The sequence below is a fragment of the Streptomyces sp. NPDC090108 genome (assembly GCF_044747185.1).
Lineage (GTDB): Bacteria > Actinomycetota > Actinomycetes > Streptomycetales > Streptomycetaceae > Streptomyces.
Genome location: NZ_JBIVDQ010000008.1, coordinates 113,000 through 169,198 on the forward strand (window position 1 = coordinate 113,000; position 56,199 = coordinate 169,198).

General features: G+C 73.6%; 49 protein-coding genes and 1 pseudogene (2 of these 50 only partly in view). 27 read left to right on the forward strand and 23 right to left on the reverse strand.

The window, feature by feature from the left end; all coding sequences use genetic code 11:
- The 5 genes from ACIPRD_RS26885 to ACIPRD_RS26905 form a co-directional block, all read right to left on the reverse strand.
- Nucleotides 1-174: the start of a hypothetical protein gene (locus tag ACIPRD_RS26885; protein WP_356397168.1), read on the reverse strand. The gene continues 342 nt to the left of window position 1, outside the view; 174 of the gene's 516 nt are visible here — the first part of the coding sequence; its start codon is at nt 172-174; its stop codon lies off the left edge, out of view.
- A 232-nt stretch (nt 175-406) separates the two neighbouring features.
- Complete coding sequence (locus ACIPRD_RS26890) at nt 407-910, reverse strand: DUF5949 family protein (RefSeq protein ID WP_401566663.1); 504 nt, start codon at nt 908-910, stop codon at nt 407-409.
- Between the two features lie 186 nt (nt 911-1,096).
- Nucleotides 1,097-1,393 carry a hypothetical protein gene (locus ACIPRD_RS26895; RefSeq protein ID WP_356399037.1) on the reverse strand — a complete coding sequence of 99 codons (297 nt, stop codon included), beginning with the start codon at nt 1,391-1,393 and terminating at the stop codon, nt 1,097-1,099.
- Nucleotides 1,394-1,611: 218 nt separating this feature from the next.
- Nucleotides 1,612-2,568 (reverse strand): hypothetical protein, encoded by a 957-nt coding sequence (locus tag ACIPRD_RS26900; RefSeq protein ID WP_401566665.1) that lies wholly within the window; start codon nt 2,566-2,568, stop codon nt 1,612-1,614.
- Between the two features lie 274 nt (nt 2,569-2,842).
- Nucleotides 2,843-3,082: a chaplin gene (locus ACIPRD_RS26905; RefSeq protein ID WP_356397161.1), complete on the reverse strand. Its 240-nt coding sequence runs from the start codon at nt 3,080-3,082 to the stop codon at nt 2,843-2,845.
- A gap of 605 nt (nt 3,083-3,687) precedes the next feature.
- On the opposite strand from ACIPRD_RS26905, the gene ACIPRD_RS26910 reads away from it, so the two are divergent.
- The 8 genes from ACIPRD_RS26910 (at nt 3,688) to ACIPRD_RS26945 (ending at nt 13,487) form a co-directional block, all read left to right on the forward strand.
- Complete coding sequence (locus ACIPRD_RS26910) at nt 3,688-4,905, forward strand: glycosyltransferase (protein ID WP_356397158.1); 1,218 nt, start codon at nt 3,688-3,690, stop codon at nt 4,903-4,905.
- Nucleotides 4,902-6,332, forward strand: a complete 1,431-nt coding sequence (locus ACIPRD_RS26915) for an exopolysaccharide biosynthesis polyprenyl glycosylphosphotransferase (protein WP_401566669.1) — start codon at nt 4,902-4,904, stop codon at nt 6,330-6,332. The genes ACIPRD_RS26910 and ACIPRD_RS26915 overlap by 4 nt, the downstream gene beginning before the upstream one ends.
- Before the next feature lie 213 nt (nt 6,333-6,545).
- Entirely contained in the window at nt 6,546-7,916 is a 1,371-nt protein-coding gene (locus ACIPRD_RS26920) for an O-antigen ligase family protein (RefSeq protein ID WP_401567040.1), read from the forward strand.
- Nucleotides 7,917-8,098: 182 nt separating this feature from the next.
- A complete protein-coding gene (murJ, locus tag ACIPRD_RS26925) occupies nt 8,099-9,766 on the forward strand; it encodes a murein biosynthesis integral membrane protein MurJ (protein ID WP_401566671.1) in 1,668 nt (555 codons plus the stop codon).
- Nucleotides 9,750-10,517, forward strand: a complete 768-nt coding sequence (locus tag ACIPRD_RS26930; RefSeq protein WP_356397152.1) for a polysaccharide deacetylase family protein — start codon at nt 9,750-9,752, stop codon at nt 10,515-10,517. The genes murJ and ACIPRD_RS26930 overlap by 17 nt, the downstream gene beginning before the upstream one ends.
- Entirely contained in the window at nt 10,517-11,674 is a 1,158-nt protein-coding gene (locus tag ACIPRD_RS26935; protein WP_401566675.1) for a glycosyltransferase, read from the forward strand. The genes ACIPRD_RS26930 and ACIPRD_RS26935 overlap by 1 nt, the downstream gene beginning before the upstream one ends.
- Complete coding sequence (locus ACIPRD_RS26940; protein WP_401566677.1) at nt 11,671-12,327, forward strand: lipopolysaccharide biosynthesis protein; 657 nt, start codon at nt 11,671-11,673, stop codon at nt 12,325-12,327. The genes ACIPRD_RS26935 and ACIPRD_RS26940 overlap by 4 nt, the downstream gene beginning before the upstream one ends.
- Nucleotides 12,324-13,487 carry a GNAT family N-acetyltransferase gene (locus ACIPRD_RS26945; protein ID WP_401566679.1) on the forward strand — a complete coding sequence of 388 codons (1,164 nt, stop codon included), beginning with the start codon at nt 12,324-12,326 and terminating at the stop codon, nt 13,485-13,487. Before ACIPRD_RS26940 ends, ACIPRD_RS26945 begins: the two co-directional genes overlap by 4 nt.
- 485 nt (nt 13,488-13,972) lie before the next feature.
- Here the strand turns inward: ACIPRD_RS26945 and ACIPRD_RS26950 are convergent.
- Nucleotides 13,973-15,247 (reverse strand): annotated as a pseudogene (locus tag ACIPRD_RS26950) (glycoside hydrolase family 26 protein); the annotation flags it as partial.
- Between the two features lie 164 nt (nt 15,248-15,411).
- Here ACIPRD_RS26950 and ACIPRD_RS26955 point away from each other — a divergent pair.
- Nucleotides 15,412-16,668 (forward strand): FAD-dependent oxidoreductase, encoded by a 1,257-nt coding sequence (locus ACIPRD_RS26955; RefSeq protein ID WP_401566682.1) that lies wholly within the window; start codon nt 15,412-15,414, stop codon nt 16,666-16,668.
- Between the two features lie 103 nt (nt 16,669-16,771).
- On the opposite strand, the gene ACIPRD_RS26960 is transcribed toward ACIPRD_RS26955, so the two are convergent.
- The 3 genes from ACIPRD_RS26960 to ACIPRD_RS26970 all read right to left on the reverse strand — a co-directional run bounded on the left by ACIPRD_RS26960 (nt 16,772) and on the right by ACIPRD_RS26970 (nt 18,720).
- The gene (locus ACIPRD_RS26960) at nt 16,772-17,662 is read right to left on the reverse strand and encodes a chaplin family protein (protein ID WP_401566684.1); all 891 of its coding nucleotides are present in this window, start codon (nt 17,660-17,662) and stop codon (nt 16,772-16,774) included.
- 120 nt (nt 17,663-17,782) lie between these two features.
- A complete protein-coding gene (locus tag ACIPRD_RS26965; protein WP_356397135.1) occupies nt 17,783-18,034 on the reverse strand; it encodes a chaplin in 252 nt (83 codons plus the stop codon).
- Nucleotides 18,035-18,306: 272 nt separating this feature from the next.
- Nucleotides 18,307-18,720 (reverse strand): rodlin, encoded by a 414-nt coding sequence (locus ACIPRD_RS26970; RefSeq protein ID WP_356397132.1) that lies wholly within the window; start codon nt 18,718-18,720, stop codon nt 18,307-18,309.
- 268 nt (nt 18,721-18,988) lie between these two features.
- On the opposite strand from ACIPRD_RS26970, the gene ACIPRD_RS26975 reads away from it, so the two are divergent.
- Together ACIPRD_RS26975 and ACIPRD_RS26980 are read left to right on the forward strand one after the other, a co-directional pair.
- The gene (locus tag ACIPRD_RS26975; protein ID WP_356397129.1) at nt 18,989-19,399 is read left to right on the forward strand and encodes a rodlin; all 411 of its coding nucleotides are present in this window, start codon (nt 18,989-18,991) and stop codon (nt 19,397-19,399) included.
- Nucleotides 19,400-19,669: 270 nt separating this feature from the next.
- Nucleotides 19,670-20,077 (forward strand): rodlin, encoded by a 408-nt coding sequence (locus tag ACIPRD_RS26980; protein WP_356397126.1) that lies wholly within the window; start codon nt 19,670-19,672, stop codon nt 20,075-20,077.
- A 137-nt stretch (nt 20,078-20,214) separates the two neighbouring features.
- Here the strand turns inward: ACIPRD_RS26980 and ACIPRD_RS26985 are convergent, their stop codons facing one another.
- From ACIPRD_RS26985 to iolC, 8 genes are all read right to left on the reverse strand, one after another.
- Nucleotides 20,215-21,078: an ABC transporter permease gene (locus ACIPRD_RS26985; RefSeq protein WP_401566689.1), complete on the reverse strand. Its 864-nt coding sequence runs from the start codon at nt 21,076-21,078 to the stop codon at nt 20,215-20,217.
- Nucleotides 21,075-23,768: a CocE/NonD family hydrolase gene (locus ACIPRD_RS26990; protein ID WP_401566691.1), complete on the reverse strand. Its 2,694-nt coding sequence runs from the start codon at nt 23,766-23,768 to the stop codon at nt 21,075-21,077. Before ACIPRD_RS26990 ends, ACIPRD_RS26985 begins: the two co-directional genes overlap by 4 nt.
- A 151-nt stretch (nt 23,769-23,919) precedes the next feature.
- Nucleotides 23,920-25,323, reverse strand: coding sequence for an APC family permease (locus tag ACIPRD_RS26995; RefSeq protein ID WP_401566693.1), 1,404 nt, complete (start codon nt 25,321-25,323; stop codon nt 23,920-23,922).
- Between the two features lie 378 nt (nt 25,324-25,701).
- A complete protein-coding gene (gene mmsA / locus ACIPRD_RS27000; protein ID WP_356397116.1) occupies nt 25,702-27,204 on the reverse strand; it encodes a CoA-acylating methylmalonate-semialdehyde dehydrogenase in 1,503 nt (500 codons plus the stop codon).
- A gap of 15 nt (nt 27,205-27,219) precedes the next feature.
- Nucleotides 27,220-29,103, reverse strand: coding sequence for a 3D-(3,5/4)-trihydroxycyclohexane-1,2-dione acylhydrolase (decyclizing) (iolD, locus tag ACIPRD_RS27005; RefSeq protein WP_356397113.1), 1,884 nt, complete (start codon nt 29,101-29,103; stop codon nt 27,220-27,222).
- Nucleotides 29,100-29,930: a 5-deoxy-glucuronate isomerase gene (iolB, locus tag ACIPRD_RS27010; protein ID WP_356397110.1), complete on the reverse strand. Its 831-nt coding sequence runs from the start codon at nt 29,928-29,930 to the stop codon at nt 29,100-29,102. Before iolB ends, iolD begins: the two co-directional genes overlap by 4 nt.
- Before the next feature lie 7 nt (nt 29,931-29,937).
- Nucleotides 29,938-30,858, reverse strand: a complete 921-nt coding sequence (locus tag ACIPRD_RS27015) for a deoxyribose-phosphate aldolase (protein ID WP_356397107.1) — start codon at nt 30,856-30,858, stop codon at nt 29,938-29,940.
- Nucleotides 30,855-31,805 (reverse strand): 5-dehydro-2-deoxygluconokinase, encoded by a 951-nt coding sequence (gene iolC / locus ACIPRD_RS27020; RefSeq protein ID WP_356397104.1) that lies wholly within the window; start codon nt 31,803-31,805, stop codon nt 30,855-30,857. Before iolC ends, ACIPRD_RS27015 begins: the two co-directional genes overlap by 4 nt.
- A 241-nt stretch (nt 31,806-32,046) precedes the next feature.
- On the opposite strand from iolC, the gene ACIPRD_RS27025 reads away from it, so the two are divergent.
- Together ACIPRD_RS27025 and ACIPRD_RS27030 are read left to right on the forward strand one after the other, a co-directional pair.
- Nucleotides 32,047-32,961 carry a sugar phosphate isomerase/epimerase gene (locus tag ACIPRD_RS27025; protein WP_356397101.1) on the forward strand — a complete coding sequence of 305 codons (915 nt, stop codon included), beginning with the start codon at nt 32,047-32,049 and terminating at the stop codon, nt 32,959-32,961.
- 285 nt (nt 32,962-33,246) lie between these two features.
- On the forward strand, nt 33,247-33,447 hold the full coding sequence (locus tag ACIPRD_RS27030; RefSeq protein ID WP_356397098.1) for a MerR family transcriptional regulator: 201 nt from the start codon (nt 33,247-33,249) through the stop codon (nt 33,445-33,447).
- Between the two features lie 85 nt (nt 33,448-33,532).
- Here ACIPRD_RS27030 and ACIPRD_RS27035 read toward each other — a convergent pair whose 3' ends face one another.
- On the reverse strand, nt 33,533-34,576 hold the full coding sequence (locus tag ACIPRD_RS27035; RefSeq protein ID WP_401566700.1) for a zinc-dependent alcohol dehydrogenase family protein: 1,044 nt from the start codon (nt 34,574-34,576) through the stop codon (nt 33,533-33,535).
- 190 nt (nt 34,577-34,766) lie between these two features.
- Between ACIPRD_RS27035 and ACIPRD_RS27040 the strand changes: the two genes are divergently transcribed.
- The 3 genes from ACIPRD_RS27040 to ACIPRD_RS27050 all read left to right on the forward strand — a co-directional run bounded on the left by ACIPRD_RS27040 (nt 34,767) and on the right by ACIPRD_RS27050 (nt 38,489).
- A complete protein-coding gene (locus tag ACIPRD_RS27040) occupies nt 34,767-35,717 on the forward strand; it encodes a PrsW family intramembrane metalloprotease (RefSeq protein WP_401566703.1) in 951 nt (316 codons plus the stop codon).
- A gap of 80 nt (nt 35,718-35,797) precedes the next feature.
- Nucleotides 35,798-36,037, forward strand: a complete 240-nt coding sequence (locus tag ACIPRD_RS27045) for a heavy-metal-associated domain-containing protein (protein WP_356397089.1) — start codon at nt 35,798-35,800, stop codon at nt 36,035-36,037.
- Between the two features lie 97 nt (nt 36,038-36,134).
- The gene (locus ACIPRD_RS27050; RefSeq protein WP_401566707.1) at nt 36,135-38,489 is read left to right on the forward strand and encodes a heavy metal translocating P-type ATPase; all 2,355 of its coding nucleotides are present in this window, start codon (nt 36,135-36,137) and stop codon (nt 38,487-38,489) included.
- 742 nt (nt 38,490-39,231) lie between these two features.
- On the opposite strand, the gene ACIPRD_RS27055 is transcribed toward ACIPRD_RS27050, so the two are convergent.
- The 4 genes from ACIPRD_RS27055 to ACIPRD_RS27070 all read right to left on the reverse strand — a co-directional run bounded on the left by ACIPRD_RS27055 (nt 39,232) and on the right by ACIPRD_RS27070 (nt 44,045).
- Nucleotides 39,232-40,521, reverse strand: coding sequence for a citrate synthase (locus tag ACIPRD_RS27055; RefSeq protein WP_356397083.1), 1,290 nt, complete (start codon nt 40,519-40,521; stop codon nt 39,232-39,234).
- A 242-nt stretch (nt 40,522-40,763) separates the two neighbouring features.
- The gene (locus tag ACIPRD_RS27060; RefSeq protein ID WP_401566710.1) at nt 40,764-43,019 is read right to left on the reverse strand and encodes an ATP-dependent RecD-like DNA helicase; all 2,256 of its coding nucleotides are present in this window, start codon (nt 43,017-43,019) and stop codon (nt 40,764-40,766) included.
- A 31-nt stretch (nt 43,020-43,050) separates the two neighbouring features.
- A complete protein-coding gene (locus ACIPRD_RS27065) occupies nt 43,051-43,233 on the reverse strand; it encodes a DUF397 domain-containing protein (RefSeq protein WP_401566713.1) in 183 nt (60 codons plus the stop codon).
- Between the two features lie 8 nt (nt 43,234-43,241).
- Entirely contained in the window at nt 43,242-44,045 is an 804-nt protein-coding gene (locus tag ACIPRD_RS27070; RefSeq protein ID WP_401566716.1) for a helix-turn-helix domain-containing protein, read from the reverse strand.
- Between the two features lie 239 nt (nt 44,046-44,284).
- Here ACIPRD_RS27070 and ACIPRD_RS27075 point away from each other — a divergent pair, with 239 nt between their 5' ends.
- The 3 genes from ACIPRD_RS27075 to ACIPRD_RS27085 all read left to right on the forward strand — a co-directional run bounded on the left by ACIPRD_RS27075 (nt 44,285) and on the right by ACIPRD_RS27085 (nt 46,377).
- Complete coding sequence (locus ACIPRD_RS27075; protein WP_356397071.1) at nt 44,285-44,701, forward strand: ATP-binding protein; 417 nt, start codon at nt 44,285-44,287, stop codon at nt 44,699-44,701.
- Nucleotides 44,702-44,725: 24 nt separating this feature from the next.
- Nucleotides 44,726-45,301 (forward strand): YdeI family protein, encoded by a 576-nt coding sequence (locus ACIPRD_RS27080; protein WP_401566719.1) that lies wholly within the window; start codon nt 44,726-44,728, stop codon nt 45,299-45,301.
- 134 nt (nt 45,302-45,435) lie between these two features.
- Nucleotides 45,436-46,377, forward strand: coding sequence for an amidohydrolase family protein (locus tag ACIPRD_RS27085; protein WP_401566721.1), 942 nt, complete (start codon nt 45,436-45,438; stop codon nt 46,375-46,377).
- 124 nt (nt 46,378-46,501) lie between these two features.
- Here the strand turns inward: ACIPRD_RS27085 and ACIPRD_RS27090 are convergent, their stop codons facing one another.
- Nucleotides 46,502-47,446, reverse strand: a complete 945-nt coding sequence (locus ACIPRD_RS27090; RefSeq protein WP_401566724.1) for an amidohydrolase family protein — start codon at nt 47,444-47,446, stop codon at nt 46,502-46,504.
- 58 nt (nt 47,447-47,504) lie between these two features.
- Between ACIPRD_RS27090 and ACIPRD_RS27095 the strand changes: the two genes are divergently transcribed.
- The 8 genes from ACIPRD_RS27095 to ACIPRD_RS27130 form a co-directional block, all read left to right on the forward strand.
- Nucleotides 47,505-48,020, forward strand: coding sequence for a MarR family winged helix-turn-helix transcriptional regulator (locus ACIPRD_RS27095; protein ID WP_401566726.1), 516 nt, complete (start codon nt 47,505-47,507; stop codon nt 48,018-48,020).
- Between the two features lie 154 nt (nt 48,021-48,174).
- A complete protein-coding gene (locus ACIPRD_RS27100; RefSeq protein ID WP_401566729.1) occupies nt 48,175-48,696 on the forward strand; it encodes a GNAT family N-acetyltransferase in 522 nt (173 codons plus the stop codon).
- 109 nt (nt 48,697-48,805) lie between these two features.
- Complete coding sequence (locus tag ACIPRD_RS27105; protein ID WP_401566732.1) at nt 48,806-49,921, forward strand: LacI family DNA-binding transcriptional regulator; 1,116 nt, start codon at nt 48,806-48,808, stop codon at nt 49,919-49,921.
- On the forward strand, nt 49,918-51,462 hold the full coding sequence (locus ACIPRD_RS27110) for a sugar ABC transporter ATP-binding protein (RefSeq protein WP_356397053.1): 1,545 nt from the start codon (nt 49,918-49,920) through the stop codon (nt 51,460-51,462). Before ACIPRD_RS27105 ends, ACIPRD_RS27110 begins: the two co-directional genes overlap by 4 nt.
- Entirely contained in the window at nt 51,452-53,398 is a 1,947-nt protein-coding gene (locus ACIPRD_RS27115) for a substrate-binding domain-containing protein (RefSeq protein WP_356397051.1), read from the forward strand. Before ACIPRD_RS27110 ends, ACIPRD_RS27115 begins: the two co-directional genes overlap by 11 nt.
- Nucleotides 53,399-53,473: 75 nt before the next feature.
- A complete protein-coding gene (locus tag ACIPRD_RS27120; RefSeq protein ID WP_356397048.1) occupies nt 53,474-54,376 on the forward strand; it encodes a ribokinase in 903 nt (300 codons plus the stop codon).
- The gene (gene rbsD / locus ACIPRD_RS27125) at nt 54,373-54,762 is read left to right on the forward strand and encodes a D-ribose pyranase (protein WP_356397046.1); all 390 of its coding nucleotides are present in this window, start codon (nt 54,373-54,375) and stop codon (nt 54,760-54,762) included. The genes ACIPRD_RS27120 and rbsD overlap by 4 nt, the downstream gene beginning before the upstream one ends.
- A 402-nt stretch (nt 54,763-55,164) precedes the next feature.
- Nucleotides 55,165-56,199: the 5' portion of a LacI family DNA-binding transcriptional regulator gene (locus tag ACIPRD_RS27130; protein ID WP_401566738.1), read on the forward strand. 12 nt of this gene lie beyond the right edge of the window; the window shows 1,035 of its 1,047 coding nt (coding positions 1-1,035); its start codon is at nt 55,165-55,167; the stop codon falls past the right edge of the window.

Below are 56,199 nucleotides of genomic sequence, written 5' to 3' on the forward strand. Positions count from 1 at the left end.
CGGTACGTCGAGCCCGGCCTTGGGCACCTCCATGCCGAGGGACTGGGAGACGCCGTCCAGGGGCACCGGGACGGGGATCGAGCCGACCGCCGCTGCGGGGGTGGCTGCCGCCCCCACGGCGGCCGCGACACCGGTGACGACGGCGGCGAGGGTTACACGGGTGGTCGACTTCATGTCAGTACGGTCCCTTTCGAATGCGGGAGTTGGGGTCCGTACCGCGTAACGAGCCGGAAAACGGCACCAGCGCACAATTCGCCCGTGCGCAGTAATCGTCCGATCGTCATTCATCCGGATCGTCCGGAAGCCGTACACCCGGATCGGGCACCCTGATCGTCCGGAAGCCATACGCCCGGATCGGGCACCCGGCGCCCTGGAACGGCGGGTGCCACCGGCCGGGGGCGGGGCGTCAGACGCGCAGGCTGCGGGCGGGCAGGACGACGTGCGCGGCGGCACCCAGGGTCTCCTCGGCACCGGCGAAGGCGGCCAGGGCGGCGGGCTCGACGACCTGGCCGGGCGCGCCCTCGGGCCAGGGGCGGGTGGTGAAGACGAGGTAGGCGTAACCGCGGGCGGCGACGGCGTCGAGCCACTCCGGCGGCGCGGTGGCCTGGGCGACCAGCTGGGGCATGTTGACGACGGCCTGGCCGGACTGGACGAGCAGGGTGACGGGCAGGCTGGGCCTGGTGGTGCCGTCGACCAGCTCGCCGCCGACCGGCAGGCCGTTGGTCAGGAGCAGCTGCCGTACCGCGGCGGCGGTGGCCTCCGGGCCGCCCGCCGCGTCCCCGAGGGAGTAGGCCAGGAGGTACGGCATGTCGGCGCCGTCGGGGGCCTCGCCGCTCCAGGCCAGGACGACGAGGGTGCCGAGGTCGGCGGCGCGGACGGCGGGGCGGGCTTCGCTTGAGATTGAGGTCACCGCGCGACCATACCGACGGGCCGCCGCGCGGCCGGGCGGCTTCTCACCCTTCCGGACGAGTGCCCGGGGGCGCTCCACACGATCGAGCGAAGCGGCCCCGAAAACGCCGCAGGCCGGTTCCGCGGTGTGCGGCACCGGCCTCTTCCTCCGGCGCGCGGGTGGGGTCCGGCGGCGCGGAGACGGGGTTCAGCTCTGCAGGGGCAGGCCGCCCAGCAGCGGGTTGTGCTGGTTGAGGGCGGTGGTGGCGCCCTTGACCGTGCTGAGGACGGAGTCCTTGTTCTCGGTGTCGAGCGCGTCCGACTGGTGCTGGAGGGGCATCAGGTCGCCGACGGTGAGGGGACCGGAGGCGAGCCGGTTGACGGCGCCGTTGAGGCTGGTGGGCGTCAGGTCGGCGGCGTTGTGCGACGTGGCGAACGCGGGCGCGGCGACACCGGCGAGGGCGACGGAACCGGCGACGACAGCGGCGGCCTTCAGGGACTTCATCATGTTCCTCTCTTCGGCGACTCACGTCACCGCGGGGATTGGCGACGCCGTGCCTAACGAGTGCCCGCCGGGCCGGAAACCCCGCGCCGAGAAGACATATGAGATCCCCTGTCAGGAGGGGGTCGCCGCGGACGCGGCGGACCGGCCCCCGGCGGGCCTGCGCACAGGCCTCCGCCGTCGCGCCCGGGACGCGACGGCGGAGGCGGGCCCGGTGGCTGTCAGCCCGTCGGCTGCAGCGCGGGCGCCGGCGGCAGGCCGGGCACGGCCAGCGTCGGGGCCGGCAGCCCGGCGCCCAGGAGGGTCGAGGTGAGCAGGTCGACCAGGCCGCCGACCACGCCGGTGGCGGCCGACAGCACGCCGCCGAGGTCGGAGGTGACGGCCTTGATCAGGCTGTCGATCGCGCCGGTCAGCGTGCCGAGCGCGTCACCGGTGAGGTCCCGCGCGGAGGGCGGCTGTCCGGCGGCCGCGGCTCCCGCGGCCATGGGTGCCACGGCCAGGGGCACCGCGGGTGCTGCGGGTGCTGCGGGTGCCGCGGGCGCTGCGGCGAGGACCGGGGCGGCGGGGGCGGCCGCTGCGGCGGGGAAGGCCGGAGAAGCCGCGGTGTCCGGGACGGCGGGCGCACTCGGCACGGCCGGAGCGCTCGGTACGGCGGGAGCGCTGGGCGCGGCCGGAGAGGCCTGCACGGCCGGAGCGCTGGGCGCGGCCGGGGAGGCCGGCGCCTGCGGTACGACGGGCTTGGCGGCGGTGCTGGGGGTGGCCTGCGTGTCCGGCTCGGCGGCGGCCACGGGCAGGTCCTGCGCGGCCGGCACCGCGGGCGTGGCCGGCGTGGCGGCGGCCGTGGGCGTGGCCGCCACCTGCGCGGCCGGGGCCTGGGCGGCGAGGCGGGAGATGGCGTCCTTGGCGGCGTCACCGAGCTTCCCGGCCTGCTCGGGGGAGAGCCTGCCGTCGCGGAGCGAGGCGTCGAGCAGGGCGGTCACGGGGGTGAGGACGGAGTCGGCCTCGGCCAGGGACCTGACCTGGGCGAGGAGGGAAGCCGAGCCGGGGACGGGCTCACCGGAGGCGGGGACGCGCTCCCGGGCCGAGTCGGCGGCGAGGGCTGCGGGGCCGGTGAGACCGGCCAGGAGGGTTGCGGAGAGAGCGGTTGACGCCAGACGCCGCGCGGATGAACCACGCATGGGTGTTCCTTTCACAGTGGCAGGGGTGCCTGTCTTCACCGTTGGACCGGCCGTGACTTCACGCAACCGCTCGAACACCTGAAGTGAACCGTTCGAGGGAATCCGGGGGACGGGGCGGAAGCGGAGGGGGCGCGCGGGGCCGGGAGAGGTGAGGAGAGGTGAAAGGAACGGGAGAACGGGAGAACGGGAGAGGGGACCGGGCGGACGTCGAACCGGCCGCCCGCCCGCGGACGAAGCGCGGGCGGACGGCCGGCCGAAGGATTGCGCTCCGACGTCAGTCGTTGACGCAGGTGTTGCCGAACGCCGGGTTCAGCAGACCGATGACGTCGATGGTGTTGCCACAGACGTTGACCGGCACGTGGATCGGGACCTGGATGGCGTTGCCCGACAGCACGCCCGGGGACTGGGCGGCGGCGGCGCCCGCGCCGGAGTCGGCGGAGGCCGCGCCGGCGGCGCCCGCGACAGCAGCGACAGCGGCGGAGGTCAGAACCAGACCCTTCGCGATACGCGACATGGAGAGGTGCTCCTTGTAATCGACACAACATGCGGGCCGGATGCCCGATGCTGTGTCAACGCGCCACACTTCCGGCGGTTGTGCCGCCAATGGGGTGATGTGCCCCTCGCGCACCTTCACGTTTCCGACACACTCGCACGGTTTCTTCGTATACGTCCGTCCGGTCACTAATGTGGCGACCTCTCCCGCTCGTGCGAAAGGCGCTGCCGGTCATGCGCAACTCCCCGGGGTCACCGCCGCGTTCGGCGGTCGGCGCCGATGGGGCGCGCGGCTGGAGCGCACTCCCCTCCGAGCGCCGTCGCACGCCGGTCGCACGGGGTGGCCTCACGCGTCCTGCGGACGACGTAGCGCGTCCCACGTCCATCGGACGGGCGCGGCTGCCGGGGCGGCGCACGCGGGCCTACGCCGTTCCGTCCGGCCCGGCACCCGATGTGTCCGATCTCGGCTCCGCCATGCGACGCGGTGGTGACCAGCCGGGCTTCCTGCTCGTTTCCCCGGGGGACGCGGCGTGGGCCGGAGCGCTCATCGCCGCCGTGGACGCCCGGCAGTGAGACGCGTTCCCGACAGCAGCCCCGAGCGCCCCCCGTGAGCGAGGTAATCCGCGAATGCACCAGCCAGCACCCGACCCCGGGCCACGGGTCCTGCACCTCGCGCAACCCGTCGACGGCGGTGTCGCCCGGGTCGTGCGGGACCTCGTGCGGGCCCAGCTCGCGGCCGGCCTGCGGGTCACGGCCGGCTGCCCCGGCGGCGGACTCGCCTCGGACCTGCGGGAACTGGGCGCGGACGTCCGGCCCTGGCAGGCCGTCCGGTCACCGGGTCCCGGTCTGCCCGGGGAGGTACGGCGGCTCGCGCGCCTGATCGCGGAGGTGCGGCCCGACCTGGTCCACGCGCACAGCGCCAAGGCCGGACTGGCCGCGAGACTGGCCCTGCGCGGGCGCGTCCCGACCGTCTTCCAGCCGCACGCCTGGTCGTTCGAGGCGGCCGGCGGGATCACCGGCGCCCTCGCCCTGGCCTGGGAACGGCGGGCGGCGCGCTGGGCGCACCGGGTGGTGTGTGTCAGCGAGGCAGAGCGCGCGACCGGCCTGCGCGCCGGGGTGCGCGCCTCGTACGCCGTCGTCCCGAACGGTGTCGACGTCGCCCGGTTCCACCCCGGCCTCCCTCAGGGCCCCGCCGGACCGGACCCGTACGCCGGGTCCCCCGCGCGGGCCGCCCTGAGCGCCCGGGCCGCCCTGCTGCCGGACCTCGGGCCGGCGCGGCCCCTCGTCGTCTGTGTCGGGCGGCTGTGCCGGCAGAAGGGCCAGGACGTGCTGCTGCGCGCCTGGGACCAGGTGCTGCGGGCGGTGCCGGACGCCCGGCTGGTGCTGGTCGGCGACGGACCCGACCGGGAGGCCCTGCGCCGCGCGGCCCACCCGGACGTGCTGTTCGCCGGTGCCGTCGCCGACCCGCTGCCCTGGTACCGGGCGGCCGACCTGGTGGTGCTGCCCTCGCGCTGGGAGGGCATGGCCCTCGCCCCGCTGGAGGCGCTGGCCTGCGCGCGGCCGGTCGTCCTCACCGAGGTCGACGGCGCCCGCGAGAGCCTGCCGCCCGGCCTCGCGGCGCACTGCCTGGTCCCTCCGGAGGCCCCCTCGGCGCTGGCCGGTGCCGTCGTCGGACTGCTGTCCGACGCACCGCTGCGCGCGTCGCTCGGCGACCGGGGCCGCCGGCACGTCCTGTCCACGCACGACGTACGGCACACCGCCGCAAGGGTCGCGGACCTGTACCGCGAACTCCTCGGCGTGCGGCCGCCCGTGCCCTCCGAGTGCAGGGAGCCCATCCCCTCGTGACCGCGGAAAGCACCGTCCCCTCCCCCGGCGCCACCGGCGCTCAGGCGTGGGACCACGGATTCCGGCCCGCCTCGTTCCTGCCGGTCCGCCCCGCCCGGAGCCTGCGGTTCCGGGTACGGCGTCCGCCCGCGCGGCCCTCCTCGCCGGTGCCGCTGTTCGCCGCCGACACGGTGGCGGCCCTGGTGGGCGCCGTGGCCCTGGACGAGGCCGCGGGCGGCCCTGTCCTGGTCGGCGTCCTCGTGGCGGCCGCGCTGCTGCTGCGCCCCCGCGCGGCGCGGACGGCACCCGGCGTGCTCGACGAACTTCCCGCCGTCTGGGGCCGGATCGCGGTCGTCTGGCTCGGTCTCGGGGCACTCCTCGCCGCGTACGAGCCGGCCCGCGCGCTGTCGGCCACGACCCTGCTGCTCGGCTGCGCGCTGCACGCGGCGGCGGCCTTCGCGGGCCGCGGCGCGGTGCACTGGCGGCGCCGGGTCGTACGGCTGCGGCGGCCGCGGACGGCGCTGGTCGTCGGTCCGGCCGTGACCGCGCAACGGGTGGCGGCCGCGCTGCTGCGGGACCCGCGCTGCGGTGTGCGGCCGGTGGGCGTGGTCACCGACCACCCGGACGGCGGTGACGGGCTGCCCGCGCTGACCACGGGCGAGCAGGTGGAGCGGGCGCTCATCCAGAACGGTGTGCGGGCCGTGTTCACCGTCGACCCGGCCGTACGCGCCGAGAAGGGGCCGCTGCTGCGGGCCCTGGCGGAATCGGGCTGCGCGGTGTGGGAGGTGGACCCGGACGTCCCGGCGTACGAGGCACGGGACCGGCTCGCCGGATTCCCGGTGCGCCGGCTGGACCTGGGGGCGCGGCGGCGCGGCAGTGCCGGCAAGCGGATGCTGGACGTGGTGGTGTCCGGGTCCCTGCTGATGCTGGTCAGCCCGATGCTGCTGGTGTGCGCGGCCGTGCTCAGGCTCACCGACGGGCCCGGTGTCGTCTTCCGGCAGGAGCGGGTCGGCAAGGACGGGCGGCCCTTCACCCTGCTGAAGTTCCGCACCCACCGACCGGTCGACGAGCACGAGGCGGCGACCCGGTGGAGCGTGGCGGGCGAGCGGGAGATGGGGCGCTTCTGCCGCTTCCTGCGCACGGCGTCCCTGGACGAGCTGCTCCAGCTGTGGAACGTCTTCCGGGGCGACATGAGCCTGGTCGGCCCGCGCCCCGAACGCCCTTATTTCGTGGGCCGGTTCAGCGAGGCCTACCCCGGTTACGCGGCCCGGCACCGCATGCGCACCGGCATCACCGGCCTCGCCCAGATCAACGGGCTGCGCGGCGACACCTCGATCGAGGACCGGGCGCGCTTCGACAACGCCTACATCGACAACTGGTCGCTCTGGCAGGACGTCTGCATCCTGCTGCGGACCGCGACCGCGCTCGTGCGGTCCACGGGGAGCTGACCGGTGAACCCCGCCCCGCCCCCCTCCCCGCAGCCCGGCACCCCGCCCGGCGGCCGTCCGCCCGGCACCCCGCCCGGCTCCGGCAGCCCCGGAGGCTCGGGCGGCTCCGGCAGCCCCGGCAGCTCCGGTCGTGCCCGCCACCGCGGCCCGGCGGACCGCTTCCGCGCGGCCGGTTCCGCGGGCGGCCCGGGCATCCCGCGCGTCCGGGGCGACCTGGGCGACCCGGGCGCGTTGCCCGCCCTGCGCGGACGGGCGTTCAGGCCGTCTCCGGTGCTGGCCGTGATCGCCGTGGTCGCCCTGCTCGCGCTGCCCGTCGCCCCCGGCGGGGACGGCGGCGCGGGTCCGGCCGACGCGGCGTCGGGGCTGCTGGTCGTCCTCTGCGCGGTCCTGCTGCTGCGCGCCCGCGCGCGCCCGCTGTCCCGTACCGCCGTGGTGGTCCTCGGGCTGCCGGTGGGCGGGCTCGCGCTCGCCGCCGTGGACGCGGTCTCGCCCGGCGAGGGCGTCGCGGGGCTCGGCCGCTACCTCCAGATCTTCGTCCTGGTCCCCGCGGCCGTCCTGCTGCTGATCCGTGACCGCCGCGATTTCCGCCTGCTGGCCTGGGCGTTCGTGGGCCTCGCGCTGTGGCAGGGGGCGATCGGCGTCCGGCAGTACGCCACCGGGACCGGCGCCTCCTACCAGGGTGAGGACGTCCGCGCCGTCGGCACCTTCGGGACGCAGGACGTGATGGGCATGGCGACCGTGGTGTCCTTCGGGCTGGTCTGCGCGGTGGGCCTCGCGCTGGGCCGGACCGGCGCGCGGGAGCGGCTGGGCGCGGGCGTCTGCGCGCTCGTGCTGCTGGCGCCGCTGGCGCTGTCGTTCAGCCGGGGCGCCTGGATCGCCACCACCGTGACCCTCACCGCCCAGCTGGCCCTGGCGGGACTGCGCCGGGCCCTGCGGGTCGGCGCGGTCGTGGTGGCCGCGGGGGTGGTGCTGGTGGGCGGACTCGGGGTGGGTACGGCGATGCTCCAGGAGCGGATCGACAGCATCTCGCGGGTCGCCGACGCGCCCGACCAGTCCGTCACGGACCGGTACACCATGTGGGCGGCGGCCACCGGGATGTGGCAGCGGCACCCGCTGACCGGTGTCGGGCTGAAGGGCTTCCCCGAGTACCGGGACGGGCACGCCTCGCTCGCGCTGTCCGCGGGCAGCGACACCGAGGGCGCGGGGGCGGGGTACCGCAAACAGCCCCTGCTGTCGCCGCACAACATGTATCTGCTGGTCCTCGGCGAACAGGGGCTGGCGGGCGTGCTGTGCCTCGTGGGCTGCTGGCTGGCCCTGCTGGTGCTCGGGCTGCGCGGCCTGTGGCGGGCGCGCCGCCGGGGAGCGGTGCCGGAGGGCGCGCTGATCGGCTGCGGTCTGCTGCTCTGGCAGCTGGTCGACTTCGCCTACGCGGACATCGGCGGCCCGTCGACCGTGCTGACCGCGGTGTGTTTCGGGCTGGTCGCCCGGTGGGCGCTGGTCGACGGCGAGGCGTACGGCCCCGTCGGACCGGCCGTGCCCGCGCGGCCGCGTCCCGCCCCTGCGGGGAAGGCCGTCGTCCGGTGACGGTGACACCCTCACGGGGCCCGCGCCCGGAGGCCGGCACGGCACCGGCACCGGCCGACGACGCCGGCCCCCCGCCCGGCCCCACACCCCCGGCGCCCCCGGCTCCTCAGGCGCCCCTGACACCGGGCATCCCCTTCGCCGCCGCCCCGGCCGGCCCGGCCACCCCCGCCCCGTTCGTCCCCGTGACCGCGCCCCGGGATCTCCCGGTCACCGCGCCCCCACCCGGCGGGCGCCGGGACACCGTCCCCGAGCGCCAGGCTCCGTTGAGCGGGCGTTCGCTCGCCAAGGCCACCCTGCTCACCGCCTCCCTGTCCATCGCGGGGGCGGTGCTCGGGCTGGTGCGGGACCAGTCGCTGGCGCGACTGTTCGGCGCCGGACGGGACACGGACGCCTTCCTGGTGGCGTGGACCGTACCGGAGTTCGCGGCCACCCTCCTCATCGAGGACGGACTCGCGTTCGCGCTGATCCCGGCGTTCAGCATGGCGCTGGCCCGGCGGGCGAGGGGCGCCGCCGGGGATCCGGTGCGCGCCCTCGTCGCCGGTACGCTCCCCCGGCTCGCGCTGGCCTTCGCCGCCGTGGGCGCGCTGGTCGCCGCGGCGGCCCCGGGGGTCGTCGGGATCCTCGCGCCCGGTCTGCCCGACCCCGCGCTCGCCGTGGACTGCACCCGGATCACCGCGACCTGCGTGCTCAGCTTCGGCCTCGCCGGGTACTGCAGCGCGGCCCTGCGGGCCCACCGCCGTTTCCTGGCACCGGCCGCGATCTACGTCGCCTACAACACGGGCATCGTCTCGGCGATGTTCGCGCTCGGCGGGGCCTGGGGGGTGCGGTCGGCCGCGTTCGGTGTCGCGGTCGGCGGGGTGCTGATGATCCTCACCCAACTTCCCTCACTGCTGGTCGAGTTCCGGGCGCGCCGGCCGACCGGCGGCGCCGGGCCGGCCGATCCCGCCGAGGCGCCGCGTCCCCTGGACGTCCCGCTGATGGCGACCGTGCTGCTGTTCGCGCTGTGCCGGCAGTCGCAGGTGCTCATCGAGCGGTTCCTCGCCTCCAGCCTGCCCGCCGGGGCCATCTCGCACCTGAACTACGCCCAGAAGATCGCCCAGATCCCGATGACCCTGTCGATGATGCTGTGCACGGTCACCTTCCCGGTGGTGGCGCGGGCGCTGGCCGAGGGCGACACCGAGCGGGCCCGGCTCCGGGTGGAACGGGACCTGGCGGTGGCCTCCTGCCTGGTGCTGCTCGGCGCCGCGGCGGTCGTGGCCTGCGCCCCGCAGATCGTCCAGCTGCTGTTCCAGCGGGGCGCGTTCACCGCCCGGGACACCGCGGCGACCGCGGGCGTGATGCGGGTGTACGCGCTCGGGCTGCTCGGCCAGACCCTCACGGGCGTGCTGGTCCGCTCCTACTTCTCGGCGGGCCGCGCCACCTGGTACCCGGTCGGCGCCATGGCCGCCGGGATCGCCGCGACCTCGCTGATCGGCGCCGCCACCGTCGGCGCGTACGGCGTGACCGGGATCGCCGCCGCCAACGCCACCGGCATCACGCTGACCGCCGCGCTGCTGCTGTGCGGCATGCGTTCCGCACGGCACGGCCGCCCGCGCGGGGTGCCGGTGCGCACCGCGGGCGTGCTGCGCGAGCTCGGACGGCCGCTGGGGGCCGCGGTGCCGGCGGTCGTGGCCGGGGCGCTCGTGGCGGGCCGGCCCGCCTCTCCCCTCGCGGGACTCGCCGCCGGCGGCGTCACCGTGACCGTCGTGTTCGTCCTGCTCTGCTGGGCCCTGGGCGCCCAGGGCTTCGCTCCCGCACTCCGATCCCTGACCACCCACACCCGAAGGCTCGCCCATGCCGTCTTCCGTTGAGTCCGTCCCCCGCGCCGACTCCGCGGGTCCGGCCGCTCCCGGCCCGGCCCCGTGGATCGCCATGTACCACTCCGTCGGCGACTGTTCCGACGATCCCTACCGTGTGACCGTCAGCCCCGGCCGGCTGGAGCGGCAGCTGCGCTGGCTGCGCGGACGCGGCCTGCGGGGGGTGTCCGTCGCCGAACTGCTCGCCGCCCGCGCCCGCGGCGAGGGGCGCGGTCTGGTGGGCCTGACCTTCGACGACGGCTACGCCGACTTCCTCAGCCACGCCCTGCCGCTGCTGGCCCGCTGGGGCTGCACGGCCACCCTGTTCGTGCTGCCCGGCCGGCTCGGCGGCGTCAACGCCTGGGACCCGCTGGGCCCGCGCAAGCCGCTGCTCACCGCCGACGGCATCCGGCACGCGGCCCGGGCCGGTGTGGAGATCGGCTCGCACGGCCTCACCCATGTCGACCTGACCCGCGCCGACGACACCGTCCTGCACGCCGAGACCGCCGGGAGCCGGGCCCTGCTGGAGGAGCTGACCGGCTCCCCCGTCGCCGGCTTCTGCTACCCCTACGGCACCGTCGACCAGCGCGCGGTCGACGCGGTGCGGCGGGCCGGCTACACCTACGCGTGCGCCATCGCCCCCGCCGGGCTGACCGGCCCGCACGCGCTGCCCCGGGTGTACGTCGGGCAGGACGACACCGCCCCGCGCCTGTTCCTGAAGTACCGGCTGCACCGGCTGCGCCGCCGTCCCGTCGGGGGGCTGTGATGCGGGCCCTGCACGTCATCACCGGGCTCGGCGTGGGCGGAGCCGAGCAGCAGCTGCGGCTGATGCTGCGCCATCTGCCCGTCGACTGCGACGTGGTGACGCTGACCGACCCGGGGACGGTGGCCGAGGGACTGGCCGCCGACGGGGTACGGGTGTCCCACCTCGGCATGAGGGGCAACCGCGACCTGCGCGCGCTGCCCCGCCTGGTGCGGCTGGTCCGGGCCGGGGACTACGACCTCGTGCACACCCACCTCTACCGGGCCTGCCTGTACGGCCGGATCGCCGCCCGGCTGGCCGGGGTGCGCGCGGTCGTCGCCACCGAACACTCCCTGGGCGACACACAGATGGAGGGCAGGCCGCTGACCGCGGGGGTACGCGCGCTGTATCTGGCCGGGGAGCGGCTGGGCCGGTCCACGGTCGCCGTGTCGCCTTCGGTCGCCGACCGCCTCGCCCGCTGGGGGGTGCCCCGGCCGCGCATCGCCGTCGTGCCGAACGGCATCGACCTGGAGCGGTTCCGCTTCGATCCGGCGCGGCGGAAGCGCGCCCGCGCCGAACTCGGGCTGCCCGACGACGCCTTCGTCATCGGGGGCATCGGCAGGCTGGCCCCCGGCAAGCGCTTCGACGTGCTGGTGCACGCGCTCGCCCGGCTCCCCGGCGACTGCCGGCTGGTGCTGGCGGGCGGCGGCGCCGAGGAGGGTGCGCTGCGCCGTGCCGCGGCGTCGGCGGGGGTGGCCGGCCGGGTCCTGTTCACCGGTGAGCGGCCGTACGTCCCCGACGGCTCGCCGGGCCCCGATCTGCCCGCGCTGGCCTCGGCGATGGACGTGCTGGCCTCGCCGTCCCCCGAGGAGGCGTTCGGGCTGGCGGTGATCGAGGCGCTGGCCGCCGGGCTGCCGGTGCGGTACGCCTCCTGCCCGGCCGTGGAGGACCTCGCCCCCGGGGCCGCGCCCGGCGCGCTGCGCGTCCGCGGCGGCGCCGACGCCTACGCCCGCGCGCTCGCCGCGGTCCGCGCGGCCGGACCCGGCCCGCGCACCGCCCCCGAGGCGGCCCGCCACTACTGCATCACCCGCAGCGCCGCCCTGCTCATGGACGTCTACGCGACGGCGCTCGGCCCCACGGTCCTCCCGTCCCGCTCTCCGCAGAAAGTCGGCCCGTCATGACCGAGACCACCTCCCGGCGCCATCGCACCCCCCGTCTGCCGGGCAGCCGCGCCCTCCCGCCCTGGTCGCTGGTGGCGGCCGGAGTGCTCGCGGGCGGGCTGCTCGGCGGTGCGTACGGCGCGCTGAAACCGCCGGTGTACACGGCCACCAGCTATCTGGTGGCCGTACCGGCCGAACACTCCGACACCTCCTCGGCGCTGGGCTTCGCGCAGGCTTTCGGGCGGGTCGCGACCGAGGACGCCGTGCTGGTGGAGGCGCGGGCGGCGGCGGGGGTGCCGCTGGACACCCTGCGCGACAGCGTGCGCACGGCGACCTCGCCGGACGCCCCGATGGTCGCCGTCTCCGCCACCTCCGCGCGGCCGGCCCGCGCCGCCGCGATGGCGAACGCGGTGGCCGGCTCCCTGTCCCGGCACGCCGAGACCACCAAGGCCGACACCCATGTCGGGCTGCTGCGGTTCGCGCCCGCCGTCACCCCGGACGCGCCGACCTCGGCCTCCGCGGGGGTGACCGGGCTGGTCGGGGCGAGCGCCGGCGGCCTGCTCGGCGCGCTGGCGCTGCTGGTGCGGCCTGGCCGGCGGCCCGAGGAGGAGACCGCGCTGCCGGCCCCGCTGCCCGGCCCGGCCTTCGCCGCCGACGCCCACCGTCCGCTGTGACGGCCCTATACCCGGCGCGCGCCGGGCAGCGCGCGCGTACCGCGTCCGGGGACGGCCTCGTCACCGAACTCGTTACCGACGAAAGGGCGTTCGCCGCGCTGGCCCCGTCCTGGGGCCGGCTGTACAAGCGGTGCGCCGCGGCGACGCCGTTCCAGAGCCACGCCTGGCTGCACTCGTGGTGGCAGTCGTACGGCGGCCGCCGCCGGCTCAGGCTGTTACTGGTGCGCCGCGGACGCGAACTGGTCGCGGCGGCCCCGCTGATGCTGGTCCGCCGCCCGCTGCCCGCGCTGGTGCCGCTGGGCGGGGCGATCTCCGACTACGCCGACGTGCTCCTGGACGACGCCGACGACGGCAGCGCGCTGGGCGCCCTGACCGAGGCGCTGTCGGCGGCGGCGCGCACCACGCCGATCGACTTCCGCGAGGTCCGGCCGGGCGCGGTGGCCGAGCGGGTGTACGAGCGCTGGCGCGGGCCGCGCCGCAGGATGCCGGACTCGCTGTGCCTGGAGCTGCCCGCCGTGCCCATGGCGGAACTGGTGGCCCGGCTGCCCTCCGGCAAGGCCCAGCGGGTGCGGGCCAAGCTCCGCAAGCTGACCGCGCTGGGGGTGACCCGGCAGGTGGCGGGGCCGATGGAGGTGGACGTGGCCCTGCAGCGGCTGCTGCACCTGCACCGTCTGCAGTGGCAGGACCGGAAGGTGACGAGCGAACACCTGAGTTCCCGGTTCCACGAGCATCTGGCGCGCGCGGTGGGGCCGATGGTGCGCTCCGGGGACGCCGTCGTGACCGAGTTCCGGATCGGCGCGGAGGTGGTCGCCGTCGATCTGACCCTGCTGTCCCGCAGTCTGGCCGGCGGCTATCTGTACGGCGCCCATCCGCGGCTGCGCGAGACCAGGGCGGACGTGGCCGTGATGCTGCTCGACGCGTGCACCGAGCGGACCGTCACGGGCGGGCACGGGGCGCTGAGCCTGCTGCGCGGCGACGAGCCGTACAAGCATCACTGGCGTCCGGAACCGGTCGTCAACCAGCGGCTCCTGCTGGCCCGGCGGAGCACCGCCCCGCTGCTGTCGGCGGCCCTGTGCGGCGCGGCCGCCCGGCAGCGGGGGAAGGAGGTGCTGCACCGGTGGAAGGAACGCGACCGGGGCCGGTCCGGGGCCGCGGGATGACACCGTCCGCCCGCAGGGTTCTCCACGCGGGCGTCGGTGCACCTGTCGTCATGCCGGGCCCGGACGCACAGGCCCTAGCGGATTCTCGACCACCAGTCGAGACGGATGCAGAGTTTTCCACCGAGCCAGTACTCGACCCAGTCACCGAGGTCCAACGGGGCGCATCCGGCGGGCGCGAGGGTGACGGGCACGGGAGTCTTCGCGGGCGCCGGGTCGGGCACCACGACCGGGGGCGCGGTCGGCGTGGGCGTGGGCGTCGGCTTGACCACCGGTGTGGGGGTCGGGGTCGGAGTCGGCTTGACCACCGGCGTCGGGATGGTGGTCGGGGTCGGCTTGACCACCGGGCTCGGTGTCGGGGTCGGGGTCGGCTTGACCACGGGACTCTGAGTCGGCGTCGGCTTGACCACCGGAGTCGGGATGGTGGTCGGCGTCGGCTTGACCACCGGGGTCGGAGTCGGAGTCGGGGTCGGCTTGACCACGGGACTCTGAGTCGGCGTCGGCTTGACCACCGGGGTCGGGATGGGTGTGGGCGTAGGCTTGACCACCGGGCTCGGAGTCGGGGTCGGCGTCGGCTTGACCACCGGGGTCGGAGTGGGCGTCGGGGTCGGCTGGTCGGTGCGGCCGTACAGGGCGGACCGGTAGACCTGCGACGACCGGGGGTTGTAGGAGCACTGCCAGACCCCGTGCGGGCAGTAGTCGGTCAGCGTGTTGTACAGCGGCTTGTGCTCGTCGATCCACGCGAGCATGCGCCGCATGTACTCGCTGTTGTCCCCGTTGCGGAAGAGCCCCCACTCCGGGTACGAGATGGGCTTGCCGTGAGCCTTCGCGAAGTCCACCTGCCGCTGGAGGCCGTACGGTTCCCTCACCTGCTCGTCGAAGGTCAGGCCGCTCGGCTGGTCGTAGGAGTCCATGCCGACGATGTCGACCACGTCGTCGCCCGGGTAGCACGCGGTCCACGGCACGGCGTCCCGGCCGCGGCTCGGCGCGAAGTCGAACCGGAACCGCTGGCCCGGCACCGACCGCATGGTGGTGACGATCCGCTTCCAGTACGCCTTCCAGGACTCCGGGTCCGGTCCGCAGCGGTGGCTGTAGGTGATCCCGTTCATCTCCCAGCCGAGCACGAGCACCGTGTCCGGGACGCCCAGCGCCGTCAGCCGCCGGGCCAGGGCGCGGAAGTGCGCGTCGAAGGCTCCGGCCGCCCCCTGCCGCAGCAGCGTCCGCACCTCGCCGTCGGAGAGCCCGTCCTCGTTGTGTTCCTGCATGGGCACGTTGAGGACGAGGGTGCGGTCCGCCTTGTCGCGCCGCCAGTGCGCCCACACGTCCAGGAAGCCGGGGGCACCCTCGATGTCGGACCAGCGGTCGCCGGGCAGGTAGGTGTGCGCGACCTTCAGTTCCGCCCCGCCGAGCCAGTGACTGAGCCCCGCCATCCGCGCCACCCCGAGCGGCCCGGAGTCCAGGAAGGCCCCGAAGGCCGGGTACGTACGGCCGCCCGCGGCCGGAGAAGCGGAAGCGGAAGCCGTGGGCACCGGCGCGTGCGCGGAAGCCGAAGCCGTCGGCACCGGTGCGTGCGCGGATGCGGCCGGGGCGGGGACCACCGGTGCGGGAGAGGACTGCGCCGGAGAGACCGGTGCGCCGACGGCCGGTGCCGGAGTCACCGGCGCCGCGAATCCGGGGCCGGCCGCCAGGGCGACCGTCGCGGTGGCCGTCGCCACGACCACGGCCAGTCGCGGGGGCCGGACTCTTCGCTGCTGTGGAGCCATGACCGCCCTCTCTCCACGCGCCTGCCCGCCCGGCGCGCGCTGCCTGTTACTGACACCAAGTCACATCCATACGGACGCCGCCAGCGCGGTTACGGCTTTCAGGTGGCCCCGGCCGCCGCACGGGTGAGCCCGCCCGGCCGGCCGGCGAGAAGGAGCGGTTGCTCATGTACGACCTGCTGGTGGTGGGCGCCGGCCCCTACGGGCTGTCCCTTGCCTCGCACGCGGCGGCGGCCGGACTGGACGTGCGGGTCCTCGGCCGGCCCATGGCGACCTGGCTCGGCCACATGCCCCGCGGGACGCTCCTGGACTCACCGCCGTGGGCGACGAACCTGTCCGATCCGGAGGGCCGCTGGCGGCTCGACGTGTTCCGCGCCTTCCGCGGGGCCGCGCTCCCGGACGCCGGGCCGCTGCCCCTGGAGGTGTTCACCGAGTACGGCCTGTGGTTCGCCCGCAACGCCGTACCCCCGCCGGACGAGCGGACGGTGACCGAGGTGTCGCCGTGCCGGGGCGGCTTCGAGGCGCGCACCGAGGACGGGGAGACCCTCGCCACGCGGACGGTCGCGCTGGCCGTGGGGCTGCCGCCGTTCGCCGAACTGCCCCCGGCGCTGCGCGGCCTGCCGTCCGCCCTCGTGTCGCACAGCAGCGACCACGCCGGCCTCGGCCGCTTCCGCGACCGGGACGTCACCGTGCTCGGCGCGGGGCAGTCGGCCCTGGAGACGGCCGCCCTGCTGGCCGAGCAGGGCTCGCGGGTACGGCTGCTGGCCCGTGCGGACCGGCTGCGCTGGAACACCGCCCCGCTCCCCGGCCCGCGCCCCTGGTGGCACACGGCCGTGGCCCCGCACAGCGCCCTCGGCCGCGGCTGGCGCAACGGGTTCCACGCCGGGCGGCCCGACCTGTTCCGCAGGCTGCCGGCGCGGACCCGGGCCCGGCTCGCCGCGGGCGCGGGCGGCCCGGCGGGTGCCTGGTGGCTGCGCGAACGGGTGGAGCGGACCGTGGAGACGCTGCTCGGACGTGAACTGCTGTCGGCCCGTGAAGTGCCGGGCGGACTGCGGCTGGAGACCGCCGGACGGCAGGGCGGCAGGCAGGTGCTGGAGACCGGTCACCTGATCGCGGCGACCGGCTTCCGTGCCCTGCGCGCGCGGCTGGGCCTGGTCTCCCCCGGGCTGCGCGCGCTGCTGGCGACCGGCGCCGGCGGGGCGCCGGAGGTGGGCCTGGACTTCGAGTCGTCGTACCCCGGGCTGTTTCTCGCCGGTCCGGTCACGGCCGCGGACTTCGGCCCGGCGATGCGTTCCGTGCACGGCGCGTCCTTCACGGCGGACACGCTGGTGCGCGGGGTACGGCGACGGCTGCGGGAGGGGCCGGCAGGCTGGCAGGCCGGGGCCGGACGGCGTGGCGAGATGCCGGACGGGGCCCGGCCCTGAAGGATGCGGTACGGCTCCCTGGCGGTACGGCGCCGGGGTGCCGCCTGGCGGGCGGAGTCGCGGGTGGCGGGGTGCCGGGACCGAGGTTCCGGCACCCGTCGCGCTACCGGTGAGACGCGGCTCGGCCTCGCCGGTAGAGGACGGCACCCGCCACGATCAGCGCGGCGCTCGCGGCCGTGGTCGCGATCATGGCGCGGGCGTCGCCACCGGTGTGCGGAAGCGTGGGCGGCGGGGAGTGATGGCCGCCGTGCGGAGGCGGGGAGTGGTGACCGCCGTGCGGAGGCGGGGAGTGGTGCGGAGGAGGCGTGGTCGTCTCGCCGCCGTACGGAGGCGGAGTGGAGTGCCCGCCGGTCGGGGGAGGCGTGGTCGTCTCGCCGCCGTAGGGAGGAGGCGTGGTGGTCTCGCCGCCGCCGTAGGGAGGCGCGGTGGTCGTCTCACCGCCACCGTACGGAGGGGCCGTGGTCGTCTCGCTCCCGCCGTAGGGAGGAGCCGTGGTGGTCTCACCGCCGCCGTACGGGGGCGCGGTGGTCGTCTCACCGCCACCGTACGGAGGCGCGGAGGTCGTCTCGCTCCCGCCGTAGGGAGGAGCCGTCGTGGTCTCGCCGCCGTACGGGGGCGCCGTGGTCTCGTCCTCGCCGTACGCGGGCGGGGTGGTGTCGTCGGAGGAGCCGTAGCCGGAGTCGTCGGAGCCGTAGCCGTGCCCCGGGGTCTCCGAACGCGGCTCCTCGCCCTGCTGCCGCGAACCGTGGCCGCCGGCGCAGGAGTTGCCGAAGGCGGGGTTCAGCGCGGCCGCCGCGTCGACGGAGTTGCCGCAGATGTTCACCGGGACGTCCACCGGCACCTCGACGGTGTTGCCTGACAGCACACCGGGCGAGCCCTGTGAGCCGCCCTGCGCGCCCGAGTCGGCGAGCGCCTGGCCGCCGTACAGGGTCATCACACCCGTCGCTGCGGCGGCAGCGGCCACGACCACGCCCTTGCTGAGGGTCTGTCGCACTGTGATCGTCTTCCTGGTCGAAGAAGGGGGAAGGCCGGCCCCGGAACACGCAATCGAAGGATCGACGGTCCGGAGCCGGCCTGAACGCAGCCGTGGGGCTGGTGCGTTGTGTTACCCGCGTCAGTCGTTCACGCAGGCGTTGCCGAACGCCGGGTTCAGCAGACCGATGACGTCGATCGAGTTGCCGCAGACGTTGACCGGGATGTGGACCGGGATCTGGACCACGTTGCCGGACAGGACGCCCGGGGAACCGACGGCCACGCCCTCGGCGCCGGAGTCGGCGAAGGCGGGCACCGCCCCGCCCAGGGCCAGGATCGCGCCGGCGACGACAGCAGCGCTCTTCTTCATGAAGTTTCCCTTCTCCGCGGTCATGCCCCTATGTCGGCCGAAACCGAGCGAGCACAGCTTGAACGGCTCGCACCATGACCAGCAGGCTGTAGAACGAGGGATAGACGGCGGAAGAAACTATGGAACGCGAGTCGCCCCGGAATTCACTCGAACGCCTTCACAGAATTGGCACATCGGCGGAACGGACCGGACGGGGCATCAGATGAAGAAACGCTTCTTCGGAAAGGAAGGCAAAAGCCGCCCGGGCGGCGCGGGAATTCCGCGCGCGCCCGGACGGCTCCGGTGACCGTCCCGGGTCAGTTGTTGGCGACGCCGTTGCCCGACAGGGCGGAGATGTCGTCCAGGACGTGCGAGAGCGGCTCGTCGTCCTTCGCCTGGGTGGCGTTCTCGGCGCACTGCTGGTTCTGCGGCGAGGACAGCACGGGGATGTCCTGGAGGCCGACGTTGGCGAGGACCGCCACGACCGACTGGACGTCCGCCTTGACCGGCAGGCCGACGCAGAGCTTGTTCAGCGAGCTGCCGACCAGCGTGGCCTGCGGGCTCAGGTTCCCGTGGGTCTCGTTGTTGCCGAACGCCTCGGCGGCGCCGTTGCCGCTCAGCGACGTGGTGCCGGTGTCGTTGCCGATGGCAAGCGCCTGGGGGGCTGCCGCCGCAGACACACCGACGAAGGACGCGGCGACCGCCGCAGCGGCCATTGCCTTCTTCAGCATTTCGCTTTTCCTTTCCTGGCCCCTCGGCTCCTCGCCAAGACGCGTGTTCCTGCCCGGCATCAACCCGGTGGCACCGTTTTGGTTGCGGGGTATCACCCGTTCGGATCGTCCTGCCGTGCGCGTCCCGTGGAATTCCAGGACGGTCGCTCCCGTACGCCCCCAGGACCTCATGTGGTCCATTGGAGTGAACGGGAGCAACCGAACGGCAAGGCGGCCCGTTGACCCCGGTGGCTCCGGTGGACGGGGTTTCTCCAGAAGGGAATCGCAAGTGATCAAGAAGGTTCTGGCCGCCGCCGCGGTCGCCGCCTCCGTCGTCGGCGCCTCCGCCGCCGCCGCGTCGCCGGCCCTGGCCATCGGCAATGACAACGGCACGACCTCCTTCAGTGGCAACGGCGCCTCCCAGGCGTTCGGCAACTCGGCCACCTACGGCAACATGAGCCCGCAGATGGCGCTCATCCAGGGCTCGCTCAACAAGCCCTGCATCGGCCTGCCCGCGAAGGTCAACGCCCAGTCCCTGGTGGGTCTGCTCAACGTCGGCGTGCAGGACATCCCGATCCTGTCCTCGCCGCAGAACCAGCAGTGCGTCGAGAACTCGACGCAGGCCAAGGGCGACGAGCCGCTCTCGCACATCCTGGACGACATCTCCGCTCTGTCCGGCAACGGCGCCGCGAACCACTGATCCGGAGATCTCCGGGGTCCCGCACAGGGCACCTCCGTCGGGCCGCCGAGCTTCTCGGCGGCCCTTCGCCATGTCCCCGCGTCCCCGGCCGGACGTCCGCCGGCCGGGTACGCGGGTCCGCCCCGCCGTGCGCGGATGCAAGGGGGCGCACGTGAACCTGGTGAAGTGCGCTGACCCGATCGAGGCAAAAACCGCAACCCCGACGGGGTGTGCGCAGTTGTCGATCACGCAGCTCCTCCCCGGAGTCCGCCTTTTCGAAAGGGAACGAACATGAAGAAGCTGTGGGCAACCGCGGCCGTCGCCGCCTCCGTCGCCGGTCTCGCGGGTGCGGCCGCACCGCAGGCCCTCGCCATCGGCGACGACCACGGCACGACCTCCTTCAGCGGCAACGACTCCTCGCAGTCGTTCGGCAACTCCGCCACCTTCGGCGACATGAGCCCGCAGCTGTCGCTGGTCCAGGGCTCGCTCAACAAGCCCTGCATCGGTCTGCCGGCGAAGGTCAACGCCCAGTCGATCCTGGCTCTGGTCAACGTCGGCGTCCAGGACATCCCGGTCCTGTCCTCGCCGCAGAACCAGCAGTGCGTCGAGAACTCGACGCAGGCCAAGGGCGACGAGCCGCTCTCGCACCTCCTGGACGACATCTCCGCCCTCTCCGGCAACGGTGCCGGCAACGGCTGAGCAGAGTCCCCCCGCGGCGGCGGGTCACCGGTCTTCTCCGGTGGCCCGCCGCCGCGTTGTGTGCGCCCGCCGCGTTGTGTGCGCCCGCCGCGTTGTGTGCGCCCGCGTTCGGGGCGCGGGGCGCCCCGTCCGGCGGCTCAGGACACGATGTCCTTGCCGGCGAATCCGCGGAAGGCCAGGGCGAACAGGACGAGGGCGTAGGCGAGGGACACGGAGGCGCCCTGGATCATGCCGGACCAGTCCAGCTGCGGCTGGACGGCGTCGGCCCAGGCGAACTGCCAGTGCGCGGGCAGGAAGTCGCGCCAGTGGCCGAGCGCGGTGACGGCGTCCAGGACGTTGCCGACGATGGTGAGGCCGACCGCGCCGCCGACCGCGCCGAGCGGGGCGTCGGTCTTCGTCGACAGCCAGAACGCCAGTCCCGCGGTGACCAGTTGGGACCCGAAGACGTAGCCCACCACGACCACCAGGCGCTGGGCCGCCGTCACGGCGTCCAGCTGGCCCCCGGTGGGGATCTGCAGCGGACCCCAGCCGTAGGCGGCCGTACCCACGGCGAGGGCGACCACGGGCAGCAGGATCATCGCGGCGAGGCTGAGCCCGAGGGCCACGGCGAGCTTGGACCACAGCAGCCGGGCCCGGGGCACGGGCGCGGCGAGCAGATAGCGCAGCGAGGACCAGCTCGCCTCGGAGGCGACCGTGTCGCCGCAGAACAGGGCGACCGGGATCACCAGCAGGAAGCCCGCGGAGACGAACAGGCTGACCGCGGCGAAGTTGGCGCCGGATGCGGTGGCCGTGTCCATCAGCGTGATGCGGTTGTTGCGGCCGCCGGGGCTGCCGCCGACGGTGAAGGCGACGAGCAGGACGAACGGCAGGGCGGCGAGGATCGCGCCCATGACGAGGGTGCGGCGCCGGGTGAGCTGGCGGACCAGTTCCACCCGCAGGGGCAGGGTGCGGGCCGCCCGGTAGCCGGAGGCGGCCTCGGCGGGCTCGGTGAGCGTGCTCACGGGGTACCTCCGATCAGGGTGAGGAAGGCGTCCTCCAGGCGGCGGTGCGGGCCGACCGAGGCGACGGGTACTTCGAGGCGGACCAGTTCCACGACGAGCGCCTCGGCGGTGGCGCCGGGTTCGAGGCGGATCAGCAGCCCGTCCTCGGCGCGTACGGCGGAGGCGACCCCGGGCAGCGCGGCCACCTTCTCGGCGACCGGCTCCTCCACGGGGGTGCCGGTGCCGACGAGCAGGGTGTCGCCGGAGCCGACGATGTCCCGTACGGGGCCCGCCTGGACGAGCCGGCCGCGGTCCATGACCACCAGGTGGGTACAGGACTGCTCGACCTCGGCGAGGAGATGGCTGGAGACGATCACCGTGCGGCCGCCGGCCGCGTAGCGGATCATCACCTCGCGCATCTCGCGGATCTGCGGCGGGTCGAGGCCGTTGGCGGGCTCGTCGAGGATGAGCAGGTCGGGCAGGCCGAGCATGGCCTGGGCGATGGCCAGGCGCTGGCGCATGCCCTGGGAGTAGGTGCGCACCGCGCGGGAGAGGGCGTCGCCGAGGCCGGCGATCCGCAGGGCCTCGTCCAGGTGGGCGTCCTGCTCCGGGCGGCCGGTGGCCCGCCAGTACAGCTCCAGGTTGTCCCGGCCGGACAGGTGCGGCAGGAAGCCGGCGCCCTCGACGAAGGCGCCGACCCGGGACAGCACGGGCGCTCCGGGGCGGATGGCGTGGCCGAAGACGCGGATCTCCCCGTCGTCGGGCCGGATCAGGCCCATCAGCATGCGCAGGGTGGTGGTCTTGCCGGCGCCGTTGGGGCCGAGCAGGCCGAGCACCTGGCCGCGCTCCACGCGGAAGGAGAGCTCGCGCACGGCGTACCGGTCGTCGGACCCGGCGTAGCGCTTGCCGAGGCCGCTGATGACCAGGGGGACCTCGGCGAGGTCCGGGTCGGGTGCGGGGGCGGTGGTGCGGCGGCGGCCGGTGAGCAGCAGGGCGACGGCGGCGACGGCACCGGCCAGGGGCAGCCACCACACCCAGGCGGGCAGCGGGGCCGCGGCGGTGGTGACGGCGGGGGCCGTGGGCACGCTCAGGTCTCCCGCGACGGAGACGGTGTACGTGGCGGGGGCGGTCGGTGAGGCGTAGCCGAGGTCGGTGGCGGCGAGGACGAGGCGCAGCCGGTGTCCCTGCGGCACCTCGTGGTCGATCGCCGGGAGGGTGACGGTGACGTCCTTGCCGGCCCGGGCGCCGGTGACGCGCAGGGGTGCGACGAGTTGGGAGGGCAGCACCTGGCGGGTGCCGTCGGGGGCGACGTCGTACACCTTGCCGAACAGGACGGCGTCGTCGGCGGTGGACCGCACGTGGACGGTCACGGTCGGCGAGCCGGTGACGCGCAGGCCGGTGCGCAGGGGCGCCGAGTCGAACCGGGCGTTCTGGCCGGGGAAGTCGAGGGAGACGCCGACGCCGAGCGCGGAGAGCTGGGACAGGCCCGCGGCGCCGCCGAGTCCGGGGAGGGCGGAGACGGCGGGCGGGCTGGCGCCCGCGGGGTTGGTGATCCGCTGCGTGCCGCCGGTGAGGGCGAGCGCGCGGGGGTGGGAGCGCAGGCCGGGGTAGGCGGCGGCGCTCGCGCCGCGCAGCCGGGCGGCGCCGTCGGTGGAGTCGACGCCTCCGGTGCGGGTGACGCGGAAGGCCGGTCCGGTGCCGGCGGAGGTGTCGTCCTTGAGGTAGCGGTCGAACCAGGACCGCATCCGGTCCTGCACCCGGGCCGTCTCCAGGTCGCCGCCGTCGTGGCCGCCCGCGATCCAGTCCACGTCCACCGGGGCGCCGGACGCACGGACGGCGCGGGCGGCGGCGTCGGACTGGGCGAGGGTGAACAGGGAGTCGGTCTGGCCCTGGACGAGCAGGGTGGGGACCTTGATCCGTGCGGCGACGGCGGACGGCGAGCGGGCCTCCAGCAGGGCGCGGTCGGCGGCGGTCGGGGTGCCGGTCTGGGCGACGCGTTCGTACATCCGGCACAGTCCGGGTTCGAACCGGGCGCAGCCGCCGCCGGCGCCGAAGAAGACGCCGGCCCACAGCTTCTTGAACACGCCGTCGGGGAACAGGGCGTCGGCGAGGTTCCAGTAGGTGAGGGCGGGGGCGATGGCGTCGACGCGGGGGTCGTGTCCGGCGGCGAGCAGGGAGATCGCGCCGCCGTAGGAGGCGCCGGCCACGCCGACGCGCGGGTCGCCCGGCCGGTCGAGCCGGACCTGGGGCTGCCGGGCGAGCCAGTCGAGGAGCCGGGAGACGTCGGCGACCTCGTGCGCGGGGTCGTTCAGGCCGATCTTCCCGGTGGAGCGGCCGAAGCCGCGCGCGGACCAGGTCAGGACCGCGTACCCGTCGCGGGCCAGGTCCTCGGCCTGTGCGCGGACGTCCTCCTTGCTGCCGTCGAAGCCGTGGGCGAGCAGGACCGCGGGGCGGCGCCCGGCGGGGCCGGCGGTGAACCAGGAGGTGTCCAGGCGGGTGCCGTCGGTCATGGTCATGATCCGGTCGGCCCGGTGCACCCGGGGGGCGTCGGCGGAGGCGGCGGCCGCCGTCCAGGTGCCCGCGCCGGCGAGCACCACGAGGGCGGCCGCGGCGGCCAGGATCCCCCAGGCTCTCGACTTCGTTCGAGCGGGGGGGACCCCCATCGCGGCCCTCTTCAGCAGCCCTCGCAGCGCGGGCACACGGAGATTCATGCGTCAACGGTACGGGCCGGCACCGGCGATGGAGGCGGCCGCAGGGCTGAACCGGGGCCCCTCCTGCGGGCGTACGGCCCGGGCGGCGTGTACTTCGGGCGCGGTACGCCGCCCGTCGCGGCCGCTTCCCGGCGCGCGGCGGGCGGGGGTGTCACTCCTCGGGGACGGACACCAGCCAGCGGGTCTCGCGGCGCGGGCGGAGGTAGAGGACCCAGTAGAGGGTGGCAACCGCGGTGATGCCGCCGGTCCACAGCAGGTAGCTCGTCTCCTGCTGGGTGAGGATGTAGGCGAGGACGGCGATCAGCAGGACCGGCATCGCGGGCCACAGCGGCATCCGCCAGGCGGGGATGTCCTTGTGGGAGCCGCGGCGGGCCAGCAGGGCGGCGACCGCGACCAGCAGGTACATGCCGGTCACCGAGACGCCGGTGACGCCGTACAGGGTGTCGAGGTTGACGAAGCAGAGCAGCGCGCCGGGGACGCCGACGGCGAGGGTGGCGACCCAGGGGGAGCCGAAGCGGCCGAGCTTGGAGAAGACGTGGTTGACCGGCTCGGGCCAGGCCTTGTCGCGGGCGGAGGCGAACAGGACGCGGGAGTTCTGGATGACCATGACGATGCCCGCGTTGATGATCGCGAGGGCGACGCACAGGCTCACGAAGGTGCCGACGGCCGAGTTCGACCAGGCGGTGACCATGGAGCTGATGTCGCCGCCGGTGAGCTCCTTCAGGTCGCCGGCGCCCATGGTGATCGCGGCGACCGGGACCAGGATGACGACGGTGGAGATGGCGAGGGTGGCGAGGACCGTGCGGGCGACGTTGCGGCGCGGGTTCTCCAGTTCCTCGGAGAGGTAGACGGCGGTCGAGAAGCCCTGGGTGACGAAGAGGGCGATGGCGAGTCCGGAGACGACCAGCATGGCGGTGACGGTGTCGGTGTGGCCGTGCGCTCCGGCGACCCGCATCGAGACGAGGCTGTCCACGCCGCGGTGGGCGTGGGTGAAGCCCAGCAGGGCGACGACTCCGGCGGCGACGACCTCCAGGACCAGGAAGATGCCGGTGATCCAGGCGTTGGCGCGCAGGTCGAGCAGGCCGGCGAGGGTGGCGAGCAGCATGACGCCGGCGCCGGTCATCGCGGGGTCGAGGTGCGCGACGGGGGCGAGGTAGTCGGCGGTGCCCATGGCGATGACGGGGGGCACGATCACGACGACCAGCAGGGACAGCACGAAGACCAGCCAGCCGGCGAGGCGCCCGGCCATGGTGGAGACCATGGCGTACTCGCCGCCCGCGCTCGGGATGAGGGTGCCCAGCTCGGCGTAGCAGAACGCCACCGCGATGCAGAGCAGCGAGCCGATGGCGATGGTCAGGGCGGTGGCGGTGCCGAGGGAGCCGAACAGGTCGGGGACGACCACGAAGAGCGTGGAGGCGGGGGTGACGCACGAGAGGGTCAGCAGGGTGCCGCCGACGACACCGATGGAACGCTTGAGCTTCTGGGGACCGCCGGGGCCCGCCAAGGCCGTGGAAGCCTCGGCGGCTGCTGTCTCGACAGGGAGCGTGTCGGTCATACGGCGGTTCCGATCGACTCGTGCGACTGAGGATGGGGGTCGGGAGCGCTATCGCCTCCGGCGGCTCGTCGTACGTTCGTTCCGTCCGCTCCCGGCGGTGCATAGAACCCCGGCGAAAACCGTGCCGTCAATGGCCGTTCACCTTCGGAATCCGCACTTGTCGAAGCCTTTGCTCCGCATCGCTTTCCCAGGCCATGAAGCCCTATAGGCGTATCCAACAAGCCCCGCCGAACTGTGACCTTGTTTTCAAAGGTCGACTCACGGCAATTCCTTCGACACCCGTTTCATCCCACCTGAACGGGAATCGCAGCGGACGTTTCAAAAAAATGTCCGCCCGTCCGGAATCCGGACGGGCGGACACTGCGAGGGGGCCCCGGCTCAGTGGTTGCGCGGGAAGCCCAGGTCGACGCCCGCCGGGGCCTCGGAGGGGTCGGGCCAGCGGGTGGTGACGACCTTGCCGCGGGTGTAGAAGTGCGTGCCGTCGTTGCCGTAGATGTGGTGGTCCCCGAAGAGGGAGTCCTTCCAGCCGCCGAAGGAGTGGTAGCCGACGGGGACCGGGATGGGCACGTTGACGCCGACCATGCCGGCCTCGATCTCCAGCTGGAAGCGGCGGGCGGCGCCGCCGTCGCGGGTGAAGATCGCGGTGCCGTTGCCGAAGGGCGAGGCGTTGATGAGGGCGACGCCCTCCTCGTAGGTGTCCGCGCGCAGCACGCACAGCACCGGGCCGAAGATCTCGTCCTGGTACGCCTTCGCGTCCACCGGCACCCGGTCGAGCAGGGAGATGCCGATCCAGTGGCCGTCCTCGTAGCCCTCGACGGTGTAGCCGGTGCCGTCGAGGACGACCTCGGCGCCCTCCGCGGCGGCGCCGCTGACGTAGGACGCCACCTTGTCGCGGTGGGCCTTGGTGATCAGCGGGCCCATCTCGGAGGCGGGGTCGTCGCCGGGGCCGATCTTGATCTTCTCGGCGCGCTCGCGGATCTTCTCCACCAGCTCGTCGCCGATGGAGCCGACCGCGACGACGGCGGAGATGGCCATGCAGCGCTCGCCGGCCGAGCCGTAGGCCGCCGAGACGGCCGCGTCGGCGGCCGCGTCCAGGTCGGCGTCGGGCAGGACCAGCATGTGGTTCTTGGCGCCGCCGAGGGCCTGCACGCGCTTGCCGCCCGCGGAGGCGGTGGTGTGGATGTGGCGGGCGATCGGGGTGGAGCCGACGAAGGAGACGGCCTTGACGTCCGGGTGCTCCAGCAGCCGGTCGACGGCCACCTTGTCGCCGTGGACGACGTTGAAGACGCCGTCCGGCAGACCGGCCTCGGCCAGCAGCTCGGCGATCCTGACGGACGCCGACGGGTCCTTCTCGGACGGCTTCAGCACGAAGGTGTTGCCGCACGCGATGGCCAGCGGGAACATCCACATCGGCACCATCGCCGGGAAGTTGAACGGCGTGATGCCGGCGACGACACCGAGCGGCTGGCGGATCGAGGCCACGTCGACACCGGTGGCGACCTGCGTCGACAGCTCGCCCTTCAGCTGCACGGTGATGCCGCACGCCAGGTCGATGATCTCCAGGCCGCGCGCCACCTCGCCGAGCGCGTCGGAGTGCACCTTGCCGTGCTCGGCGGTGAGCAGCCGGGCGATCTCGTCCCGGTGGGCGTCGACCAGGGCGCGGAACTTGAACAGGACCGTGGTGCGCTGGGCCAGCGAGGAGTGGCGCCAGGTCGCGAAGGCGTCCTTGGCGGCCGCGACCGCCGCGTCGACCTCCTCGACGGAGGCGAAGGCGACCTTGGTGGTGACCGCGCCGGTGGCCGGGTCGGTGACCGGCCCGTACGTGCCCGACGCGCCTTCGGCGGTCTTGCCGCCGATCCAGTGGTTGACGATCTTCGTCATGCCCAGATGCTCCTTCTACAGATGGCGCCGTCGGGTCGAGACGTGCCGTTCGTACAGCTCACGCGCCTTGACCGCGGACGCTCGGGTCGCGGTCTCGGCCACAGGAACATCCCACCAGGCCTGGGCCCCGGGCGCGCCCGACACAGTGTCGGCCGTTTCGGTCTCGACGTAGACACATGTGGGAGTGTCGGCGGCGCGTGCCTCGGTGAGCGCCGCGCGCAGTTCGCCCGCCGTCGCCGCGCGCAGCACGCGCATGCCGAGGCTGGCCGCGTTGGCGGCGAGGTCGACGGGGAGCGGGGCGCCGGTGAGGGTGCCGTCGGCCGCGGGGCGGCGGTAGGCGGTGCCGAAGCGTTCGCCGCCCACGGCCTCCGACAGGCCGCCGATGGAGGCGTACCCGTGGTTCTGCACCAGCAGGACCTTGATGGCGATGCCCTCCTGCACGGCGGTCACGATCTCCGTCGGCATCATCAGGTAGGTGCCGTCGCCGACCAGCGCCCACACATGGCGGTCCGGGGCGGCGAGTTTCACCCCGATGGCGGCGGGGATCTCGTAGCCCATGCAGGAGTAGCCGTACTCCAGGTGGTACTGGTCGCGGGAGCGGGTCCGCCACAGCCTGTGCAGGTCGCCGGGGAGCGAGCCGGCCGCGTTCACGATGATGTCGCTCCCGTCCACGAGCGCGTCGAGGGCGCCGATGACCTGTGTCTGGGTCGGGCGGGCGTCCGGGGCGGGGGCGGCGAAGCAGGCGTCGACGCGCCGCTCCCAGCGTTCCTTGCCCGCGGTGTACTCGGCGACGTAGGCGTCCGCGACCCGGTGCTCGTGCATCGCCAGCGCCTCGGTCAGCTCGCCCAGGCCGCTGCGGGCGTCGGCGACCAGGGGCAGCCCGGCCATCTTGTGGCCGTCGTAGGGCGCGATGTTGAGGTTCAGGAAGCGGACGTCCGGGCGCTCGAAGAGCGTGCCGGAGGCGGTGGTGAAGTCGGTGTACCGGGTGCCGGCGCCGATGACCAGGTCGGCGGTGCGGGCCAGTTCGTCGGCGGTCGCGGTGCCGGTGTGGCCGATGCCGCCGACGTCCTGCGGGTGGTCGTGGCGCAGGGAGCCCTTGCCGGACTGGGTGGAGGCGACCGGGATGCCGGTGGCCGCGGCGAACTCGGCGAGGGCGTCCTCGGCGCGGCTGTGGCGGACCCCGCCGCCCGCGACGACGAGGGGGCGCGCGGCCTCCCGGATCACCCGGACGGCCTCGGCCAGTTCGGTGGGGTCCGCGCCCGGACGGCGTACGGTCCACACCCGGTCGGCGAAGAACTCCACGGGCCAGTCGTACGCCTCGGCCTGCACGTCCTGGGGCAGGGCGAGGGTGACCGCGCCGGTCCCGGCCGGGTCGGTCAGCACCCGCACGGCCTGGAGGGCGCTCGGGATCAGGGCCTCGGGCCGGGTGATCCGGTCGAAGTAGCGCGACACCGGGCGCAGGGTGTCGTTGACCGACACGTCACCGGCGTGGGGGACTTCGAGCTGCTGGAGGACGGGGTCGGCGGGGCGGCCGGCGAAGACGTCGCCGGGCAGCAGGAGGACCGGGAGGTGGTTGACGGTGGCGAGGGCCGCGCCGGTGACGAGGTTGGTGGCGCCGGGTCCGATGGACGTCGTCACCGCGTGCGTGGAGAGCCGGTTGGACTGGCGGGCGTGGCCGACGGCCGCGTGGACCATGGCCTGCTCGTTGCGGCCCTGGTGATAGGGCATCACGTCGGCGTACTCGACCAGTGCCTGGCCGATCCCGGCGACGTTGCCGTGGCCGAAGATGCCCCAGGTGGCGCCGATCAGCCGCTGCCGCACGCCGTCGCGTTCGGTGTACTGGGCGGCGAGGAAGCGCACCAGCGCCTGGGCGACCGTGAGCCGCACCGTCGGGGTCATCGGTAGCCCTCCGTGTGCTCGGGGTGGAAGCGGATCAGCCACTCCCGGGTCCGGCCGGGTCCGGCCATGACGTTGAGGTAGTACATGGCGTGGCCGGGCTGGGCGATCGACGGGCCGTGCCAGCCGTCGGGGACGAGGACGGCGTCGCCGCTGCGGACCTCGGCGAGGACGTCGCTGCCGCCCTCGCGCGAGGGCGACACCCGCTGGTAGCCGAGGCCCTGGGGGCCGTCGATCTCGAAGTAGTAGATCTCCTCCAGCTCGGCCTCCTCCCCCGGCAGGTGCTCGTCGTGCTTGTGCGGCGGGTACGACGACCAGTTGCCGCCCGGGGTGACCACCTCGACGGCGATCAGCCGGTCGCAGTCGAACCCCTTCGTGCCGGGGCCGGGGGCGGCGGCGAAGCCCCGCACCTCGCGGGCGCAGGTGCCGCTGCCGCGCTGTTCGACGGATACCTCCGGCGCGGGGCCGTAGCGGGCGGGGAGTCGTCGCTCGCACTTCGCTCCTGCCAGGGCGAAGCGGCCTCCCGCGCCGGAGGCGATCTGGACCCGGGTGTCCCGGGGGGCGTACGCGAAGTCGGAGACGTCCGCGAACACGCTTTCCCGGCCCAGGAGTTGAAATTCGCTGTCCGCGATTCGCACCGTACATCCGCCTTGCAGCGGAAGCACGGTCCATTCGCTGTCCCCCGTGGTGAACGTATGGGTACCGCCCGGTGCCAGTTCCACGACGCGCAGGGAGCAGTACGTCCAGCCGGCCCGGTCCGGGCCGATGTCGAGGGCGTACGGGCCGTTCGCGGTGGCGCCCCTGGGCAGATGCAGGTCGGTACGGGTCATGCGGCCCTCACAGCAGTCCTACGGCGGTGTCCACGGCGGCGGCCACGTCGCCGTCCGCCGGGTACAGCAGTGCGCGGCCGGCCACCAGGCCGCGCACGGTGGGCAGGCGGAGCGCGCCGCGCCACTTCTCGTGGGCGCCGCTCCGGCCGCCGGGCGGGTCGTCGGTGTCGCCGCCGAGCAGGACGGCCGGCAGGGTCGTGGTCTCCATGACCCGGGCCATGTCGTCGGGGTGCTCGGTGACGGGGACCTTCAGCCAGGTGTAGGCCGAGGTGCCGCCGAGCCCGGAGGCGATGGCGAGGGACCGGGTGACGGCCTCGGCGGACAGGTCGTTGCGCAGCCGTCCGTCCGGGCCGCGCCGGCTGAGGAACGGCTCGACGAAGACGGGCAGCCGGCGCGCGGCCATGGCGTCGACGGCGCGGGCGGCGGACTCCAGGGTGGCCAGCGAGCCGGGGTCGTCGTAGTCGATGCGCAGCAGCAGTTTGCCGGCGTCGAAGCCGAGGCGCTGGAGGTCCTCGGGGCGGTGGCCGGTGAAGCGGTCGTCCAGTTCGAAGCGCGCGCCCTGGAGGCCGCCGCGGTTCATGGAGCCGATGACGACCTTGTGGTCCAGGGCGCCGAGCAGCAGCAGGTCGTCCAGGACGTCGGCGGTGGCGAGCACGCCGTCGACGCCGGGCCGGGACAGCGCCAGGCACAGCCGCTCCAGCAGGTCGGCGCGGTTGGCCATGGCGAGCCCGCGGCCGCCGACGCCGAGGGCGCCGCGGGCGGGGTGGTCGGCGGCGACGATCATCAGCCGGCCGCTCTCGCCCAGCAGCGGCCGTCTGGGCCGGCGGGCGGCGGCCTCGGCTATGGCCTCGGGGTGGCGGGCGCGGGTGTGGGCGAGGGCGGAGACATCGACGCGGGGGCGGCCGCCGGGCGCGCCGGGCGCCGTCACCGGACCGCTCCGGCGGCGAGGGCGGCGGTGATCTCGTCCGGGGTGGGCATCGCGGAGGAGCACTCCAGCCGGGAGGCGACGATGGCGCCGGCCGCGTTGGCGTGGCGCATGACGGTCTCCAGGTCCCAGCCGGAGAGCAGTCCGCGGCAGAGCGAGCCGCCGAACGCGTCCCCGGCGCCGAGGCCGTTGAGGACGGTGACGGGCAGCGGCGGCACCTCGGCGGCCTCTCCGTCGCGGGTGAGGGCGAGGACGCCCCCGGGGCCCTGTTTGACGACGGCGGTCTCGGCTCCGGCGGCCAGCAGCGCGCGGGCGGCCGCGAGGGGTTCACGCACCCCGGTGGCGACCTCGACCTCGTCCAGGTTGCCGACGGCCACGGTGGCGTGCCGCAGGGCCTCGGCGTAGAAGGGGCGGGCGGACTCCGGGTCGCGCCAGAACATCGGGCGCCAGTCGAGGTCGAAGACGGTCGTGCCGGACCGCGCGCGGTGGGCGAGGGCGGCGAGGGTGGCCGTGCGGCTGGGCTCCTCGCTGAGACCGGTGCCGGTGACCCAGAAGACACGGGCGTCGCGGACGGCGTCCAGGTCGAGTTCGCGGGTCTCGATCTCCAGGTCGGGGGCCTTGGGGCGGCGGTAGAAGTAGAGCGGGAAGCGGTCGGGCGGGAAGACCTCGCAGAAGGTGACCGGGGTGGGCAGGCCGGGGACGGCGGTGACCCAGCGGTCGTCGACGCCGAAGCCGCGCAGGGCCTCGTGGAGATAGGCGCCGAACGGATCGTCACCGGTCCGGGTGATGACGGCGGTGCGCAGGCCGAGCCGGGCGGCGGCGACCGCGACGTTGGCCGCCGAGCCGCCGAGGAACTTGCCGAAGGAGGACACCTGGGCGAGCGGCACGCCGGTCTGCAGCGGGTAGAGGTCCACTCCGATCCGCCCCATGGTGATCAGGTCGTGCGCCATCGCCTTCCCTTCGTCACACCGTCATGACGCCGCCCGGCCGCCATGGCCTCGCCACGGCGGCCCGTCCCGGCCGTCATGGCCGTTCCCGGCTTCCATGACCCTTCCCGGATTCCGGGACTCCTCCCGTCCTCCGTGGCTCTTCCCGGCTTTCTAGTCCTGCCCGCGGAGCCCTGTCAATGTTTTGTCCGGACATTCGGACGAGACCTTGACACCCTTTCCGGGGCGCCGCACCCTGGCGGCCATGACGTCGTTGTCACCGTCCTCGCTCTCCCGGATCCGGATCGGATCGGCGCCCGACTCGTGGGGTGTGTGGTTCCCGGACGATCCCCGGCAGGTCCCCTGGCGGCGCTTCCTCGACGAGGTCGCGGCCTCCGGCTACGAGTGGATCGAGCTGGGCCCCTACGGCTATCTCCCGACCGATCCGGCGGTGCTCACCGAGGAGACCGCCCGGCGTGGCCTGAAGGTGTCGGCCGGCACGGTCTTCACCGGTCTGCACCACGGCCCGGCCGTGTGGGACGCGACCTGGGAGCACGTCTCGTCCGTCGCCGCGCTGACCCGGGACATGGGCGCCCGGCACCTGGTCGTCATCCCCTCGTTCTGGCGGGACGACCGCACGGGCCGGGTGCTGGAGCCGTCGGAGCTGACCCCGGAGCAGTGGCGGCACCTCACCTCGCTGACCGAGCGCCTGGGGCGGGAGGTGCGTGAACGGTACGGCCTCACGATCGTCGTCCACCCGCACGCCGACACCCACATCGACGGCGAGGAGAACGTGGCCCGGTTCCTCGACGGCACCGACCCGGACCTGGTGTCGCTGTGCCTGGACACCGGGCACTACGCGTACTGCGGCGGGGACAGCGTCAGGCTCATCGAGACCTACGGGGAGCGGATCGGCTATCTGCACCTCAAGCAGGTGGACCCGGAGATCCTGGCCGGGGTCCGCGCGGCCGGCACCCCGTTCGGCCCGGCGGTCGCGCGGGGCGTGATGTGCGAGCCGCCCACCGGGGTGCCGGCGCTGGGGCCGGTGCTGGAGGCGGCGGGACGGCTGGACGCCGATCTGTTCGCGATCGTCGAGCAGGACATGTACCCGTGCGATCCCGACGCGCCGCTGCCGATCGCCCGCCGCACCCGGGCGTTCCTGAGGTCCTGCGGGGCATGAGGTCCGGTGGGGCGTGACGTCCTGACGTCCCGCCGGGCCGCTCGTCAACTCGCCCCGCCCTGTTCCCGGTGAACTCCTCCGCTGCGGTTCTGTCACAAACACCCCCTTCCTGTCACACATGTCGCGCCTACGCGGGCTGCGCGTCACACCCGGTCGACAGCCGCTGTCCCGCCGTCACTCTGTGTCGTTCACCGGGCACAGGCATGGTGATCGCCAGCGCAGCGCCCGGTCCCCCGACGGCCGCCCCACGGCCGCCCCCGCGGCGCGCGCAGGGAGGTGCAGCGCATGACCGACCGAAGGCTCTGGTCCTACAAGGAGATCGCGGCACACATCCGGGTGCAGACCGACACCGTCCGCTCCTACCGCAAGCACGGGCTGCTCCCGCCGCCCGACCACGTGGAGGGCGGCAAGCCCTACTGGTACGCGGACACCGTCCGCGCCTGGGTGGCCTCCCGGCCGGGCAACAGAGCCCGCAGAGACGACTGACCCCCGGCGCCCGTCCCGTGACGGGCGGCCCCCGGGCGCCCGCTCCCCGACGGCCGGCCCGCGCGGCCCGCTCCCCCGGACCGGGTCAGCTCCAGGGCTCGACGACCGTCACCCCCTCCCCCGGCGCGGTGCCCATCGCCGCCAGGGCCTCCGGGACCGCGTCCAGCGGGATCGTCCGCGTCACGAGCAGTTCGGGGCGCAGCACGCCGGAGGAGACCAGGTCCAGCATGCCCGGGTAGGCGTGCGCGGCCATGCCGTGGCTGCCGAGGAGTTCGAGCTCCAGGGCGACGGCCCGGGCCATGGGGACCGGGGTGGTGCCGTCGGCGGACGGCAGCAGGCCGACCTGGACGTGGCGGCCCCGGCGGCGCAGCGAGGCGACGGAGGCCGCGCAGGTGGCGGGCGAGCCGAGGGCGTCGAGGGAGAGATGGGCGCCGCCGCCGGTGAGTTCGCGGACCGCGGCGGCGGTGTCGGGCGCGGCCGCCGCGTCCACGCAGGCCGCCGCGCCGAACCGGCTCGCCAGTTCCAGGGCCCGGGGCGACACGTCGACGGCGACCACCCGGGCCCCGGCGGCCGCCGCGATCATGACGGCGGACAGTCCGACCCCGCCGCAGCCGTGCACGGCGACCCACTCCCCGGCGGCCGCCCGCCCCCGCGCCACGACCGCGCGGAAGGCGGTGGCGAAGCGGCAGCCGAGGGCGGCCGCGGTGGCGTACGCCATCCCGTCGGGGATCGCGACGAGGTTGACGTCGGCGTGGTCGAGGGCGACGAACCCGGCGAAGGAGCCCCAGTGGTGGAAGCCGGGCTGGGTCTGGCGCTCGCACACCTGCTGGTCGCCGGCCGCGCAGGACGGGCAGGTGCCGCAGGCGCAGACGAAGGGCACCGTGACGCGGTCGCCGGGCCGCCGGCCGGTCACCCGGTCGCCCACCGCCTCGACGGTTCCGGCGAGTTCGTGTCCGGGCACGTGCGGCAGGGTGATGTCGGGGTCGTGGCCCATCCAGCCGTGCCAGTCGCTGCGGCACAGCCCGGTCGCCTCGACCCGCACCACCACCCCGTGCCTCGCGGGCACCGGGTCGGGCACCTCGCGCACCTCGGCCGGCTTCCCGTACGCGTCGAACACCACGGCTCTCATACCCCCGACCCTTCCCGGCGGGCCGCCCCCGCACCCCTCCCGGACCCCCTCCCGGCAGGCACGCGCCGACCGCTCCGGCCGCGGCGCGCCGGATCCTTCGGAGCCGTCGAACTGCACCAAAGGGCGCGTCTGCATAAGGTGCGGGATAAATCACCCAGCAGGAGCCGAGGAAGCCCGAAGGGGACCCGACGTGAGCCACTCTCCGCCGCCCGGCAGGCCGAAGGCCCGCATTCCCGGCCCGCAGCAGCCCCTGCCGCCGTACCCCCGCATCGGCGCGGGCCTGTGGCGGCGGTGTCTGCACGCCGGGCTCGTCCTGTGGGCGCTGGCCGCGGTGACGGCGTACGTGACGCGGAGTCCGGCCCCGCTGCCGGCGCTGATCCTGCTGAGCGGCCTGCTGGCCCCCGTCGTCTTCGTGCTGTGGGCGTACGAGCGGCACGGCCGCGATCTGGGGGTCAGCGCGGTGCTCGGCTGCTTCCTGGCCGGGGGCGTTCTCGGCGTGCTGGGCGCGGCGCTGACGGAGCCTTACCTGCTCCACCCCTCCCTGGAGATGTTCCTCGGCGCCGGACTGGCCGAGGAGGCGGCCAAGCTCGGGGCGCTGGTGTTCGCGCTGCGCCGGATGCCGGGGATCCGCGGGACGCGGGCCGGGCTGGTGCTGGGCGGGGCCGTCGGTTTCGGGTTCGCGGCGCTGGAGAGCTGCGGGTACGCCTTCACGGCGGCCTTCTCGACCGGCGTGACGGACCTCAGGGCGCTGCTGGAGACGGAGATCCTGCGCGGGCTGCTCGCACCGTTCGGGCAGGCCCTGTGGACGGCGATCGCGGGCGGGGTGCTGCTCTCCTGCCGGCATCCCGCCGGGCGCTTCCGCTTCCCGCCGCCGGTGCTCGCGGCGTGGTTCGGGGTGGCCCTGCTGCACGCCCTGTGGGACTCCACGCACGGCATCGCGCTGTGGCTGGTGGCCCGGACCGCCGGCGCCGGTGTGGGGCGGGAGCTGTTCGCACAGGGGTACCTCGTGCAGCCCAGCGCGGCCCAGCAGCATCTGTTCGCCCTGTTCTCGGTGGCCGGACTGGCGCTCACCGCGCTGTCCGGCACCGTCTGGCTGAGGTCGCTGGCCTATCGGGCCCGGCTGTGGAGGAATACCCCCTAGGGGTATAGTGTCAGAAGAGTGGGACCCACCTCGGTCCCCGTGCACCACCGCAATCCCTACGCCCCGCCGAGGAGAACGACATGAGCGCCCAGACCGACACCCCCGGCTCCGTCACCGCCGTCTACCGGGTGAGCGGCATGAGCTGCGGCCACTGCGAGGGCTCCGTCTCCGGGGAGATCGCGGAGATCCCCGGCGTCAGCTCCGTGAAGGCCGTCGCCTCGACGGGTGAGGTGACGGTCGTCTCCGCCGCCCCGCTCGACGTGGAGGCCGTCCGCGCCGCCGTCGACGAGGCCGGGTTCGAGCTCACCGGCCAGGCCTGAGCACGCGAGCGCCCAGCCGCTTCCCTTTCCCGACCGGATCGCGCCGACCAGCTCATACTGGCTCCGTACGGTCCGGTCCGATGTCTGGAGTCCGGACATGACCAGCACCACCGCAGAAACGAAGACGGACACCGCGGGCACCCCCGCGACGGGCGGGAGCACGCCCGGGACCGGATCCGCGCCCGAGGCCTCCCGCGACGCGGGGCCCGTCATAGGCACCGCCGCCGAGGTCGAGCTGCTCATCGGCGGCATGACCTGCGCCTCCTGCGCCGCGCGCGTGGAGAAGAAGCTCAACCGCATGGACGGCGTGCACGCCACGGTCAACTACGCCACCGAGAAGGCGAAGGTCAGCTACGGCGCCGGGGTCCGGGTCGCCGACCTGATCGCCACCGTGGTGAAGACCGGCTACACCGCCGAGGAACCCCCGTCGCCCGTGCCCGTACCCGTGCCCGAGACGCCGCCGGCCGCCGGGGAGCCCGCCGGTTCCGCGCCGGCGCCGGACCCGGCGCTGGACGCCCTGCGCCACCGTCTGCTCGTCTCCGCGCTGCTCGCCGCGCCCGTGGTCCTGCTCTCCATGGTCCCGGCGCTCCAGTTCGACAACTGGCAGTGGCTCTGCCTCACCCTCGCGGCGCCCGTCGTCGTGTGGGGCGGATGGCCCTTCCACCGCGCCGCCTGGACCAACGCCCGGCACGGCGCGGCCACCATGGACACGCTCGTGTCGGTGGGCACGCTGGCCGCGTTCGGCTGGTCGCTGTGGGCGCTGTTCTTCGGCCACGCCGGGATGACCGGGATGCACGACGCGTTCCGGTTCACCGTCTCGCGGGCGGACTCCTCCTCCAGCCTCTATCTGGAGGTGGCCGCCGGGGTCGTCGCGCTGATCCTGCTGGGCCGCTGGCTGGAGGCCCGGTCCAAGCGCCGTGCGGGCGCGGCCCTGCGGGCGCTGATGGAGCTGGGCGCCAAGGACGTGACGGTGCTGCGGGACGGCCGGGAGACCCGGGTGCCCGTGGCCTCGCTGGCGGTCGGCGACCGGTTCGTCGTACGGCCCGGGGAGAAGATCGCCACCGACGGCACGGTCGTCGACGGGGTCTCCGCGGTGGACGCGTCCATGCTGACGGGCGAGTCGGTCCCGGTGGACGTCGGTCCCGGCGACCGGGTCACCGGCGCCACGGTCAACGCGGGCGGCCGGCTGGTCGTGGAGGCGGCCCGGATCGGCGCGGACACCCAGCTCGCCCGGATGGCACGGCTGGTGGAGGACGCGCAGAACGGCAAGGCCGAGGTGCAGCGGCTCGCGGACCGGATCTCCGCCGTCTTCGTGCCGGTGGTCATCCTGATCGCGCTCGGCACCTTCGGCGTCTGGCTGGGCGTCACCGGCGACACCGCCGCCGCTTTCACGGCCGCCGTGGCCGTCCTGATCATCGCCTGCCCCTGCGCGCTGGGCCTCGCCACGCCGACCGCCCTGATGGTCGGTACCGGCCGGGGCGCCCAGCTCGGCATCCTCATCAAGGGTCCCGAGGTGCTGGAGTCCACGCGCCGCGTCGACACGGTCGTCCTCGACAAGACCGGCACCGTCACCACCGGCCGGATGACGCTCCAGGAGGTCCACGTCGCCGAGGGCGAGGACGAGCGCGAGGTGCTGCGCCTCGCCGGCGCCCTGGAGCACGCCTCCGAGCACCCCGTCGCCCGCGCGATCGCCGCGGGGGCCGAGGAGCGCGTCGGGACGCTGCCGCCGGCCGAGCGGTTCGAGAACGTCCCCGGGCGGGGCGTGCGCGGACGCGTGGAGGGCCGTGAGGTGGCCGCCGGGCGCCTCTACGACACGTTGCCCGGGGAACTGGCCGAGGCGCGCTCCCGGGCCGAGCGGGAGGGCCGCACGGCCGTCGTGGTCGGCTGGGACGGCCGGGCGCGCGGGGTCCTCGCGGTCGCCGACGCGGTCCGGGAGACCAGCGCCGAGGCCGTGCGCGAGCTGCGCGCGCTCGGGCTCACCCCGGTCCTGCTGACCGGTGACAACCGGACGGTCGCCGAGGCGGTCGCGCGGGAGGTCGGCATCGACGAGGTGATCGCCGAGGTGCTGCCCGAGGACAAGGTGGACGTCGTACGGCGGCTGCGGAGCGAGGGGCGGACCGTGGCCATGGTCGGCGACGGCGTCAACGACGCGGCCGCGCTGGCCACCGCCGATCTGGGGCTGGCCATGGGGACCGGTACGGACGCGGCGATCGAGGCCGGCGATCTGACGCTGGTGCGCGGGGACCTCAGGGTGGCCGCCGACGCCATCCGGCTCTCCCGGCGCACCCTCGCGACCATCAAGGGCAATCTGGTGTGGGCGTTCGGCTACAACGTGGCCGCGCTGCCGCTGGCCGCGGCCGGTCTGCTGAACCCGATGATCGCGGGAGCGGCGATGGCCTTCTCCTCGGTGTTCGTCGTGACCAACAGCCTCCGGCTGCGCCGGTTCGGCTGACGGTCCCGGGAATCCGCGGGAAATTGCGGGATTCCGCGGCCGAAACCGGAGTCCCCCTGGAGTCGGGCGCGCGCCTCACATAAGCTCTTCACAAGGCTCGCGCATCTTCCTTACGCTCGAGTCCCCGGTCGCGGTACCGGGGCTCTTGCGCACTTAAGGGACATATGCAAGAGACGCAGATCACAGTGATGCGAACGTAACCATCGAAGGGGTTCGAAGGTCTAAGTTGGCGATGTCAGCACAGCGTCTTGGGGGGCGCCGGCTGGCATCTGGGGATGTCTTGGGGGACTTCTCCAGATGGGGATACCCCCGGTTCCGGCGGAGTCGAGAGCCTGGGGAGCGTTGCCGGGGCACGTACACCGGGGAGCTTTGAGCGGCCCTCCCAGCGTGCGTTGTCCCGGCAGATCGCATCGCATCACATGAGTACGGCGGGTCACTCCCGTCGTGCTCGGACAGCGGTTCAGGCGCTGTCTTCACCGAGCGCCCGGCCGGATCCCGTGGGGGGAATCCGTCACCGGGACATGGGAAGGCGCCCTGGTCGTCGGCCCGTGGGGGGACCGGCGCTCCAGGGCGCCTTCTGCTTTCCCCCGACGCCTCGCCCGCGCCCTGGCCGCCCCGCCTCCGCGCGTGGGCCCACAGGGCCTCCGTGCGGCCGCCCCGGCGTCCGGAAACGGCTCAGGGCCCGTCCCCCGGAAGGACAGGCCCTGGCGGTCGGCTCACCGGCGCCGGTACGGCGCCCGGCTCAGCGCTCCTCGACCGGCACGAAGTCGCGCTCGACGACACCCGTGTAGATCTGGCGCGGGCGACCGATGCGGGAACCCGGCTCCTTGATCATCTCGGTCCACTGGGCGATCCAGCCCGGCAGGCGGCCGAGGGCGAACAGGACCGTGAACATCTCGGTCGGGAAGCCCATGGCCCGGTAGATCAGACCCGTGTAGAAGTCGACGTTCGGGTAGAGGTTGCGCGAGACGAAGTAGTCGTCGGAGAGCGCGTGCTCCTCCAGCTTCAGCGCGATGTCCAGCAGCTCGTCGGACTTGCCGAGCGCGGAGAGGACGTCGTGCGCGGCGGCCTTGATGATCTTGGCGCGCGGGTCGAAGGACTTGTACACCCGGTGGCCGAAGCCCATCAGGCGGACGCCGTCCTCCTTGTTCTTCACCTTGCGGATGAAGGAGTCGACGTCGCCGCCGTTGGCCTGGATGCCTTCCAGCATCTCCAGCACCGACTGGTTGGCGCCGCCGTGCAGCGGGCCCCACAGCGCGTTGATGCCGGCCGAGATGGAGGCGAACATGTTGGCCTGCGAGGAGCCGACCAGGCGGACCGTGGAGGTCGAGCAGTTCTGCTCGTGGTCCGCGTGCAGGATCAGCAGCTTGTCGAGCGCCGAGACGACGACCGGGTCGAGCTCGTACTCCTGCGCGGGGACCGAGAAGGTCATGCGCAGGAAGTTCTCGACGTAGCCGAGGTCGTTGCGCGGGTAGACGAACGGGTGGCCGATCGACTTCTTGTAGGCGTAGGCCGCGATCGTCGGCAGCTTGGCCAGCAGGCGGATGGTGGAGAGGTCCCGCTGCTTCTCGTCGAACGGGTTGTGGCTGTCCTGGTAGAAGGTGGACAGCGCCGAGACGACCGAGGACAGCATGGCCATCGGGTGGGCGTCGCGGGGGAAGCCCTTGTAGAAGTTCTTGACGTCCTCGTGCAGCAGGGTGTGCCGCGTGATGTCGCCCTTGAACGTCGTCAGCTCGTCGACGGTCGGGAGTTCGCCGTTGATGAGCAGGTACGCCACCTCGAGGAAGGTGGAGCGCTCGGCGAGCTGCTCGATGGGGTAGCCGCGGTAGCGGAGGATGCCCGCCTCGCCGTCGAGGTAGGTGACCGCGGATTTGTAGGCGGCCGTGTTGCCGTACCCGCTGTCCAGCGTCACCAGCCCGGTCTGGGCGCGGAGCTTCCCGATGTCGAAGCCCTTGTCACCGACGGTGCTGTCGACCACCGGGTAGGTGTACTCGCCGTCGCCGTACCGCAGTACTACAGAGTTGTCGCTCACGTCATCCCTCACCGACGTTGTGCCTCTTCTTCGAGGTGCCCTGACTGTCTCTACCATCCCCCATTTGGCTCAGGAGAGTGCACTCGGGGTCGACCATTGGGCCCTTTGGCGGCACTCAGTGCCGTCAACCTGCATATCCTGCCCCCTCCGCGAGGGATCCGGAAGTGGTCTGTGACCTTCGCGACTCATTTGATCGATCATTTGGCCGCGAAGCCGCCCGCCGACTGCCGTGAAGCCCCCGGTCAGCGGCCGCGGAGCCTGAAGTCCAGTGCCGTGCACCGCCGTCCGGCCGACACCGTGCGCACGGCCTGCCCGATCGCCTTGCGTGATCCGACGAGCACGACGAGCTGCTTGGCCCGGGTCACCGCCGTGTACAGCAGGTTCCGTTGCAGCATCATCCATGCCCCTGTGGTGACGGGGATCACCACGGCAGGATATTCACTGCCCTGCGAACGGTGAATGGTCACGGCGTAGGCATGGGCCAGTTCGTCCAGTTCGTCGAAATCGTACGGAATTTCCTCGTCTTCGTCGGTCAGCACGGTGAGCCGCTGGTCGACCGGATCGAGTGAGGTGACCACGCCCACGGTGCCGTTGAAGACGCCGTTCGCCCCTTTGTCGTAGTTGTTGCGGATCTGGGTGACCTTGTCGCCGACGCGGAAGACCCGGCCGCCGAACCGCTTCTCCGGCAGCTCGGGCCGGGCGGGCGTGACGGCCTGCTGGAGCAGGCCGTTGAGGGTGCCGGCGCCGGCCGGGCCGCGGTGCATCGGGGCGAGCACCTGGACGTCCCGGCGCGGGTCGAGCCCGAACCGGGCCGGGATGCGGCGGGCGGCCACGTCCACGGTGAGCCGGCCGGCCGCCTCGGTGTCGTCCTCGACGAAGAGGAAGAAGTCCTTCATGCCGTCGGTCAGCGGGTGCTGCCCCGCGTTGATCCGGTGGGCGTTGGTCACCACGCCGGACTGCTGGGCCTGGCGGAACACCCGGGTCAGCCGGACCGCGGGGATCGGGCCGCCGTCCACCAGCATGTCCCGCAGCACCTCGCCCGCGCCGACGCTGGGCAGCTGGTCCACGTCCCCGACGAAGAGGAGGTGCGCGCCCGGCGGTACGGCCTTCACCAGTTTGTTGGCGAGCAGCAGGTCCAGCATCGAGGCCTCGTCGACGACCACCAGGTCGGCGTCCAGGGGGCGGTCGCGGTCGTAGGCGGCGTCGCCGCCGGGCTTCAGCTCCAGCAGCCGGTGCACGGTGGAGGCCTCGGCGCCGGTCAGTTCGGCCAGCCGCTTGGCGGCCCGGCCGGTGGGCGCGGCGAGCAGCACCTTGGCCTGGCGGGCGCGGGCCAGTTCCACGACGGAGCGGACCGTGAACGACTTTCCGCAGCCGGGCCCGCCGGTGAGCACGGCCACCCTCTCGGTGAGCGCGAGCCGTACGGCGGCCTCCTGCTCGGGGGCGAGCTCGGTGCCCGTACGGCCCTTCAGCCAGCCGAGCGCCCGGCCCCAGTCCACGTCCCGGAAGGCCGGCATCCGGTCCTCGTCGGTCCGCAGCAGGCGCAGCAGCTGGGCGGAGAGGGAGAGTTCGGCGCGGTGGAAGGGGACGAGGTAGACGGCGGTGACGGGTTCGCCGCCGTCGTCCGGTCCGGGCACCCGCTCGCGTACGACGCCGGGCTCCTCGCCCTCCTCCCCGGGCTCGGCGAGTTCGGCGAGGCACTCGATGACCAGGCCCGTGTCGACCTGGAGGAGTTTGACCGCGTCGGCGATCAGCCGCTCCTCGGGCAGGAAGCAGTGGCCCTGGTCGGCGGACTGGGAGAGGGCGTACTGCAGTCCCGCCTTCACCCGCTCGGGGCTGTCGTGCGGGATGCCGACGGACCGGGCGATCCGGTCGGCGGTGAGGAAGCCGATGCCCCAGACGTCGGTGGCGAGCCGGTAGGGGTGGTTCTTCACCACGGAGATGGAGGCGTCGCCGTACTTCTTGTAGATGCGCACGGCGATGGACGTGGACACCTCGACGGTCTGGAGGAAGAGCATGACCTCCTTGATCGCCTTCTGCTCCTCCCACGCGTCGGCGATCTTCTTGGTCCGCTTCGGCCCGAGCCCCGGCACCTCGACGAGCCTTTTCGGCTCCTCCTCGATGATCCTCAGGGTGTCCACGCCGAAGTGCTGGGTGATCCGGTCCGCGAAGACCGGCCCGATCCCCTTGACCAGTCCGGAACCGAGGTAGCGGCGGATGCCCTGGATGGTGGCGGGCAGCACGGTCGTGTAGTTCTCGACGTGGAACTGCTTGCCGTACTGGGGGTGGGAGCCCCACCGCCCCTCCATCCGCAGGGACTCCCCCGCCTGGGCGCCGAGCAGCGCGCCGACGACGGTCAGCAGATCGCCGGCGCCCCTGCCGGTGTCGACCCGGGCGACCGTGTAGCCGTTCTCCTCGTTGGCGTACGTGATGCGTTCCAGCACGCCTTCGAGTACGGCGAGCCGCCGCTCGCCCCCGGGCTCCGCCGCCTGTTGTGCCATGGGGTGACGGTACCGGTGCCCTGTGACAGGCCTACTCCCCCGGCTTCTTCAGCCCTTCGAGGAACAGGGCGAAGACGGGGGCGGGGAAATCGAGGGTGGCCCGGGCGGGCGCCTTGGAGTCGCGGACGGCGGTGCGGGTGGGGGTGGCGGCGATCTCCACGCATTCGTTGCCGTCGTCGGGGCCCGAGTAGGACGACTTCCGCCAGTTGTCCATGGGGTGCCTCACAGCTCTTTCGCCAGCCGGTTGATGAAGTCACGCGTCCGCTCGGGGTCGAGTGACGCGGCTTCCACCTTACGGAAACGCGTTCGAAAGGCGCCGAGTTGGGCTTCGGAGTCGATGAAGGCAGAGCCGTGCGGCACGTCGCGCACCACCGTGTCCAGCCTGGGAACGGGACCGCCCGCATAGGTCATGGTGCTGGCCGCTCTGGCGAAGCCGTCCAGATCGAAGGGGATGACGCGCACGGTGGCGTTGTCGGCTTCGGAGATGTCGAGCAGTTTGGCGAGTTGAGCCCTGGAGCCGGCACGGTCGCTGACTCGCATACGCAGCGCCGACTCATGGATCACCACCTCGTAAGGGACGGTGATCCGCTGCCCCTCCATCCGGTGCTGAACCCGCACATCAAGCTCCTGCGGGGTCAGTTCGGGAACACGAGCGGCGAAGACAGCGCGCGCGTAATCCTCCGTCTGCAGTAGGCCCGGCACATAGAGGATCGCGACATCGCGGCGGAACGAGGCGTGATGGTTCAGCTCGGACAGGTCCAGGAACGACGTCGGCAGCAGGCCCCGGTACTCCTCCCACCAGCCCCGCGTCCGATCGGTGGCCATGGAGACGAGTGCGGCGACGAGAACCTCGTCCACACACGCGTAGTGAGAAGCGAGGCGGCGCAGCCGATTCTCACTCACACCCGCGAGCGCGGACTCGATGTGGGTGATCTGCGCGGGGCTCACCCCGAGCAGCGCCGCGGCCTGGCGCGCGTTGAGCCCGGCCGCTTCACGAAGTCTGCGCAGTTCAGTGGCCAGGCGCATCTGACGTGCCGTTGCTTCACGCCTCAAAACTCTCGACCACCCCTAGGTGCAACACACCAGCAGACGCGACTCGTTCGGGGTCAGAATACGCGACCGGCTTGCCGCATCTATAGATTTAGATCTACCGTCAGTGACGCAACGCACACGCAGCGGAAGCGCACCGATCCGTCCTGCCACGACGGCCACGGCAATGCCACCACGCGTCGAACCCCATCCCACTTCAATGGAGTTGCTGCCGTATGCCCGAAACGGAATCGTGGGAGTACTCCCTCCACATCCCCAACGACCTGCGCGCCGTCACCATCAGCCGCCGCACCCTGCGCCTGATCCTGACCATGCACGGACTGATCGGCCTGGTGGACGTCGCCGAACTGGTCGCGACGGAGCTGGTCTCCAACGCCGTACGGCACACCAAGGGCCCCGCCGCCCTCCGCGTGCGCTGGTCACCGCCGGGCACGCTGCGGATCGGGGCGTGGGACGCGGACCCCGAACCGCCCGGGCCGGCGCCGTCGACGCGGGGGCGGGAACTGGAGGAGCTGGAGCAGGGACGGGGGCTGGCGCTGGTGCGGGCCTGTTCCGCGGAGTGGGGCTGGTACGCGCTGGCCGCGGGTGGCAACCGGGGCAAGTACGTCTGGTGCGAACTGGCGGCCGCGTGAGCGCCGACCTGGTTCACTGCCCAGGTGGCTGATGAACTGGACATCATCGCGTTCGAGTCCGCCGGGGCGTTCGAGGACTGGCTGGGCGAGCATCACTCCTCCTCGCCGGGGATCTGGCTGAAGCTCAGGAAGAAGGCACCCGGGGTCGTGGCCCTGGACTACCCGCAGGCTCTCGACGTGGCGCTCTGCCACGGCTGGATCGACGGGCAGAAGCGCGGGCTCGACGACGAGTACTGGTTGCAGCGGTTCACGCCGCGCACGTCGAGGAGCCGGTGGTCGAAGGTCAACCGCGGCAAGGTGGCGGCCCTCGTCGAGCAGGGCCGCATGCGGCCGGCGGGACTCGCCGAGGTCGAGCGCGCCAAGGCGGACGGCCGCTGGGAGGCCGCGTACGAGGGGGCGCGAACCGCCTCGGTGCCGGACGACCTGGCCGAGGCCCTCGCGGCGAACCCCGCCGCCGCGGAGTCCTTCGCCGCGCTGGACAGCCAGAACCGCTACTCGATCCTGTACCGCGTGCAGGACGCCAAGAGGCCCGAGACCCGGGCCCGGCGGATCGAGAAGTACGTCACGATGCTGGCCGAGGGCGGGAAGCCGCACCCCTGAGAACACCTCGCCCCTCCGCCGGCACCGGCGGTTGGATCCCCCGGGCCGCCCCGAGGGGCTCGGATGGCGGGGGTGATGCCGCCGGGCTACGTTGCGAAGGCATCTTTCGCAGGGGGCGGGAGAGGGAGACCCTGATGCCGAACGCGGCGCGTATCGATGTCCACACGCATGTGGTGCCCCCGTTCTGGGGCGAGGCGCTGCCGAGCCACGGTGGAGACCCGTCGGGCTGGGCCACCCCCTCCTGGAGCCCCGAGGCGCACCTGGCGTACATGGACGACCAGCAGATCGCCACCAGCGTCCTGTCGCTGACCGCGCCCAGCGTCGTCGGGTGGGAGGGCCAGGGGCGCCTGGACATGGCCCGCCGGGTCAACGAGTACGTGGCCGGCCTGGTCTCCCGGCATCCGGACCGGTTCGGGAACTTCGCGACCGTTCCGCTGCCGGACGTCGAGGGCGCCGTGGCCGAGGCCGAGTACGCGCTGGACGAGCTGGGCGCCGACGGCGTCGTGCTCCTGAGCAACTACGAGGGCGCCTACCTGGGCGACCCGAAGTACACGCCGCTGTGGGACGCGCTGAACCGGCGGTCGGCCGTGGTGTTCATCCATCCGGGCCACCCCCTCATCCCGCTCCTGGCGGACGTGCCCGGCCCGCTCGTGGACTATCCGTTCGACACCACCCGGACCGCGGTGCAGATGGTGTTCGCGGGCGTGCTGGACCGGTTCCCGGACGCGAAGGTCATCCTGTCCCACGCGGGCGGGTTCGTCCCCTACGCCGTGATGCGGTTCTGCGAGCTGCAGCCGGCCCTCGACCCCGACGGGCCCACCACCGAGCAGCTGCTGGCGAAGTTCAGGCGCTTCTACTTCGACACCGCGCTGTCCTCCGGGCCGGACGCCTTCCCCAGCTTCCTCGCCTTCGCCGATCACGAACGCATCCTCTTCGGCAGCGACTTCCCCTATGCCCCCGCGCCCGTCGCGGCCGCCTTCAACCGGCTCCTGGACACGAACAGCGGCCTGACGGACGCGCAGAAGACCGCCTTCGACCACGGCAACGCCAAGAAGGTCTTCACCCGTCTCGCCTGACGAGGGCGGACGTACCGGACGCCGCGTCCGTCGGTCCGGTCGGCCCGGACGCGCCGATGCCCCGCACCGTTGGTGCGGGGCATCGCGGCAGCGCTGGGGTGAAGGTGCGTCCGGTCCTGCCCGGTCAGCGGGCGAGGCGCGGGAAGAGCTTCTCGGCGTTGCCCCGGTCGATGGCTTCGGCCTGGCCCGGGGTGAAGTCCGGGTAGGTCTCCAGGAAGTGGTTGTAGTAGCTGCCCGCCTCCTGCGGAGCGAACGGCCAGTCGCTGCCGTAGAGGACATGGCCGGGCTCGGCGAAGGCGAGGAGGGCCGGCAGGGCGGAGGGGCTCGCGGACAGCGCGGTGTCGAAGTAGAAGCGCTTCAGGTCGCGCAGGATGTCCTCGGCCTTGCGGTCGCGGTCGACGACCGTGGAGGTCAGACCGGTGAAGCGGTAGGCCGCGTACGGCAGGAAGCCGCCGCCGTGGGAGAGGATCACCCGCACGTTGCGGTACCGGTCCATGACCCCGTTGAGCACCATGTTGAGCGCGGTGCGGGTGGTGTCGAAGACGTAGTCGGCGAGCGGGGCCGGGGTGCCCGGCAGCAGCGTCATCGGCGGCTGCGCGGGGTGGACGAAGACATTGGCCGAACGGCGGTCCAGCTCGGCCCACAGCGGCTCGAAGTCCGCGTCGCCGAGGTACTTGCCGTGGGCGTTGGACATCAGGACCACACCGTCGGCGCCGAGGACGTCGAGCGCGTGGACGGCCTCGGCGACGGCGGCGTCGACGTCGGGCAGCGGGATGCTCGCGAAGTGGCCGAAGCGGTCCGGGTGGTCCTTGACGACCTCGGCGCCGTACTCGTTGACCGCGCGGGCGAGGTCGCGGGCATCCTTGTCGTCACCGAGGTGGATGCCGGGCGAGGTGACGGACATGACGCCGGTGGCGATGCCCTGCTCGTCCATCATCGCGATCGCGCTCTCGGGGCTCCAGGCCGGGATGGCCCAGCCGCCGGAGTTCAGACCGCGCGCGGCCAGGGTCTCGGCCCAGACCGGCGGCACGATGTGGTTGTGGACGTCGATGCGTGCGGGGAAGTCCATGACTTCTAGCCTCCTAAAGCTTAGCTTGCTAACGACTTCATTTAGTAAGCTAACAGTCATGCGAGAGATGAGCAAGCACGAAGTGGGTGACCTCCAGGGCGCGGGCGCCGACGAGGCGGGCGTGAGGGAGCTGGCGCAGGCCGCTGACCGGCTGTTCTATGCCATGCGCCGCTCCCGGGCGGCCACCATGGGCCGCTCCGGGGCCGGGCTGTCCATGGCGCAGGCCACACTGCTGGAGCCCCTCGCCACGGACGCCAGGAGCGACGGGCTCGCGGTCGGCAAGCTCGCCGTCGCCGCCGAGGTCAGCGTTCCGACCGCCACGCGCATGCTCAAGCAGCTCGAAGCGGCCGGCATGGTCACGCGGGAGCGCTCCCCGCACGACGAGCGCCTGGTCCTCATCCGCCTCACCCCGGACGGCGCCCAGCGGCTCGCGGCCATGCGGGCGGAACTCCGGGTGCGTCAGGCCGAGGCGTTGTCGCACTTCACGCCCCAGGAACGTCACGCGCTCGCCGCACAGCTCCAGCGCCTCGCCGCCGTCATCGGCGACACCGTCCCCCAGTCCGGCGAGGGGTAGACCGCACCGCGGCGGCCCACCACGGCTCCCGCGGCCGCCCCGCGCACCCCCGCGGGCCGCGAGGAGAGACGCGCCGGCGCAGGACCGGCGCGGCGGCATCCGCGCGCCAAAAGCCGGTGCGTCGCGAGCGCCGGGCGCCCTACGCTCTGGCCCCATGGACGGCGGCGCAGAGCGACTTGAACGGCTGGGGGCGCAACACGCGCCCGCACTGCTGGAGTTCGAGCGCGTGAACCGGGCGTACTTCGCCCGGTCGATCTCGGACCGCGGCGACGCGTACTTCCGGGAGTTCACCGCCCGGCTCCACGCGCTGCTCGCCGAACAGGACGCCGGGATCTGCCACTTCCACGTCGTCACCGACGCCCGGGGCGAGCTGATCGGACGCGTCAACCTCGTGGACGTGGCGGACGGCGCCGCCGAACTCGGGTACCGGATCGGTGAGCGTTCCGCGGGGCGGGGCGTCGCCACGCGCGCCGTCGCCGAGGTGTGCCGGCTCGCCGCCGCGTCGTACGGACTCTCCGCCCTGACCGCGATGACCACCCTCGGCAACACCGCCTCGCGCACGGTCCTCGCGCGCAACGGGTTCACCGTGACCGGAGACACCGAGATCAAGGGACAGCCCGCACTCCGCTACCGGCGGTGGCTGGACGGAGCCCTCCGGGACCGTCCGCTCATCTGAGCGCACCTCATCACAATCCGGTCTCAGCGATTGATTTCTGCCCGTGTAATCGATTCCAATCCTCCGTACACGTCGATGAAATCGATTCCACAAGGAGGTGGAGCCGAGGATGGCGAGCATCAAGGACGTCGCCGCAGCCGCAGGCGTGTCCGTCGCCACGGTGTCCCGGGTGCTGAACGAGCACCCGTCGGTCAGCGCGGACGCACGGGCACGTGTGCTGGGCGCCGTGAAGGCACTGGGGTACCGGCCGAACGCCGTCGCCCGGTCCCTGCGCACCGACCAGACCCGTACCCTCGGCCTGGTCATCAGCGACGTGCTGAACCCGTACTTCACCGAGCTGGCCCGCTCCGTCGAGGAGGAGGCCCGCGCCCTCGGCTACAGCGTGATCATCGGCAACGCCGACGAGCGGCCCGATCTGCAGGACCACCACATCCGGACCCTGCTGGACCGCAGGATCGACGGGCTGCTGGTCTCCCCCGCCGACGGCACCTCCCCGCTGCTGGAGGACGCGGCGCGCGGGGGCACCCCGATGGTGTTCGTGGACCGGTGGATCCCGGGCCTGGACGTCCCCGTCGTACGGTCCGACGGCCGTGCCGCCGTGCGGGACCTGGTCGCGCACCTGTGCGCCCTCGGGCACCGGCGTCTCGCCATCATCGCGGGACCGGGCAGCACCACGACCGGCAGCGAGCGCGTCGAGGCCTTCCGCGAGGCGATGGCGGCCCACGGGCTCGGTCTCCCGGACGCCTACATCGGCCAGGGCGACTTCCAGGCCGCCAGCGGCCGCCGGGTCACCGAGGGGTTCCTCGACCTGCCGGAGCCGCCCGAGGCGGTCTTCGCGGCCGACAACCTGATGGCGCTCGGCGCGCTGGACGCGATCCGCGCCCGCGGGCTGCGCGTCCCGGAGGACATCGCGCTCGCCGCGTTCGACGACATCCCGTGGTTCGTGCACACCGATCCGCCGGTCACGGCGATCGCCCAGCCGACGGGCGAGCTGGGCCGGGCCGCCGTACGGGCCCTGGTGGCCCGGATCGAGGGCCGGGCCCCGGAGTCCGCCGCCTTCCCCGCCAGGCTCGTCGTGCGCCGCTCGTGCGGTGAGCCGCTCGCCTCCGGGCCTCCCACCCAGGCCCCCTCCGGGATCCCCTTCGAGTCCCCCGCCCCCTCACCCTCCTCCCCATCCCCATCCCCCTCCCAGTCCCCCTCCCCAGTGCAAAGGAGCACGTCGTGAGCGACCCGGATGAGTTGCTGCGCATCGAGGGCATACGGAAAGCCTTCCCGGGCGTGGTCGCGCTGGACGGCGTCGACTTCGACCTGCGCCGGGGCGAGGTCCACGTACTGCTCGGCGAGAACGGCGCCGGAAAGAGCACCCTGATCAAGACGCTCTCCGGTGCCCACACCCCCGACGCGGGGCGGATCCTCGCCGGCGGCGAGGAAGTGCGCATCCAGGGCGCGCAGGACGCCGAACGCCTCGGGATCGCCACGATCTACCAGGAGTTCAACCTGGTCCCCGATCTGACGGTCGCCGAGAACATCTTCCTGGGCCGCCAGCCGCGCCGCCTCGGGATGATCGACCGCAAGAGGATGGAGGCGGACGCGGAGGTCCTCCTCGCCCGGGTGGGCGTCGACGTGTCGCCCCGGGCGCGGGTGCGTGAGCTCGGCATCGCGCGCCTGCAGATGGTGGAGATCGCCAAGGCGCTGAGCCTCGACGCACGCGTCCTGATCATGGACGAGCCGACCGCCGTGCTCACCTCGGAGGAGGTGGAGAAGCTCTTCGCCATCGTGCGCGCCCTGCGCGAGGACGGCGTCGGCATCGTGTTCATCACCCACCACCTGGAGGAGATCGCCGCGCTCGGCGACCGGGTCACCGTGATCCGGGACGGCCGCAGCGTCGGCCAGGTCCCGGCCTCCACCCCCGAGGACGAGCTGGTCCGGCTGATGGTGGGCCGCTCCATCGAGCAGCAGTACCCGCGCGAACGGCCCGCCGGGCAGGGCGAGCCCCTGCTCCGCGTGGAGGGGCTCACCCGCGGCGGCGTGTTCCACGACGTGAGCTTCGAGGTGCGCGCCGGCGAGGTCGTCGGCGTGGCCGGGCTGGTCGGCGCGGGCCGTACCGAGGTGGTCCGGGCCGTGTTCGGCGCCGACCCCTACGACGCGGGGACCGTCACCGTCTCCGGCACCGGGCTGCGGCGCGGCGACGTGAACGCGGCGATGACCGCCGGGATCGGGCTGGTGCCCGAGGACCGCAAGGGCCAGGGCCTGGTGCTGGACGCCTCCGTGGCGGAGAACCTGGGCCTGGTGACCATGCGGTCCGCGACCCGGGCCGGGCTGGTCGACCGCAAGGCGCAGCACACCGCGGCCGAGCGGATCGCCACGCAGCTCGGGGTGCGCATGGCGGGCCTCGGCCAGCATGTGCGGACCCTGTCCGGCGGCAACCAGCAGAAGGTCGTCATCGGCAAGTGGCTGCTGGCCGACACCAAGGTGCTGATCCTCGACGAGCCGACGCGCGGCATCGACGTCGGCGCCAAGGTCGAGATCTACCAGCTGATCAACGAGCTGACGGCCCAGGGCGCCGCCGTCCTGATGATCTCCAGCGACCTGCCCGAGGTGCTCGGCATGAGCGACCGGGTGCTGGTGATGGCGCAGGGCCGGATCGCGGGCGAACTCACCGCGGACGAGGCCACCCAGGACGCCGTCATGGCGCTCGCCGTCAGTACCCCCACCACCGAAGCCGTGAACACCATCACCGAGAAGGAGGGCCCCCGTGGCCACTGACACGCTCAAGAGCACGACGGGCGCGGGTGCCCCGGGCGGCCTGCGCCGTCTGCTCCTCGACAACGGCGCGCTGACCGCGCTGATCGTCCTCGCCGTCGCCCTGTCGGCGCTGTCCGGCGACTTCCTGACGACGGACAACCTGCTCAACATCGGCGTCCAGGCCGCCGTGACGGCGATCCTCGCCTTCGGTGTGACGTTCGTGATCGTCGCGGCGGGCATCGACCTGTCGGTCGGCTCGGTGGCCGCGCTCACCTCGACCGTGCTGGCCTGGAGCGCCACGCAGTCCGGGATGCCGGTCGTGCTCGCCGTGGTCCTCGCCATAGCCACCGGCGTCGGCGCGGGCCTGGTCAACGGCTTCCTGATCGCCTACGGCAAGCTGCCGCCGTTCATCGCGACGCTGGCCATGCTGTCGGTGGCGCGCGGTCTGTCCCTGGTGATCTCCGGCGGTGTCCCGATCACCTTCCCGGCCTCGGTCTCGCACCTCGGTGACACCCTCGGCGGCTGGCTGCCGGTGCCCGTCCTGGTCATGGTGGCCATGGGGCTGCTCGCGGCGCTGGTGCTGGGCCGTACCTACATCGGCCGCTCGATGTACGCGATCGGCGGCAACGAGGAGGCCGCGCGGCTGTCGGGCCTGCGGGTCAAGCGGCAGAAGCTCGCCATCTACGCCCTGTCCGGCGTGTTCGCGGCCGTCGCGGGCATCGTGCTCGCCGCCCGGCTGGGCTCCGCGCAGCCGCAGGCCGCCGACGGCTACGAGCTGGACGCCATCGCCGCGGTCGTCATCGGCGGCGCCTCCCTCGCGGGCGGCACCGGCAAGGCGTCGGGCACCTTCGTCGGCGCGCTGATCCTCGCGGTGCTCCGCAACGGCCTCAACCTGCTGAACGTGTCGGCCTTCTGGCAGCAGGTCGTGATCGGTGTCGTCATCGCGCTGGCGGTGCTGCTCGACGCGGTGCGCCGCAAGGCCGGGGCGACCCCGGTGACGGCCGGCGCGGGCGGCCCCAAGGGCAAGCAGGCGGCGACGTACGGTCTCGCGGCCGTGGTCACGGTGGCCGTCGTCGGCGCGACCTCCTTCCTGCACAGCGGCTCGGCGTCCTCGGCGAACCCGAAGATGGGCCTGTCGCTGTCGACCCTCAACAACCCGTTCTTCGTGCAGATCCGCTCGGGCGCCCAGGCCGAGGCCAAGAAGCGCGGCGTGGACCTGACCGTCACGGACGCCCAGAACGACGCCTCCCAGCAGGCCAACCAGCTGCAGAACTTCACCAGCTCCAGGCTCGGCGCGATCATCGTCAACCCGGTGGACTCCGACGCGGCCGGCAACTCGGTGAAGGCCGCCGACAAGGCCGGCATCCCGGTCGTCGCCGTCGACCGCGGCGTCAACAAGGCCTCCATCGACGCGCTGATCGCCTCCGACAACGTCGCGGGCGGTGAGCTGGCGGCCAGGTCGATCGGCGAGAAGCTGGGCGGCAAGGGGAAGATCGTCATCCTCCAGGGCCAGGCGGGCACCTCCGCCGCCCGTGAGCGCGCGGCCGGCTTCGCCAAGGGCCTCAAGGCCTTCCCGGGCATCAAGGTGGTCGCCCAGCAGCCCGCCGACTTCGACCGCACCAAGGGCCTGGACGTCATGTCCAACCTGCTCCAGGCGCACCCCGACGTCCAGGGCGTCATCGCCGCGAACGACGAGATGGCCCTCGGCGCGATCAAGGCGCTCGGTTCCAAGGCGGGCAGGTCGGTGGCGGTCGTCGGCTTCGACGGCACCCCGGACGGACTGACCGCGGTCAAGGGCGGCACGCTGTACGCGTCGGTCGCGCAGCAGCCGAGCCAGCTCGGCCGGATCGCCGTGGACAACGCCCTGGAGGCGGTGCACGGCAAGAAGGTCCAGCCGATGGTGAAGGTGCCCGTGAAGGTCGTCACGAAGCAGAACGTGGCGGGCTTCACCGGCTGACGGCGCGCAGGGGCGGGCGGCCGTGTCCGACGGGTGCGGCCGCCCGCCCCGGTCCATCTCTCAGGGAGACAACTCATGTACGACTACGACCTCCTGGTCGTGGGTTCGGCCAACGCGGACCTGGTGATCGGCGTCGAGCGGCGGCCCGCCGCCGGCGAGACGGTGCTGGGCGGCGACCTGGCCGTGCACCCGGGCGGCAAGGGCGCCAACCAGGCGGTCGCCGCCGCCCGGCTCGGCGCCCGCACCGCCCTGCTGGCGCGGGTCGGCGACGACGGCCACGGCCGGCTGCTGCTGGACTCGCTGCGCTCGGCCGGTGTGGACACCGCCGGCGTGGCCGTGGGCGGGGCGCCGACCGGCGTCGCGCTGATCACCGTCGACCCGTCCGGGGACAACAGCATCGTGGTCTCGCCCGGCGCCAACTCCCGGCTCGACGCCGGTGACGTGCGAGGCGCCGGGCGTCTCGTGCGCGGCTCCCGGGTGGTGTCGGCGCAGCTGGAGATCCCGCTGGAGACGGTGGTGGAGGTCGTACGGACGCTCGGGGAGGGGAACCGGTTCGTGCTGAACCCGTCGCCTCCGCGCCCGCTGCCGGCCGAGGTGCTGGCGGCCTGCGACCCGTTGATCGTCAACGAGCACGAGGCGCGGGTGCTGCTCGGCGACGCCCTCACGGGCGAGGATCCGGAGGACTGGGCGCGGCAGCTGCTGGCCGCGGGTCCGCGTTCGGTGGTCGTGACGCTGGGCGCCGAGGGCGCGCTGATGTGCGACGCGTCCGGGGTGCGGCGGGTGCCGTCGGTGAAGGTGGACGCGGTGGACACCACCGGTGCCGGGGACGCGTTCACCGCGGCGCTGGCCTGGAGGCTGGGCTCGGGCGCGGAGCCGGCCGAGGCCGCCGCCTACGCGGCCCGGGTCGGCGCGGCGGCCGTGACGAAGCGGGGCGCGCAGGAGTCGTACCCGACGGCGGCGGAGGTCGAGGCGCTGTGAAGAAGGCGGGCATTCTCAACCGGCATCTGGCCGGTGCCCTGGCGGAACTGGGCCACGGGGACGGGGTCCTGGTGTGCGACGCGGGCATGCCGATACCGGACGGGCCGCGGGTGGTGGACCTCGCCTTCCGCGCGGGCGTCCCCTCCTTCGCCGAGGTCCTGGACGGGCTGCTGGACGAACTGGTGGTGGAGGCGGGCACGGCGGCCGAGGAGGTGCGGGCGGCCAACCCCGGGGCGAGCGCGCTGCTGGACGCCCGGCTGCCCGCTCTCGCCCTGGTCCCGCACGAGGAGCTGAAGCGGCTGTCGGCGGGGGCGCGGCTGGTGGTGCGCACGGGCGAGGCCCGTCCGTACGCCAACGTGCTGCTGCGGTGCGGGGTGTTCTTCTAGGGGGACTTCTTGGGGGGCTTCTGGGGGAGAAGCCCCCTGGGCCGTGTCCGGGGAGGCCCGGCCGGACGTTTCGAAGGGGCCTGCCCGGTCCGCAGACCGGGCAGGCCCCTTCGGCTTTCCCCCTCAGCGTCAGAACCCCGTGAATCCCCCCCCCGGGTCCCCCACCAGAAGTTCCGACGCACAGTACGACGCGACGGCCCGCGAAAGGGTTGCACGGGTTTCCGGGATTTCTTTTCCGGACCGCTCCGATCCCCGCCGAGTTGGCCAAGGGCGGCAACAAACGGGTCGGTTGGCCTTATGGTCTGGGCACACCGCACGGAACCGGGGGCGTGCCAGGACCGTCCAGCAGGACGGACGAGGGCACGGGGCGGGTGCCCCGCCGCAGGACCGGAGGACGACGAGATGACGGTGACCCTGGCGGACGTGGCCGCCCGCGCCCAGGTCTCCCCCGCGACCGTGTCGCGCGTGCTGAACGGCAACTACCCGGTGGCCACCGCCACGCGCGAGCGGGTGCTGCGGGCGGTGGACGAGCTGGACTACGTCCTCAACGGCACCGCCAGCTCGCTCGCGGCCGCCACCTCCGACCTGGTGGGCATCCTGGTCAACGACATCGCCGACCCGTTCTTCGGGATCATGGCGAGCGCGATCCAGGGCGAGATCACGGGTCCGGGCGGCCGGGCCGGCGGCGAACGTCTCGCGGTGGTCTGCAACACGGGCGGCTCCCCGGAGCGCGAACTGACCTATCTGACCCTGCTGCAGCGCCAGCGCGCGGCGGCCGTGGTGCTGACCGGCGGCGCGGTGGACGACCCCGCGCACGCGGCGCGGGTGGCGGCCAAGCTGCGCCGGCTGACGGAGGCGGGCACCCGGGTGGTGCTGTGCGGCCGGCCGCCCGCGCCGGACACCGGTGCCGTCGCCCTGACCTTCGACAACCGCGGCGGGGCCCGCGTGCTGACGGACCATCTCATCGCCCTCGGCCACCGCCGCCTGGGCTATCTCGCGGGGCCCGCGGAACGCACCACCACCCGGCACCGGCTGGAGGGCCACCGGGCCGCGCTGGCGGCCGCCGGGATCACGGACGACCCCGGCCGGACCGTGTACGGACACTACGACCGCCGGTCCGGTCACGAGGCCACGCTGGAACTGCTGCGCCGCGACCCCGGGCTGACGGCGGTCGTCGCCGCGAACGACTCCATCGCCCTCGGCGCCCGCGCCGCCCTGCGCGAGCACGGCCTGCGCGTCCCCGAGGACGTCTCGGTCGCCGGCTTCGACGACCTGCCGTTCAGCGTCGACGCGGCGCCCCCGCTGACGACGGTGCGCCTGCCGCTGGCGGAGGCGGGCGCACGGGCCGGACGCATCGCGATGGGCCGCGAGGAGGCACCGCCCGGCGGGATCGCCTCGGTCCGGGGGGAGCTGATGGTGCGGGGGTCCACGGGAGTG

Coding starts and splice junctions, on each gene's coding strand:
- ACIPRD_RS26980 (WP_356397126.1), top strand. CDS start 19,670: ATGAAGAAGCTGTGGGCAACCGCGGCCGTCGCCGCCTCCGTCGCCGGT.
- ACIPRD_RS26895 (WP_356399037.1), bottom strand. CDS start 1,393: ATGAAGTCCCTGAAGGCCGCCGCTGTCGTCGCCGGTTCCGTCGCCCTC.
- ACIPRD_RS27025 (WP_356397101.1), top strand. CDS start 32,047: ATGACGTCGTTGTCACCGTCCTCGCTCTCCCGGATCCGGATCGGATCG.
- ACIPRD_RS27095 (WP_401566726.1), top strand. CDS start 47,505: ATGCGAGAGATGAGCAAGCACGAAGTGGGTGACCTCCAGGGCGCGGGC.
- ACIPRD_RS26990 (WP_401566691.1), bottom strand. CDS start 23,768: ATGAATCTCCGTGTGCCCGCGCTGCGAGGGCTGCTGAAGAGGGCCGCG.
- ACIPRD_RS26965 (WP_356397135.1), bottom strand. CDS start 18,034: ATGACCGCGGAGAAGGGAAACTTCATGAAGAAGAGCGCTGCTGTCGTC.
- ACIPRD_RS26970 (WP_356397132.1), bottom strand. CDS start 18,720: ATGCTGAAGAAGGCAATGGCCGCTGCGGCGGTCGCCGCGTCCTTCGTC.
- ACIPRD_RS27060 (WP_401566710.1), bottom strand. CDS start 43,019: ATGGCACAACAGGCGGCGGAGCCCGGGGGCGAGCGGCGGCTCGCCGTA.
- ACIPRD_RS26995 (WP_401566693.1), bottom strand. CDS start 25,323: ATGACCGACACGCTCCCTGTCGAGACAGCAGCCGCCGAGGCTTCCACG.
- iolB (WP_356397110.1), bottom strand. CDS start 29,930: ATGACCCGTACCGACCTGCATCTGCCCAGGGGCGCCACCGCGAACGGC.
- ACIPRD_RS27090 (WP_401566724.1), bottom strand. CDS start 47,446: ATGGACTTCCCCGCACGCATCGACGTCCACAACCACATCGTGCCGCCG.
- ACIPRD_RS27045 (WP_356397089.1), top strand. CDS start 35,798: ATGAGCGCCCAGACCGACACCCCCGGCTCCGTCACCGCCGTCTACCGG.
- ACIPRD_RS27075 (WP_356397071.1), top strand. CDS start 44,285: ATGCCCGAAACGGAATCGTGGGAGTACTCCCTCCACATCCCCAACGAC.
- ACIPRD_RS27065 (WP_401566713.1), bottom strand. CDS start 43,233: ATGGACAACTGGCGGAAGTCGTCCTACTCGGGCCCCGACGACGGCAAC.
- mmsA (WP_356397116.1), bottom strand. CDS start 27,204: ATGACGAAGATCGTCAACCACTGGATCGGCGGCAAGACCGCCGAAGGC.
- ACIPRD_RS27105 (WP_401566732.1), top strand. CDS start 48,806: ATGGCGAGCATCAAGGACGTCGCCGCAGCCGCAGGCGTGTCCGTCGCC.
- ACIPRD_RS26940 (WP_401566677.1), top strand. CDS start 11,671: ATGACCGAGACCACCTCCCGGCGCCATCGCACCCCCCGTCTGCCGGGC.
- ACIPRD_RS26900 (WP_401566665.1), bottom strand. CDS start 2,568: ATGCGTGGTTCATCCGCGCGGCGTCTGGCGTCAACCGCTCTCTCCGCA.
- ACIPRD_RS27070 (WP_401566716.1), bottom strand. CDS start 44,045: ATGCGCCTGGCCACTGAACTGCGCAGACTTCGTGAAGCGGCCGGGCTC.
- iolD (WP_356397113.1), bottom strand. CDS start 29,103: ATGACCCCGACGGTGCGGCTCACGGTCGCCCAGGCGCTGGTGCGCTTC.
- ACIPRD_RS27100 (WP_401566729.1), top strand. CDS start 48,175: ATGGACGGCGGCGCAGAGCGACTTGAACGGCTGGGGGCGCAACACGCG.
- ACIPRD_RS27035 (WP_401566700.1), bottom strand. CDS start 34,576: ATGAGAGCCGTGGTGTTCGACGCGTACGGGAAGCCGGCCGAGGTGCGC.
- ACIPRD_RS26905 (WP_356397161.1), bottom strand. CDS start 3,082: ATGTCGCGTATCGCGAAGGGTCTGGTTCTGACCTCCGCCGCTGTCGCT.
- ACIPRD_RS26935 (WP_401566675.1), top strand. CDS start 10,517: ATGCGGGCCCTGCACGTCATCACCGGGCTCGGCGTGGGCGGAGCCGAG.
- ACIPRD_RS26930 (WP_356397152.1), top strand. CDS start 9,750: ATGCCGTCTTCCGTTGAGTCCGTCCCCCGCGCCGACTCCGCGGGTCCG.
- ACIPRD_RS27030 (WP_356397098.1), top strand. CDS start 33,247: ATGACCGACCGAAGGCTCTGGTCCTACAAGGAGATCGCGGCACACATC.
- ACIPRD_RS27120 (WP_356397048.1), top strand. CDS start 53,474: ATGTACGACTACGACCTCCTGGTCGTGGGTTCGGCCAACGCGGACCTG.
- iolC (WP_356397104.1), bottom strand. CDS start 31,805: ATGGCGCACGACCTGATCACCATGGGGCGGATCGGAGTGGACCTCTAC.
- ACIPRD_RS26955 (WP_401566682.1), top strand. CDS start 15,412: ATGTACGACCTGCTGGTGGTGGGCGCCGGCCCCTACGGGCTGTCCCTT.
- ACIPRD_RS27050 (WP_401566707.1), top strand. CDS start 36,135: ATGACCAGCACCACCGCAGAAACGAAGACGGACACCGCGGGCACCCCC.
- ACIPRD_RS26910 (WP_356397158.1), top strand. CDS start 3,688: ATGCACCAGCCAGCACCCGACCCCGGGCCACGGGTCCTGCACCTCGCG.
- ACIPRD_RS27085 (WP_401566721.1), top strand. CDS start 45,436: ATGCCGAACGCGGCGCGTATCGATGTCCACACGCATGTGGTGCCCCCG.